53 protein-coding genes (1 of these 53 running past the window's edge) are annotated in these 57,671 nt (G+C 38.1%); 37 read left to right on the top strand and 16 right to left on the bottom strand.

Annotated elements, in window-relative coordinates:
• The 7 genes from HC728_RS00265 to HC728_RS00235 all read left to right on the top strand — a co-directional run.
• Positions 1 to 127, top strand: partial view of an isoprenylcysteine carboxylmethyltransferase family protein gene (locus HC728_RS00265; protein ID WP_190394976.1) — the 3' end only. It extends 341 nt beyond the left edge of the window; the window shows 127 of its 468 coding nt (coding positions 342-468); its start codon lies off the left edge, out of view; the stop codon is at positions 125 to 127.
• A gap of 112 nt (positions 128 to 239) precedes the next feature.
• A complete protein-coding gene (locus HC728_RS00260) occupies positions 240 to 1,016 on the top strand; it encodes an outer membrane lipoprotein-sorting protein (protein ID WP_063654719.1) in 777 nt (258 codons plus the stop codon).
• A 15-nt stretch (positions 1,017 to 1,031) separates the two neighbouring features.
• On the top strand, positions 1,032 to 2,261 hold the full coding sequence (locus HC728_RS00255) for an ABC transporter permease (RefSeq protein ID WP_017018177.1): 1,230 nt from the start codon (positions 1,032 to 1,034) through the stop codon (positions 2,259 to 2,261).
• Entirely contained in the window at positions 2,251 to 3,468 is a 1,218-nt protein-coding gene (locus HC728_RS00250; RefSeq protein WP_017018176.1) for an FtsX-like permease family protein, read from the top strand. Before HC728_RS00255 ends, HC728_RS00250 begins: the two co-directional genes overlap by 11 nt.
• Positions 3,469 to 3,477: 9 nt before the next feature.
• Positions 3,478 to 4,161, top strand: coding sequence for an ABC transporter ATP-binding protein (locus HC728_RS00245; protein ID WP_011261737.1), 684 nt, complete (start codon positions 3,478 to 3,480; stop codon positions 4,159 to 4,161).
• Between the two features lie 122 nt (positions 4,162 to 4,283).
• Positions 4,284 to 5,189 (top strand): DnaJ C-terminal domain-containing protein, encoded by a 906-nt coding sequence (locus HC728_RS00240; RefSeq protein ID WP_005418877.1) that lies wholly within the window; start codon positions 4,284 to 4,286, stop codon positions 5,187 to 5,189.
• Between the two features lie 38 nt (positions 5,190 to 5,227).
• On the top strand, positions 5,228 to 6,412 hold the full coding sequence (locus tag HC728_RS00235; RefSeq protein WP_069594832.1) for a hypothetical protein: 1,185 nt from the start codon (positions 5,228 to 5,230) through the stop codon (positions 6,410 to 6,412).
• Between the two features lie 46 nt (positions 6,413 to 6,458).
• On the opposite strand, the gene HC728_RS00230 is transcribed toward HC728_RS00235, so the two are convergent.
• Complete coding sequence (locus tag HC728_RS00230) at positions 6,459 to 6,716, bottom strand: DUF2798 domain-containing protein (protein ID WP_017018172.1); 258 nt, start codon at positions 6,714 to 6,716, stop codon at positions 6,459 to 6,461.
• Between the two features lie 111 nt (positions 6,717 to 6,827).
• On the opposite strand from HC728_RS00230, the gene HC728_RS00225 reads away from it, so the two are divergent.
• Positions 6,828 to 7,694, top strand: coding sequence for a LysR family transcriptional regulator (locus tag HC728_RS00225; RefSeq protein ID WP_065641382.1), 867 nt, complete (start codon positions 6,828 to 6,830; stop codon positions 7,692 to 7,694).
• Positions 7,695 to 7,741: 47 nt separating this feature from the next.
• Here the strand turns inward: HC728_RS00225 and HC728_RS00220 are convergent, their stop codons facing one another.
• Both HC728_RS00220 and HC728_RS00215 read right to left on the bottom strand, forming a co-directional pair.
• Positions 7,742 to 8,725, bottom strand: coding sequence for an HAD family phosphatase (locus HC728_RS00220; protein ID WP_069594831.1), 984 nt, complete (start codon positions 8,723 to 8,725; stop codon positions 7,742 to 7,744).
• Positions 8,726 to 8,838: 113 nt separating this feature from the next.
• Entirely contained in the window at positions 8,839 to 9,690 is an 852-nt protein-coding gene (locus HC728_RS00215; RefSeq protein WP_054775552.1) for an SIS domain-containing protein, read from the bottom strand.
• A gap of 260 nt (positions 9,691 to 9,950) precedes the next feature.
• On the opposite strand from HC728_RS00215, the gene murQ reads away from it, so the two are divergent.
• The 5 genes from murQ to HC728_RS00190 all read left to right on the top strand — a co-directional run bounded on the left by murQ (position 9,951) and on the right by HC728_RS00190 (position 14,612).
• On the top strand, positions 9,951 to 10,853 hold the full coding sequence (gene murQ, locus HC728_RS00210) for an N-acetylmuramic acid 6-phosphate etherase (RefSeq protein ID WP_069594830.1): 903 nt from the start codon (positions 9,951 to 9,953) through the stop codon (positions 10,851 to 10,853).
• Positions 10,854 to 10,939: 86 nt separating this feature from the next.
• Positions 10,940 to 12,394 (top strand): PTS N-acetylmuramic acid transporter subunit IIBC, encoded by a 1,455-nt coding sequence (gene murP, locus HC728_RS00205; RefSeq protein ID WP_017018167.1) that lies wholly within the window; start codon positions 10,940 to 10,942, stop codon positions 12,392 to 12,394.
• Between the two features lie 171 nt (positions 12,395 to 12,565).
• Entirely contained in the window at positions 12,566 to 13,105 is a 540-nt protein-coding gene (locus HC728_RS00200; RefSeq protein WP_065623031.1) for a YaeQ family protein, read from the top strand.
• Positions 13,106 to 13,214: 109 nt separating this feature from the next.
• A complete protein-coding gene (locus HC728_RS00195) occupies positions 13,215 to 13,928 on the top strand; it encodes a sulfite exporter TauE/SafE family protein (RefSeq protein WP_081249046.1) in 714 nt (237 codons plus the stop codon).
• Between the two features lie 174 nt (positions 13,929 to 14,102).
• Complete coding sequence (locus tag HC728_RS00190; protein WP_304503145.1) at positions 14,103 to 14,612, top strand: GNAT family N-acetyltransferase; 510 nt, start codon at positions 14,103 to 14,105, stop codon at positions 14,610 to 14,612.
• 88 nt (positions 14,613 to 14,700) lie between these two features.
• On the opposite strand, the gene HC728_RS00185 is transcribed toward HC728_RS00190, so the two are convergent.
• Positions 14,701 to 16,653 (bottom strand): BCCT family transporter, encoded by a 1,953-nt coding sequence (locus tag HC728_RS00185; protein WP_011261752.1) that lies wholly within the window; start codon positions 16,651 to 16,653, stop codon positions 14,701 to 14,703.
• A gap of 450 nt (positions 16,654 to 17,103) precedes the next feature.
• On the opposite strand from HC728_RS00185, the gene HC728_RS00180 reads away from it, so the two are divergent.
• From HC728_RS00180 to HC728_RS00170, 3 genes are all read left to right on the top strand, one after another.
• Complete coding sequence (locus tag HC728_RS00180; protein WP_190394975.1) at positions 17,104 to 19,140, top strand: prolyl oligopeptidase family protein; 2,037 nt, start codon at positions 17,104 to 17,106, stop codon at positions 19,138 to 19,140.
• 304 nt (positions 19,141 to 19,444) lie between these two features.
• On the top strand, positions 19,445 to 19,849 hold the full coding sequence (locus HC728_RS00175) for a DUF6088 family protein (protein WP_005418890.1): 405 nt from the start codon (positions 19,445 to 19,447) through the stop codon (positions 19,847 to 19,849).
• Positions 19,846 to 20,787 carry a nucleotidyl transferase AbiEii/AbiGii toxin family protein gene (locus HC728_RS00170; RefSeq protein ID WP_081300407.1) on the top strand — a complete coding sequence of 314 codons (942 nt, stop codon included), beginning with the start codon at positions 19,846 to 19,848 and terminating at the stop codon, positions 20,785 to 20,787. The genes HC728_RS00175 and HC728_RS00170 overlap by 4 nt, the downstream gene beginning before the upstream one ends.
• A 74-nt stretch (positions 20,788 to 20,861) precedes the next feature.
• Here the strand turns inward: HC728_RS00170 and HC728_RS00165 are convergent, their stop codons facing one another.
• Entirely contained in the window at positions 20,862 to 22,349 is a 1,488-nt protein-coding gene (locus tag HC728_RS00165) for an oligopeptide:H+ symporter (protein ID WP_190394974.1), read from the bottom strand.
• Positions 22,350 to 22,734: 385 nt separating this feature from the next.
• On the opposite strand from HC728_RS00165, the gene HC728_RS00160 reads away from it, so the two are divergent.
• The 3 genes from HC728_RS00160 to HC728_RS00150 all read left to right on the top strand — a co-directional run bounded on the left by HC728_RS00160 (position 22,735) and on the right by HC728_RS00150 (position 26,876).
• Positions 22,735 to 22,932 carry a hypothetical protein gene (locus tag HC728_RS00160; RefSeq protein WP_238933777.1) on the top strand — a complete coding sequence of 66 codons (198 nt, stop codon included), beginning with the start codon at positions 22,735 to 22,737 and terminating at the stop codon, positions 22,930 to 22,932.
• Between the two features lie 459 nt (positions 22,933 to 23,391).
• Entirely contained in the window at positions 23,392 to 25,044 is a 1,653-nt protein-coding gene (locus HC728_RS00155) for an ATP-binding protein (RefSeq protein WP_190394973.1), read from the top strand.
• Entirely contained in the window at positions 25,041 to 26,876 is a 1,836-nt protein-coding gene (locus tag HC728_RS00150; RefSeq protein WP_155697384.1) for an ATP-dependent endonuclease, read from the top strand. Before HC728_RS00155 ends, HC728_RS00150 begins: the two co-directional genes overlap by 4 nt.
• Positions 26,877 to 27,029: 153 nt before the next feature.
• Here HC728_RS00150 and HC728_RS00145 read toward each other — a convergent pair whose 3' ends face one another.
• Positions 27,030 to 27,989: a phosphotransferase gene (locus HC728_RS00145; protein WP_190394972.1), complete on the bottom strand. Its 960-nt coding sequence runs from the start codon at positions 27,987 to 27,989 to the stop codon at positions 27,030 to 27,032.
• A 34-nt stretch (positions 27,990 to 28,023) separates the two neighbouring features.
• Positions 28,024 to 28,482 (bottom strand): RNA methyltransferase, encoded by a 459-nt coding sequence (locus tag HC728_RS00140; protein WP_005418920.1) that lies wholly within the window; start codon positions 28,480 to 28,482, stop codon positions 28,024 to 28,026.
• 94 nt (positions 28,483 to 28,576) lie between these two features.
• On the opposite strand from HC728_RS00140, the gene HC728_RS00135 reads away from it, so the two are divergent.
• Complete coding sequence (locus tag HC728_RS00135; RefSeq protein ID WP_054776111.1) at positions 28,577 to 29,050, top strand: NYN domain-containing protein; 474 nt, start codon at positions 28,577 to 28,579, stop codon at positions 29,048 to 29,050.
• 163 nt (positions 29,051 to 29,213) lie between these two features.
• A complete protein-coding gene (locus tag HC728_RS00130) occupies positions 29,214 to 30,596 on the top strand; it encodes an alpha-amylase family protein (protein ID WP_190394971.1) in 1,383 nt (460 codons plus the stop codon).
• Between the two features lie 84 nt (positions 30,597 to 30,680).
• Here HC728_RS00130 and HC728_RS00125 read toward each other — a convergent pair whose 3' ends face one another.
• Positions 30,681 to 32,672 carry a methyl-accepting chemotaxis protein gene (locus HC728_RS00125; protein WP_190394970.1) on the bottom strand — a complete coding sequence of 664 codons (1,992 nt, stop codon included), beginning with the start codon at positions 32,670 to 32,672 and terminating at the stop codon, positions 30,681 to 30,683.
• A gap of 305 nt (positions 32,673 to 32,977) precedes the next feature.
• Between HC728_RS00125 and hinT the strand changes: the two genes are divergently transcribed.
• The 4 genes from hinT (at position 32,978) to lpoB (ending at position 35,888) form a co-directional block, all read left to right on the top strand.
• Positions 32,978 to 33,328, top strand: a complete 351-nt coding sequence (hinT, locus tag HC728_RS00120) for a purine nucleoside phosphoramidase (RefSeq protein ID WP_005418924.1) — start codon at positions 32,978 to 32,980, stop codon at positions 33,326 to 33,328.
• A 66-nt stretch (positions 33,329 to 33,394) separates the two neighbouring features.
• A complete protein-coding gene (locus HC728_RS00115; protein WP_017018151.1) occupies positions 33,395 to 34,792 on the top strand; it encodes a COG3014 family protein in 1,398 nt (465 codons plus the stop codon).
• Positions 34,792 to 35,181, top strand: a complete 390-nt coding sequence (locus HC728_RS00110; RefSeq protein WP_005418928.1) for a YcfL family protein — start codon at positions 34,792 to 34,794, stop codon at positions 35,179 to 35,181. Before HC728_RS00115 ends, HC728_RS00110 begins: the two co-directional genes overlap by 1 nt.
• A gap of 116 nt (positions 35,182 to 35,297) precedes the next feature.
• The gene (gene lpoB, locus HC728_RS00105; RefSeq protein WP_005418930.1) at positions 35,298 to 35,888 is read left to right on the top strand and encodes a penicillin-binding protein activator LpoB; all 591 of its coding nucleotides are present in this window, start codon (positions 35,298 to 35,300) and stop codon (positions 35,886 to 35,888) included.
• A gap of 79 nt (positions 35,889 to 35,967) precedes the next feature.
• Here the strand turns inward: lpoB and tcpI are convergent, their stop codons facing one another.
• Positions 35,968 to 37,830 carry a toxin-coregulated pilus methyl-accepting chemotaxis protein TcpI gene (gene tcpI / locus HC728_RS00100; protein WP_081300405.1) on the bottom strand — a complete coding sequence of 621 codons (1,863 nt, stop codon included), beginning with the start codon at positions 37,828 to 37,830 and terminating at the stop codon, positions 35,968 to 35,970.
• A 406-nt stretch (positions 37,831 to 38,236) separates the two neighbouring features.
• Here tcpI and HC728_RS00095 point away from each other — a divergent pair, with 406 nt between their 5' ends.
• Positions 38,237 to 38,575 (top strand): YggL family protein, encoded by a 339-nt coding sequence (locus HC728_RS00095; protein WP_012534078.1) that lies wholly within the window; start codon positions 38,237 to 38,239, stop codon positions 38,573 to 38,575.
• Positions 38,576 to 38,637: 62 nt separating this feature from the next.
• On the opposite strand, the gene HC728_RS00090 is transcribed toward HC728_RS00095, so the two are convergent.
• Complete coding sequence (locus tag HC728_RS00090) at positions 38,638 to 39,381, bottom strand: class I SAM-dependent methyltransferase (protein ID WP_017018149.1); 744 nt, start codon at positions 39,379 to 39,381, stop codon at positions 38,638 to 38,640.
• 282 nt (positions 39,382 to 39,663) lie between these two features.
• Between HC728_RS00090 and thiK the strand changes: the two genes are divergently transcribed.
• The 7 genes from thiK to HC728_RS00055 all read left to right on the top strand — a co-directional run bounded on the left by thiK (position 39,664) and on the right by HC728_RS00055 (position 46,719).
• A complete protein-coding gene (thiK, locus tag HC728_RS00085; RefSeq protein WP_065641378.1) occupies positions 39,664 to 40,494 on the top strand; it encodes a thiamine kinase in 831 nt (276 codons plus the stop codon).
• Positions 40,495 to 40,626: 132 nt separating this feature from the next.
• A complete protein-coding gene (ycfP, locus tag HC728_RS00080) occupies positions 40,627 to 41,178 on the top strand; it encodes an alpha/beta hydrolase YcfP (protein WP_017018147.1) in 552 nt (183 codons plus the stop codon).
• Positions 41,179 to 41,540: 362 nt separating this feature from the next.
• On the top strand, positions 41,541 to 42,830 hold the full coding sequence (locus HC728_RS00075; RefSeq protein WP_005418943.1) for an NAD(P)/FAD-dependent oxidoreductase: 1,290 nt from the start codon (positions 41,541 to 41,543) through the stop codon (positions 42,828 to 42,830).
• Between the two features lie 166 nt (positions 42,831 to 42,996).
• Positions 42,997 to 44,292 carry a DEAD/DEAH box helicase gene (locus tag HC728_RS00070; protein WP_190394969.1) on the top strand — a complete coding sequence of 432 codons (1,296 nt, stop codon included), beginning with the start codon at positions 42,997 to 42,999 and terminating at the stop codon, positions 44,290 to 44,292.
• A gap of 9 nt (positions 44,293 to 44,301) precedes the next feature.
• The gene (locus HC728_RS00065; RefSeq protein WP_041941328.1) at positions 44,302 to 44,748 is read left to right on the top strand and encodes a hypothetical protein; all 447 of its coding nucleotides are present in this window, start codon (positions 44,302 to 44,304) and stop codon (positions 44,746 to 44,748) included.
• 166 nt (positions 44,749 to 44,914) lie between these two features.
• Positions 44,915 to 46,141 (top strand): ankyrin repeat domain-containing protein, encoded by a 1,227-nt coding sequence (locus tag HC728_RS00060; RefSeq protein ID WP_190394968.1) that lies wholly within the window; start codon positions 44,915 to 44,917, stop codon positions 46,139 to 46,141.
• Positions 46,138 to 46,719 carry a hypothetical protein gene (locus tag HC728_RS00055; protein WP_190394967.1) on the top strand — a complete coding sequence of 194 codons (582 nt, stop codon included), beginning with the start codon at positions 46,138 to 46,140 and terminating at the stop codon, positions 46,717 to 46,719. The genes HC728_RS00060 and HC728_RS00055 overlap by 4 nt, the downstream gene beginning before the upstream one ends.
• Before the next feature lie 115 nt (positions 46,720 to 46,834).
• On the opposite strand, the gene HC728_RS00050 is transcribed toward HC728_RS00055, so the two are convergent.
• The 3 genes from HC728_RS00050 to HC728_RS00040 form a co-directional block, all read right to left on the bottom strand.
• The gene (locus HC728_RS00050) at positions 46,835 to 48,301 is read right to left on the bottom strand and encodes a carbon starvation protein A (RefSeq protein WP_190394966.1); all 1,467 of its coding nucleotides are present in this window, start codon (positions 48,299 to 48,301) and stop codon (positions 46,835 to 46,837) included.
• Positions 48,302 to 48,461: 160 nt separating this feature from the next.
• On the bottom strand, positions 48,462 to 49,178 hold the full coding sequence (gene btsR / locus HC728_RS00045) for a two-component system response regulator BtsR (RefSeq protein ID WP_190394965.1): 717 nt from the start codon (positions 49,176 to 49,178) through the stop codon (positions 48,462 to 48,464).
• Positions 49,171 to 50,853, bottom strand: coding sequence for a sensor histidine kinase (locus tag HC728_RS00040; RefSeq protein WP_065597292.1), 1,683 nt, complete (start codon positions 50,851 to 50,853; stop codon positions 49,171 to 49,173). Before HC728_RS00040 ends, btsR begins: the two co-directional genes overlap by 8 nt.
• A 240-nt stretch (positions 50,854 to 51,093) precedes the next feature.
• Between HC728_RS00040 and HC728_RS00035 the strand changes: the two genes are divergently transcribed.
• Positions 51,094 to 51,681: a GPR1/FUN34/YaaH family transporter gene (locus tag HC728_RS00035; protein ID WP_065597291.1), complete on the top strand. Its 588-nt coding sequence runs from the start codon at positions 51,094 to 51,096 to the stop codon at positions 51,679 to 51,681.
• Positions 51,682 to 51,748: 67 nt separating this feature from the next.
• On the opposite strand, the gene HC728_RS00030 is transcribed toward HC728_RS00035, so the two are convergent.
• Entirely contained in the window at positions 51,749 to 51,910 is a 162-nt protein-coding gene (locus HC728_RS00030; protein ID WP_005418974.1) for a hypothetical protein, read from the bottom strand.
• A 312-nt stretch (positions 51,911 to 52,222) separates the two neighbouring features.
• On the opposite strand from HC728_RS00030, the gene htpX reads away from it, so the two are divergent.
• A complete protein-coding gene (htpX, locus tag HC728_RS00025; RefSeq protein ID WP_005418976.1) occupies positions 52,223 to 53,098 on the top strand; it encodes a protease HtpX in 876 nt (291 codons plus the stop codon).
• A gap of 133 nt (positions 53,099 to 53,231) precedes the next feature.
• Positions 53,232 to 53,711, top strand: coding sequence for a DUF1456 family protein (locus HC728_RS00020; RefSeq protein WP_026029210.1), 480 nt, complete (start codon positions 53,232 to 53,234; stop codon positions 53,709 to 53,711).
• A gap of 71 nt (positions 53,712 to 53,782) precedes the next feature.
• Here HC728_RS00020 and HC728_RS00015 read toward each other — a convergent pair whose 3' ends face one another.
• Both HC728_RS00015 and HC728_RS00010 read right to left on the bottom strand, forming a co-directional pair.
• Positions 53,783 to 54,295, bottom strand: a complete 513-nt coding sequence (locus HC728_RS00015; RefSeq protein ID WP_005418978.1) for a hypothetical protein — start codon at positions 54,293 to 54,295, stop codon at positions 53,783 to 53,785.
• Between the two features lie 113 nt (positions 54,296 to 54,408).
• The gene (locus tag HC728_RS00010) at positions 54,409 to 55,692 is read right to left on the bottom strand and encodes a dicarboxylate/amino acid:cation symporter (protein ID WP_065594627.1); all 1,284 of its coding nucleotides are present in this window, start codon (positions 55,690 to 55,692) and stop codon (positions 54,409 to 54,411) included.
• A gap of 429 nt (positions 55,693 to 56,121) precedes the next feature.
• Between HC728_RS00010 and HC728_RS00005 the strand changes: the two genes are divergently transcribed.
• Complete coding sequence (locus HC728_RS00005) at positions 56,122 to 57,531, top strand: amidohydrolase (protein WP_190394964.1); 1,410 nt, start codon at positions 56,122 to 56,124, stop codon at positions 57,529 to 57,531.
• Positions 57,532 to 57,671 lie beyond the last annotated feature (140 nt).

The raw sequence follows: 57,671 nt of genomic DNA, 5'->3' as shown, positions 1-57,671 counted from the left end.
GGTCAGTGCTCTTTTATTTGTTACTTATATGAATCGTTATCAAATTGAACCAGAAGAAAGAGCATTGGTAAAAATATTTGGCGATGAATTCAAATTGTATGCTGAGCAAGTTAACCGTTGGTTTTGAATTTACATTACTCTGACATTATTAACTCTGATTCGTCTAACAGCTCACGAATTAACCACTTAAATTAATTTAAAATTATTTCATAAACGAGACATCATGGCTGGGGTGTATTATGAAAAAGAAAATTAAATTAATTATAAAAATCGTATTGTTTTTTGCATTTGTTGGTGTCGTTGGGCATGTGTTCGCCGCAGAGCCCATGTCGGCGGATAAAGTCGTTGCAAAATCAGATCAGCAAATGCGTGGTAAATCGAGTTATTCAGAAATTACGATGAATATCATTCGTCCCGATTGGACTCGTAGTATGAGTATGAAAAGCTGGACGAAAGAGCAAAACCTTTCTTTAGTATTAATCACAGGTCCCGCAAAAGATAAAGGTAGCGCATCTCTTAAGCGTGATAAAGAGATGTGGAGCTGGATACCTAGCATTGAACGAGTGATAAAAATTGCCCCGTCGATGCTTGGACAATCTTGGATGGGTTCAGACTTCACCAATGATGATTTGATTAACCAATCTTCGATCGTCGTGGATTATGATCATAAGTTCGTAAAAGAAGAGACCATTGATGGTGATAAAACGTGGGTCATTGATGCCATAGCAAAGCCTGATGCACCAGTAGTATGGAGTAAGGTTCGTCTTTGGATATCTCAAAAAACGTTTATTCAACGTAAAGTTGAGTCTTATGATGAGTTTGATGAACTAGTAAATACGATGACGACTTATGATATCCAAGAAATGGGCAATCGCATGATAGCAACAAGAATGGTCATGATCCCTGCTGATAAGCCTGAAAATAAAACTGAAATGATCACTCATAAAGCGCAATTTAACTTCTTAATCAATGATGAATTCTTCTCTCAAATGCAAATGAAGGCATTACGATACTAACTATAGGTGCTGAATATGCTTATTAAATTAGCTTGGCGAAACCTATGGCGACAGAAAAGAAGAACGATATTAACGGCCTCTGCATTAGCCTTGGCCTTATTACTTTCGTTGTTGATGCGTAGCATTCAAGAGGGGAGTTATACAGCAAATATCGAGAATGCCGCACGCTTATCAACTGGTCTTATTCAACTGCAAAACCCCGAATTCAAAGAAACGCAAAGTATTGATGATTTGTTGCCAATGAGTGACGACTTCATCGCCCCCACTAAGCAACAACCGAATATCCAATTTACCTTACCTCGAATTGAAACGTTTTCACTTGCAGCAGCAAAAGATAAATCGAAAGGCGTGCTTGTTGTTGGTGTCGATCCTCAACCTGAAAATACCTATTCATCTCTGGCAGATAAAGTGGTGCAAGGAGCGTATTTTACCGCAACGGATAAATCGGTATTGTTATCAGAAGGGCTAGCGAGGTATTTTCAGTTAACTGTGGGGGATGAAATTGTTCTCTACGGACAAGGCTATCGAGGGCAGACTGCAGCAGGCTTATATGTAATAAAAGGCATTGTTCACTTTCCAATGCCAGATCTCAATAACCAATTAATCTACCTTCCGATTCAAGAAGCGGTGCAGCTCTTTAGTACCGAGAATCAAGTAACGTCATGGGTATTGCATACACGTGATTTTTCTTTACTACCACAAACGGTTGAGCAATTACAAAAAGGATATGGACAAGCTGTGTCTGTACGTCCGTGGAACGACCTCAGCCCAGAAATGGAGCAGCAAATTCAAATCGATAGAGTGAGCGGTATCATCATGATGTACATCTTATATGGCATTGTGGGCTTTGGTTTGTTCGCCACATTATTAATGATGACCCTTGAAAGACAACGTGAATTTGGTGTGATGTTAGCGACGGGAATGGTTCGATTTCGATTATTAAAGCTATTAGTGATTGAATCTTTCTTTATTGGCTTATTAGGTATTCTTTTAGGCTTAGTTATCGCTATTCCGGTGCTTGGTTATCTCTATATCAACCCAATTACATTAACGGGTGACACCGCCAAAGCCATGCTTGAAATGGGGTACGATCCTGTTATTCCAGTATTAATCAGTGGGTGGCTTTTTATAAACCAAATGTTGATTGTTACAGGCTTACTTCTTTTATGCCTAATATATCCATTATGGCGTGTTTATCATCTCGATATTGTTACAGCATTAAAAGGAGGTTCTCATGCTACTTAAATTAGCGTGGCGTAATGTATGGCGCAATAAAATGAGAACCTCAATCATGTTAGGCGCTATGATATTTGGTGTTGTAGGCGTGATTTTAATGATGGGTTTCATGTCTGGCTTTATTGATAATATGGTGAAAAATACCATTCAGTGGCAGACCAGTCATATTCAAATTTATCAAAAGAATTATGCGTTAAACCCGGATATTAATCTCGTTATTGATGAAGAAAAGGAAATCACTCAGCTATTAAATGACTCCTCAGAAGTGAAAGCATGGTCAAGCCGAACGTTAGTCAACGGCATGATAGCGTCAGCACGAAGTACCAGAGGTATTAAAATCAATGGTATCAATCTTCAAATGGAGAAAAAGATAACCCCGTTATCAGCGCATATCATTGATGGAAAATGGTTAAGTGAAACAGGTCGAAATCCCATTTTAGTATCACAAAAAACCGCAGAGCGATTAAAACTGCGTGTAGGCTCTAAAGTCGTGCTTACTTTTAGTGATACGACAGGCGAAGTTACCGGATCTGCGTTTAGAGTCAGTGGCATATTTAAAACATCGTCGAGCACGTTTGATGATGCCAACACTTACGTTCGTAAAGCAGATTTACAGAAAGTCGGAAAAGTATTCCAAGATCATGAAATAGCGATTTTATTAAACGACAATACAAAAGTAGAAGCGTTTAGAGAGCAATTAATAGCAAACATAGATCCAGATAATAATGTGCAAGATTGGCTGCAATTACAGCCTATTTTGTCAACGATGATGAGTTCTATGAACGCTGGTAATCAAGTTATTTTAGTGATTTTTATTGTCGCAATGGGCTTTGGGATCATTAATATTTTGTTGATGTCCGTATTTGAGCGAACTCGAGAGTTTGGTGTTTTGATGGCCGTTGGCATGAAGAAAGATCGGATTCGTTACCTAATCATTTTGGAGTCTGGATTTCTAGGGCTATTAGGTGGAGGGATAGGGGTATTACTGTCCATGTTATGCATAGCGGTGTTCAAGCATACTGGTATTCCACTAGAGTCCATGGCACAAGGCCTTAATGCATTTGGTATTGATTCGGTACTTTATCCTAGTATTTCATGGCATCAATACGCAGTGGTATTCATTATGGTCTTCTTTGTTAGCGTGTGTGCAGGCCTGTATCCAGCACACCAGATCATTAAAAAGAATCCTGTTCAAGCAATGGCAGAAAAGCAATAAGGTGAGTGTATGACAATTCAAATTAAGCAACTATGTAAAACATACAATCAAGATACAGAGTTTCCAGTTCACGCCGTTGATCATCTTGATCTTACTATTGAGCAGGGAGAGTTTGTTGCTGTTATTGGCCCATCAGGTTCAGGTAAAACCACATTACTTAATATGCTTGGCGGTATTGATGCCGTAACGTCAGGAAAAGTGAGTATTGATAATCATGAATTAACTGAAATGGATGAAAAGCAGCTGATTGAGTTTCGACGAGACAATATAGGCTTTATCTTTCAAGACTACAGCTTATTGCCTGTTTTAACGGCATTAGAGAATGTTGAGTTTGTTATGCTGTTACAGGGTCACGAAGAGGCCGAGTGTAAATTACGAGCACAGCAATTATTAAAACGAGTTGGACTTGAAGATCAACAGCACAAGCGACCAGCTCAATTATCTGGTGGTCAACAACAACGAGTAGCCGTAGCTAGGGCATTAGCCCCACGACCTCGTTTTATTATGGCAGATGAACCAACGGCAAATTTAGATGCAAAGAGCACAGCAGAGCTGTTAGATATTATGGAAGCACTAAACCAAGAAGAGAATACAACGTTTATTTTTTCTACTCATGATTCCCGCGTATTTGAAAGAGCCAAAAGAATCATCGTATTTGAAGATGGCCAATTAAAAGAAGACAAACAACAATAATAATGTGAGATAGATCTTGACCTAAATCTGATAGTACATAAACTCCAATGATTAGTTTTAATTAAAGAAAGACGTAAGAGACTGTTCTTGCGTCTGATTCTATTCATTGACGAGGTTAAGTCATGTCTAAACGTGATTATTATGAAGTCCTTGGTGTTTCTAAAAGCAGCACAGAAAAAGAGATTAAAAAAGCATATAAACGTCTTGCGATGAAATACCACCCAGATAAAAATCAGGGTGATGCTCAAGCCGCTGATAAGTTTAAAGAAATTAAAGAAGCTTATGAAGTTCTAACCGATCCAGATAAGCGTGGTCAGTATGATGATTTTGGTCATGCAGCATTTCAAAATGGCGGTAACGGTGGCTTCGGTGGTGGTTTTGGTGGCGGCCATAGCCAAGGTTTTGGTGGGTTTGAAGATATTTTTGGCGGCGCATTTGGTGGCCGTTCTCGTGGCGGTTTTGGTAGTGGTGGATTTGAGGATATGTTCTCTCAACATCGTCAACCACGTGCGCAAAAAGGACAAGATCGTCAGTTTAATTTAACCGTTGATTTTGCTGATGCAATTAAAGGTTGTGAGCAAATCATTGAATTGCCAGTGAATGGCGTAAATAAAAAGATCAATGTAAAAGTACCAGCAGGTATTGAAGACGGTGAAAAGATCCGTTTTGCGGGTAAAGGTGAATCAGGTATTAACGGTGGCCCAGCAGGGGATCTACTGATCCAAATTAATACTCGACCACACGCAACATTAAAACGTGATGGAAATGATTTAATTTGTCCTGTGACAACGGATTTTGTTACTGCAGCTTTAGGTGGTGAAGTTGAAATTCAGACTCTAGAGAGTCGTTTTAAACTAAAAGTACCAGCAGGAACACAAAACGGTCGTAAATTCCGCATGAAAGAAAAAGGTGTGAAAAGCCGTAAAGGTGTTACGGGTGATTTATTAGTTGAAATTACTGTAGCAACGCCAACAAACTTAACCGAAGAGCAGAAAACATTGCTCATGAAGTTTAAAGAAATTGCATAACTAGCGGAAATATTTAACGAGAAAGGAGGCGTGAATATATGATGAGAAAAATCGGATTATTCATGCCTTTTTTGTTGTTTGTTAGTTATGAAATACAAGCAGAAATTCCCGGCCTTGCTCCAGAGAAAAAATGGGATTTAAATGGCTATGTAAAGTACATGGCAACCAATACCATTCCTAACTCCTCCTCATACCCGTCTACCTTTGATAATTTAATTCACCAGCGTTTTAATTTTGAATATCGTTTTTCGGATCATTTACGTGTGAATCTCGGCATGCGTAATCGTCTTATGTTCGGTGATACAGCTGAATACCCAAATTATGGAGAGTACATCTCTTATGATCCGGGTTACGTTGATTTATCGAAAAACTGGTTGGATAAAAAGGGCGTTGTGGGGAATTCGCAGTTTGATCGCGCTTATATCAACTGGAATAAAAATGATTGGCAAGCAAGAGTTGGACGATTCCGTATCAACTGGGGAATGACGACGGTTTGGAATCCGAATGACATTTTCAATTCTTATTCCATTTATGATTTTGATTATGAAGAGCGTCCAGGAACGGATGCCATAATGATAAGCAAAAAACTGGGTTTTGCTAGCTCAATTGATATGGTGTTTAACCCTAATTCAAACAGTGAGCTTGATAGCTACGCAACACGATACCTTTTTAATAAACAAGGGTGGGACATGCAAGTTCTACTAGGTAAATCTCACCTTGATTATGTGCTTGGTGCCGGTTTTGCTGGGGATATTTATGGAGCAGGGTTGAGAGGTGAATTCAGTTGGTTTGAACCCACTCAAAGTCATTATGATAATCAAGATCTTGTCGCATCCAGTGTTTCAAGCCTTGAAATGGATTATCGATTTAACAGTGTGAATAATTGGGTACTACAAGGCTCTGTTATGCATATATCTGAACCACAAGATGTAGATAGTGCAATGAGCTATTTAAATCTCCCATTAACGGCACGAACTCTCAGTTTTACCCACTGGACTTGGTATTCAAGCTTAGGTTTTGATATCTCTTCTTTGTCACGCATGAATATCATGGGAAGTTATTATGATGACGGTTCTTATTTTATAGGATTAAACCAAACCTATTCGCTATCCGATAACTGGCAGCTTATTGGGGTTGTGCAATATTTTGATGGCATGAAAGATAGTGTATTTGGTGAAAATCCAAGTACCTTGTTATATGCGCAAGTGAAGTGGAGTTTTTAATATAATCACTTGCTCTCAAGTCTTTTCTTTCGCCACTTCTGATTACTTACTGTGATTGATATAAGTCTAGGTTGCTTTTTGCTTTATCACGACATAGCCACGCTGCAAACTCTCTGATTTTAGGAAGAATAGTAAGATTGGCAGTAATTGCAACAGGCCAAGCAATGGTAAAGCCATTCATCCATGCTGATACCCATTCCATACTGAATCCTCCCATTCTAATTGCCGACATAGAGCCAGACATTAATAGCGCCATGGTAACTGAAGAAAGTAAGGCGGATACCCAAAATTGTTTTCTACTCATCGTTTCTCTCTTATTCTATTTAATAAATTAACGGGTTAGTTAGGTTGGTAAATTCAATAAGAATGAGTATATTGGTTTCATTAATGATAGAAAATAGCGAGAACTAGAAGTATGAATTCCATATTTGGAAGTATTGATGATTTGTTTCTCTTCTGTAAAGTGGCTCAACTTGGGTCACAACAAAGTGCAGCGAAAGAGCTGAAAGTACCTGTTTCAACAGTTTCACGCAGGATTTCATCTATGGAAGAGAAGTTAGGCGTTCGCTTATTAGAGAAAAGGGGACGAGAACTCGTACCAACAGAAACAGGGAAACACTATTATCAATTGCTTGAGAGTCAGTTTTCAGACCTAGAAAGTAACTGTCATCAACTTAATGAGCACATTGATGAAGTGACAGGGATGATCCGTTTATCTTTACCATATCGATTCTATCATCATTACGTTCGTGATTTGATCGTGGATTTTTTATTGGAATACCCAAAGACGCAAATTGAAATCAATCTATGTGCAGAAGATACACTGCCAGCCACAGATCGAGATTTGGTACTGACTTTTGATATTAGCAGAGCCGATGGAATGATAGCTCGCCCTCTGTTTTTAGCAAAGCATGGTGTATTTGTGACGAAATCTTATTGGGAAAATAATCAAACAAAGAATATTGAAGAGTTGGATTGGATTCGATTGAATGATCAGAAAAACCTAACTTATACCGATGAAAAGCAAACTTTAAAGGAAATACATGTCCGCCCTAGATTAGAGGTGAATGACCTTGACCAAGTACTTTATGCAACGGTTAAAGGGTTAGGAGCTGCTCGATTACCAGTGCATCTTGTTACTTCTGATATGGACTTAGTTGAGATCTTTCCTGATTATTCGTTTCCACCAAGGCAATCGTATTTAGTATATAAACAACGAAAATATCAACCTAAAGCATTAACGATTCTAGTAGAGCGGATTATTAGCGCGATGGAACGATAAAATCCAAGTGCGTTAACACTTGGATTTATTATTGAAATAGGGAAGCGTTAGTAAACGGTACACCACTCATTTTTCATATCGATTAAGTACCAGTTATCACGCTGGTTAGCTTCATCCATCGCTTTATCTAAATGGCCAACACTTGATTTACGATCGTATTTCCACTCACGATCTTCGTCAGTGTGATGAACGATCATCGCCATTGAATTTGGCTGGCTAGTTGCCCATTGCATCATTGCATGGTCACCATCTGAGTTACCAATAGCTAATACTGGTTTCTTACCAATGATGTGTTGAATATTTTCAACCTTACCTGCTTTGTCATCAATGGTCAGGATTTCACCCAGTTTAGTGACTGTTGGATTGCCATTGTTGTAATCGTATTTGTATTTTAATGCGCTACCAATGATTTGTTCTTCAGGAATGCCATAAACTTCTGGTGCCCATGTACGCATGAAATCCACGCCACCGCCAGAAACGATATAAACTTTAAAATCATGATCTTGTAGGTAAGTGACCATTTCACGCATTGGTTTATAAGTAAGCTCAGTATAGGCTTTATTAAAATGTGGGTCTTTTGCTACTTCTAACCATTGTGCGACAGTTTGTTGATATTCTTCAACCGTCATGCCGCTGTGAGTTGCTGTAACTATGTCGAGTAAAGCCTTTTCACCACCAGCAAACACGCCTTTAATGTCGTTATTTAGAACAGATTTAAATGGTTCTTGTGTTTTCCATTCAGGGTGTTCTTTTGCCATGCTTTTTACTTGGTCCAACGCGAACGCTAACTGAAAGTAGTAAGGTTTTTCTGACCATAATGTTCCATCGTTATCGAAGACAGCAATACGATCTTGTTCAGGTATAAATGTTTTTTTTGAGGTATCCGTAGATTGATCAACGTAGTTTACGATTGCTGTTTTACTTGATCCATCTTGCCATGAAGGTAGTAGATTTGGGTCACAATCTAAAGCCATCGCTGAAAAGGATAAGCCAGATAAGACTGCTAGGGCACAGAGTTTTTTCTTATTCATATTATTATTTACCTATTGTTTGTATCGTTTGAATACATTTATAAAGTCTAGCAATAAATGTCATGAAAAAAGGTTATAAGTGGTATAACAGCTTATACTGACTACTTGTTATATTAGATCCTATTCATAGTAGACGATATTTCATCAATCAACAGCTTAGCTTTATCACTTTTTATTTGTAACAACGTCATGAAGAGTAAATCGGTAATTACATTCTGAGCGGTTCTTGATGAGATGGATGAACTACGAAATTGTCTTTCATCTGCAATAGTATCAATACAAAAGTTAGCCAACTTACGTAAAGGGCTTTTCTTTGTACTTGTTAAAGCAATCACCGTTGCCCCTTTATCCATTGCTGTTTGTGCTGCCATTAGGATTTCTTTTCGGCTACCAGAATATGAGATAACGATTTGAACATCTTGTTTGGTTAAGGTATTCGCCGTTGCAATTTGAACATGACTATCTTGCTCAGTCAGTGCTGTCATTCCAATTTTCAGTAATTTGAAGGCCAGATCTTTCGCTGTTAATGCGGAGCCACCAATCCCCACAATTTGAATACGTTGCGCTTGGTTAAGCAGAGTTGTGATGAGTTCAAATTCAGAGAAATTAATCGCGTTTGTCGTAGCAATCAGTGCGTGAGTTTTTTCTTGTACTAACTTCTGAGCAATGGTCAGGGAGGAGTCGTCACTATTGATCTTGTTATGGATAGGGCGCTCGGGTTCGAGGATAGCTTGTTTTCGACCAAGATCTTCAATAATCGCTAACTTGAATGCCGTAAATCCTTTAAACCCAAGTCGTTGGGTAAGTTTCACAATACTCGATTGCGATACGCCTACTTTAGCGGCAAGGGCTTGGCTCGAATAGGAACTGATTGAAGCTGGGTCATCAAGAATAAAGTCCAAAATTTTTATCCCATTTGAGGATAAATTGCTTCTTTGGTTCTGTATCTTTTCTAAAATATTCATTTTATCTCATTTTTATTGAATTAATTATTCCAACTTTTCTTATATTATTCTTTTGTTTTTATTTTTCTATAATTTGTTGTATTTAAATAGTTTGTTTCGTTTTGTAAGCTGTTTTTACTTAGTTTTAAAATGTATTTATTCCATCTATTTTGAGAGTTTAGAATAACTTTTGTTGTGATTTTGGTCACTTTATGGAATTTTTTATTCTTTATGATGGCAAGCATCAAAATTAAGCATTTAACTTTTAAAGAGTACAGATTATGAAAATCGATTTAACAACATTAGTAACAGAGAGCCGTAACAAAGCGAGTGAAAATATCGATGTGTTATCAACGGTAGAAATGCTAACCGTTATTAACCAAGAAGATCAAAAAGTTGCTTTAGCTGTTGAAGCGATTCTTCCTCAAATTGCAAATGTTGTTGATGCTATTGCCGTTGCTTTTCAATCTGGCGGTCGTTTGATTTATACCGGTGCGGGTACTTCAGGGCGTTTAGGTATTTTGGATGCAAGTGAATGTCCTCCAACGTATGGTTCAAACCCTGATTTAGTTGTCGGCTTAATTGCTGGTGGACACAAAGCGATTTTAAAAGCGGTTGAAAATGCTGAAGATAACCGTGAACTAGGTGCATCGGATCTACAAGATCTCGGTCTTAATGAGAAAGACGTTTTGGTTGGTATTGCGGCAAGTGGCCGAACGCCTTATGTACTTGGTGCAATGGAATATGCGAAATCAGTAGGTGCAACGGTTGCGACACTAAGTTGTAATCCAAATAGTCCAATGACAGAGCTTGCAGATATTAACATGACACCTGTTGTCGGCCCTGAAGTAGTGACAGGCTCTTCTCGAATGAAGGCTGGCACAGCACAAAAATTAGTGCTGAATATGCTAACAACAGGGGCGATGATCCGCACTGGTAAAGTATTTGGAAACTTAATGGTTGACGTAGAAGCAACCAATGCAAAATTAGTTCAACGACAAAAAAATATTGTGATTGAAGCAACAGGTTGCTCAGAAGTTGAAGCTTCAGAAGCATTATCTCAATGTGATAATCACTGTAAAACAGCCATTTTAATGGTCTTGTCAGGGTTAGATGCACAAAGTGCGAAAGCAAAATTAGCACAATATAATGGCTTTATTCGAAATGCACTTTCAGACCAGTAATTGGTAACAAGGCCTTATACCAATCTGGATGAATCAAATGTTATCTAGGTTGGTACCTTAACGAACAAATTAAAAAGGAACAGAAGATGGCTAAAATAACCACTTCCATGATTCAAGAGATACTGACCGCAATTGGTGGCAAATCAAATGTCATTAAGTGTGGAAACTGTATGACACGTCTGCGCCTTACCCTTCATGATGATAATTTAGCAGATAGAGACACAATCAAACGCATTGCTGGTGTGATGGGACTGGTTGAGAGTGATGATCAATTTCAAATCGTATTAGGCCCAGGTAAAGCACAAACAGCAGCTGAGATGATGAATGAAATGATGGAAGGAGAGGAAGATAACTCTGCTTCAACAGCGACCGAAAGCCGAGATTTAAAAGACGTTGCATCAGAACACAAACAGAAGTTAAAGAAAAAACAAACCAGCGCAGCACAACGTTTTTTGAGTAAGTTTGCTACCATTTTTACTCCATTAATCCCGGGGTTCATTGCTGCTGGTCTGTTACTTGGTTTCGCAACTTTACTTGATCAAATTTATATCATCGGTAATGAGTCACCAAATGCGAATCTGGTGGATTTAATCCTTTATATGAAAGTCTTTAGTAAAGGCTTATTCAGCTTCTTAAGTATATTAATTGGTTACAATGCTCAACAAGCTTTTGGTGGTTCAGGTGTAAATGGTGCGATCCTAGCATCACTGTTTGTGCTTGGTTATAACCCTGATGCAACCTCTGGTATTTATTCTGGTATGACGGACTTCTTTGGTCATGGTATTGATCCAAGAGGCAACATTATTGGTGTATTGATTGCTGCTATTATCGGTGCAAGCGTTGAGAAGAAAGTTCGCCAATACATGCCTGATAACCTAGATATGATTTTAACTTCGGTTGTGACGTTACTTATTATGGGTGCGGTTACCTTTGTGGTTATCATGCCGATTGGTGGTGTGTTATTCCAAGGCATGTCATGGTTATTCATGAACTTAAACGGTAACCCAATTGGTAGTGCAATTCTTGCGGGTCTGTTTTTAATCTCAGTAATGTTTGGTATTCACCAAGGCTTTGTACCGGTTTACTTTGCTTTAATGGATGCACAAGGCTTTAACTCACTGTTCCCAATCCTTGCGATGGCAGGTGCAGGTCAAGTGGGTGCTGCATTGGCTCTGTATGCAAAAGCAAATAAAGACGCATTGTTACGTACTCAAGTAAAAGGTTCTATTATCCCAGGCTTTTTAGGCATAGGTGAGCCACTTATTTACGGTGTAACACTTCCACGAGTGAAACCATTTATCACTGCTTGCGTAGGTGGTGCAGCAGGTGGCTTCTTTATCGGATTAGTTTCATACATGGGCTTACCCGTTGGTTTGAATACTGTATTTGGTCCATCAGGTATCGTTGCTCTACCTCTTATGACATCTAACGCAGGTATCTTTGCCGGAATGCTAGTCTTTGCTGCAGGTTTGGTAATCTCATACGTCGCTGGCTTTCTTGCAACTTGGTTCTTCGGAACAAAGAATGTTGATTTAAGCTAAGAGAAAAGTTCATAGAATAAATTTACGAATAAAAAGTACTTTCCCCTATAAGTACGCTAAGGCCTCACAGGTACCACTGTGAGGCCTTTTTTTATGAAAAATCAGACACCTCTGGTATAGCAACAAGAAAAGGGTACAATGCACGCAATTCTCATATTGTTAGGAAAGCCTGTGGCTCTTAAACCAACCATCTATAAATTTCGCGTCGCTTTAACAGACATGAATCGTGATCATTATGATTCATTGAATCTGACGATTGCTCAGCACCCTTCAGAAAACACAGAACGCATGATGGCGCGTGTATTAGCATTTTGTTTAAATGCAAGAGAAGGCCTAACCTTTACTAAAGGATTATCAGAAGTTGATGAACCTGATATTTGGGTTCGTGAATATGATGACACGATTTCATTATGGATCGATGCGGGTGAACCGGATGCGGATCGCGTGAAAAAAGCAACGCGTCAGTCAAAAGAAACTAAGGTCTACAGTTTCAATTCAAAATCAGAAGTGTGGTGGAAACAAAATCAAAGTAAATTTGCTCCTTATTCAGTTGATGTTGTTCGTTTTGATTGGGAACAAATTCAAGCGTTTGCCGCATTACTGCAAAGAACGATGGATATTTCAGTGATGATCACAGGTGACTCTGCATTTATTTCAACTGAGCAGGGCGAGTGTGAAGTTACTTGGGAAACCCTACAATCAGTAGAATAAGTGATTTAGATTCATTTATTTGATTTTACTGTTTCAGTAATTAAATCTGGTTCATAATGCCTTCTGTTTAGCCTTTATTCAGAAGGCATTTTTTATGGAGCCGACTTTGATGGATCTTGGTTTATTATCTGCAATGTTCCTTATCTTTATAGGATCATTTGTTCAAAGCGCGATTGGTTTTGGACTTGCTATTGTTACTGCGCCACTGCTATTTTTAATTTCTCCTGATTACGTTCCTGCCCCAATAGTGATTGTCGGTTTATTCTTATCCATTATTAATGCGTATAAACATAAAGCGAATGTGTCTTTTCGAGGTTTAGGGTACGCATTTTTAGGTCGGATTCCCGGTTCCGTATTTGGTGGTTTACTGCTTTATTACGTAGATGCAAAACTGTTGTCTCTTTGGATTGGTGTAGTGGTATTACTTGCCGTTGCGATTAGCTTGCTTCCATTTCGTATTGAACCAAATAACTCAAGAATGACGATTGCAGGTTTCTTTTCAGGTCTCTTTGGCACCAGTTCTGGTATTGGTGGCCCTCCAATGGCACTGTTATTACAGCATCAAGAAGCAAACCTTATTCGAGCTAACTTATCCGCTTTCTTTGTTGTGAGTAGTTTTATTTCTCTTGCAGTGCAAGTACCTGCGGGATATATGAGCTTAAATCATTTATATCTTACGTTGCCATTACTTCCTGCTTCGGTTGTCGGTTATCTGGTCGCAATGAAAGTGGTGGATAGAATTGATAAAAGTACTATCAGAAAAGTATCACTAGTGATGTGCTCTATCTCTGGTATTGCTGCGATAGTATTAGGAATGAGGTGAATACCTTAACTTGCATTGTTAATTCAATATAGTGTGAAGTTTATAAAAATATCTATTGACCTGTCTAAAGCTTCATAGTCTATGCTCTATCAAGTAAACGGAAGGCGTTTTATTTTAAATGATTTATTTGAAGTGGTGCACCTTCAAAAACGGTTTAAAACATTAGAGATAGACATGAAATTTAGAAGTGAAAAAGAATCCGATCATAAAGCAATTGGAAACGTAACTTATAAAGCGTTTGAAAACCATCCGCATCATGCTCCGGGTGCAAAACCAACAGAGCATAAAATCATTGAACGATTACGTGAGAATAATGCACTTACTCTGTCACTTGTGGCTGAGAAGGGTGACACCATCATTGGGCATATTGCATTTTCACCTGTATTAATTAATGGTAAGGATTCGAAATGGTACGGTTTAGGGCCTGTTTCGGTATTACCAGAGCATCAAAGTGAAGGCATTGGTTCCCGTTTAATTCGTCTCGGTCTTGAGCAATTAATCGAGCAAGGTGCGGAGGGGGCAGTGTTACTTGGTGAGCCAGAATATTATCAACGATTTGGCTTTAAATCGGATGAAAAATTAATACTAGAAGGTGTGCCTGCTGAGTATTTCTTATGTCTGCCATTAACAGAAATTGAAATGCCTCAGGGTGAAGTTAACTATCATCCAGCGTTCTTTGAATAAATAGAACAGATAATTCGTTACATTGACATAAAAAAACCGCTGGAAGTTCAGCGGTTTTTTCATATTTAGCATTTAAGTTAATGCAAGATTAGCTTGGCGTGTTCAATCTTGTTTTAATCGCCAATTTTGCTTCTTCATTTGCTTGTAGTGTTTCTTCTTCAACTTTCTGACGCATCAGTGCATCAAAGGCAACACGTGCTTCTTGAGCAAGCTCAGACGCAGCTAGTTTCGCTTCTTTAGCATTTGTCGAGTCATCCGTTAGTTGACGTAATTTTTCAATGATCTCATCAGGTGCATCACCTAAATCAACACTTGATTCACCACGAGCTAATGCTTCTTTACGTAATTGTTTTTTCAGCATCCAAATAGCATCGTTCGCTTCACGCTCTAGATCAGCTGCTTCAATTGCATTATCACGTAACTGTTCAAAGCGTGCCAATGCTTGGCCTTCTTTACTCCATGGATCAACATCTGGTAAGTCAGAAATGTTGATAACAGGATCAACGTAATTATCTTGGTGCGATAAATCCAGCATGGCTGCTTTAACACCAGAGATCATTAACATGATAGCGATAACTAATAGAGGTAAACCACCAACAATCGCTGCTGTTTGAAGTGTTGCTAGGCCGCCCATAAACATCAATGCAGATGGCATGAATGATAGAGTGAAAGCCCAGAACAGACGGTTCCAACGCATTGGATCTTCAGTTACGTTTGTTTGTACTACTGACGCTAAAATGTAAGAGATAGAGTCAAACGTTGTTGCAGTGAAAATCACACATAACAAAGTAAACACAGCAATCACAAAAGTACTGAATGGCAGTTGTTCTAAAACAGAGAAGATAGCACGAGTTGCGCCTTCGCTATTAAGAATACCAACAACGTCTAATTCACCAGATAATTGCAGTGATAAACCGTAGTTACCAAGGATGATGAAGTACATTGCACAGCCTAAAGAGCCGAAGAATACTGCACCTGAAACCATCTGTTTAATCGTTCTGCCACGTGAAATACGAGCAACGAACAGACCCATGCTTGGTGCAAATACTAGCCACCATGCCCAGTAGAAAATAGTCCAGTCTTGTGGGAAGTGTGTATCCGCAAAGGTACCCATGCCACCAAAAGGTTCAGCCCACGTTGCCATTACAAAGAAGTTAGATAGCATACGACCGATTGAGTCTAAGCCTGTTTCCAACATAAAGATGGTTGGACCGCAAACCAATACAAACAGCAGTAAACCTAACGCACCCCAGAAGTTAATGTTACTTAAAATCTTAATGCCTTTGTCCATACCCATGTACGATGAGTAAGCAAAGATAGCGGTACAAACCATAAGTACTAAAATCTGGCTACCTGTTGTTGCAGGAATACCAAATAGGTAGCTAATACCTTCGTTGATAAGTGGTGCTGCTAAACCTAAGGTTGTTGCTGCGCCGCCCAATAGACCGAAGATAAACAGTACATCAATAACTTTACCCAGTTTACCAAAGCTGTTTGCTTCGCCAATAACAGGCATTAAAGCAGCAGATACTTTTAGTACAGGTTGTTTACGTACGTAGAAGAAGTAAGCAATTGGAATTGCAGGGATCATATAGATACACCAAGCAATTGGACCCCAGTGGAAAAGACCATAAGTCGCCGCCCAACGTACTGCTTCCTCACTTCCAGCTTCTAATTGAAACGGAGGGTTTTGGTAGTAGTATGCCCATTCAATCGTACCCCAGTACAAAATACTGGCACCGATACCGCCACAAAATAGCATTGCCGCCCAAGACGCCAGTGCAAATTCAGGCTTTTCATCTGGATCACCCAGTTTGATTTGGCCGATATCAGAGAACACGATGTAGATCATGAAGAAAAATGCCGCTAAACCTAGCCCTAAATAAGCAAAGCCCAGTTTGTCGGTCATGAATGTTTTAGCTACGGCAATCCACTCGGCACCTTCAGCTGGGAATACCAGTAAAGGAACTACAACCGCACAAAGCAGTAAAATTGCGCCGAAAAAGGTGGGTTTATCGATAAGCTCGAAGTGTTTTTTCATTTTTATTGTCCGTAATAAAAACAGATTTAATTAAGTGCGCGCACCAATAATTCCCCGTGCTGAGGGAATTCAGACGGGTTCAACTTAAATTAATAGAGTATAAATATTGTGTGCGGATGTATTTTTGTAAGTAATGTAATGCTCGAAAATATTCAGGTCACGATTAACCTGAATCGAAGATAAAATAGTGCGAATTTGTCAATCTGTCGACAAACTTATTTCTTTATTTTATAAAAAATGTGATCTAGATATCATAAAAATAAACTACGAAAAATCGCTGTTTAATAAACATTCTAAATGAACAAAAAGTGTCAATGATTGGTTTTGATTGAACCTTAATGCTCTCGGTATCAATAACTAGTCTTAAACCATCAAACAGTTGCATTCCTATTTTTAATGGGCGTATTCTACAAACAGATAACACAAACTAATTATAAATAGGGATGCATTATGATTTATCCTTTCACAAAACAAGACTCAACCGTTGACCACTACTTTTCTCATGCTATTGCTGATCCATATCGTTGGCTTGAAGATGACAGAAGTGAAGAAACAGAAGCGTGGGTGAATAAACAAAATGACGTCACTTTCGATTACCTTTCCCACATTGATTTTCGTGACGATATCCGAGATTTAATCGCAAAAGGTCAGGATTACCAAAAAACGTCACAACCATTTAAACGTGGCGATTACACCTATTTTTATCAAAATGATGGCTTACAAAATCAGAGTGTTCTATATCGCTCAAAAGAAGGGAAAAATATTGAGGTCTTTCTTGACCCAAATACGTTCAGTGAAGAGGGAACCACTTCTTTAGGAACGGTTAGTTTTTCAAAAGATGCTTCATTAGTAGCGTATTCGATTTCAGAAGCGGGCAGTGATTGGCGCAAAATCTTCGTATTAAATACCGAAACCAAAGAACAAATTGAAGCGCCGATTGTAGACGCTAAATTTACCGATATCTCATGGTTAGGTTCAAAAGGCTTTTACTACTCAAGTTATGATAAGCCAGAAGGCAGTGAATTATCAGCAAGAACAGAGCAGCATAAACTCTATTTTCATGAGATAGGCAAACCACAAGCCGACGATGTTTTGGTGTTTGGTGGAAGTGAAGAAGAAAAACACCGTTACGTAAGTGGCTATACAACGGAAGATGATGCGTATTTGATTATCTCTGCTGCTACATCAACATCGGGTAATAAACTGTTTATCGAACCATTAAACAGAGATGGGTCATATCGATTAACGGTGCTTGATCATACAGATTCTGATACCTATGTGATTGAGAATGAAAATACGCACTTGTTAATGTTCACCAACCTCAATGCACCCAACGGTAAAGTGGTTTCTTATGATGTTGTCACTGGTGAGTGGACGGATATTATTCCTGAACAACCACAGCCTTTAGATATAAGTGTTGGTGGCGGTACTTTGTTTGCAACTTATATGGTTGATGTATTGAGCCAAGTGAAGCAGTACGATTTTTCTGGCAATCTATTACGAGAAATTGAACTTCCGGGTGAAGGTCAAGCGACGGGATTTTCTGGTAAGAGAGAACAAACCGAGCTCTTCTTTACTTTTACTAATTACGTTACACCACCAACGATTTATCAATTTGATGTAAAAACCGGCGAGACAGAACTGTATTTAGCGTCTGCTTCCCCTTTTGATTCTGAGAAGTTTGAATCGAAACAAGTGTTTTATACATCAAAAGACGGTACTCAAATCCCAATGCTTATCTCTTATCGTAAAGGCATTGAGCTTGATGGTAGTAACCCAACGATTCTATATGGATACGGTGGTTTTAATGTCAGCTTAACGCCGAGTTTTAGTGGCGTAATGGCCAGTTGGTTAGAGCTTGGCGGTGTGTACGCGATTCCTAATATTCGTGGTGGTGGCGAATATGGAAAAGAGTGGCATAAGGCAGGAACACAGCAACAGAAACAAAATGTATTTGATGACTTTATTGCTGCCGCAGAGTTCTTAATAGCAGAAAAATATACCGACTCATCACATTTGGCAATTCGTGGCGGTTCAAATGGTGGATTGTTAGTTGGTGCGTGCATGATTCAGCGGCCAGAGTTATTTAAAGTTGCTCTGCCAGCGGTTGGTGTTCTGGATATGCTTCGTTACCACACCTTTACTTCTGGTGAAGGTTGGGCGTATGACTACGGTACTTCAGAGCAAAGTGAAGAGATGTTTAACTACCTATTAAACTACTCACCAGTGCATAACGTAAAAGAGGGCGTAGAGTACCCTGCGACATTGGTGACAACCGCTGATCATGATGATCGTGTTGTTCCTGCTCACTCTTATAAGTTTATTGCTGAGTTGCAAGCCAAACAATTGGGAGAGAACCCTGTGTTGATCCGCATCGATGTTAATGCTGGTCATGGTGCCGGAATGCCGATATCCAAATCCATGGATTTAATGGCTGATGTTTACGCATTTACCCTAAGTAATATGAAGGTGAATCCGTTTGAGTGATTTGAGTTTAATACATTAATAGTTAAGAACACGACAAATTGAAATCACAATAAAAAAGCAGAATGAGGATTAAAATTCATTCTGCTTTTTTTAAACAATCTGTACTAATAAAAATTAGGTCGATAAAAAATAAGTTAATAGGTTGGGATTTCTTGTTTGATTTAAATTCTAATAAATACAAGTGGATAGGTTTATTTTATTTGTTGTTAATGCCGTATTTATGTTTTTAAAAATGCCGTAAATATTTTAAATAGTATTAATGTTCGAGTATACTAAGTTCAAGCAATATTTAGGAGGGTGAATCATGACAGCAGTTGATCGTATTTATCAAAAGATAAAGCGCTCTCGTCGCTATGTGTTTGAACGTAAAGATTTTGATAATGATGCGAGTTATGACCAAGTCGGGCGCGTTTTGAAAAAACTCGTAGATAAAGGCGTGCTGATGAAAATCGGATATGGCCTATATATCAAATCAACAATTAACAGCCTAACTAATAAACCAATGCCAACGCATCCCGGTGGTACTGATGCAATTATGCGAGAGATACTCAGATTGCGGGGTGTAGACTTTGAAATGGATGCGATGTCATTGAAGAGCATCAATGGAGAGTCTACTCAAATACCAGCGTCAATCAAATATAAGTGGGATCCTAAGTTTTTCAATCGGAACCTCAAGGTTGGTAATAGAGTATTGAGTAATCGACAATGAGCATACCTAAACTTAAAAGACAGTTTTTAGAAGTTTCTGATGTGCTCGAATTAGGTAATCCGTCGATTATAGAAAAGGATTATTGGGTGGTTTCATTACTCGCCATGTTGGAAAATGTGGAAAGTAAGCATCACCAACTTGTGTTTTCAGGTGGAACGGCTTTAGCTAAGTCCAATATTAAAATATTGAGAATGTCTGAAGACGTTGATATAAAATTGATCCCAACTCAAGAATTTCTCGATAAGAGCAATGGGGTGAAGAGGAAAATCCGTAAGGCATTAGTTGAATACCTCATAGCTCAGTTGGTTGAGCATCCTTACCTAAATTACAGTGATAAATCGGTAAATGATAATTACCGTTATGTTGAAATCGAAATAGAATATCCGCAGCAATATCATCAAGCACCGTGTCTACGACCTTATATCAAATTGGAATTTATTGAGACTATTGAACTTCAAAATGTCGAATTTCGTTCAATTTCCTCACTAGTCGCACAAAGCTATAAGCTACCTGTAGAAGTAAACTCAATCTCTTGTATTTCTATTGATTCGACGCTAGTTGAAAAAGTACTTTCTATGCTGCGTCGTACCATGTCGGTCAAACGTGATTCAAAACGTAAAGATGATGAAACACTAGTTCGCCATATCTACGATGTTCATTGTATTACCACAGAGCATGAGATAGATATGGATGTACTAAAACCTATATTTGACATTGTTTTAGAAGAAGATAAAAGACGATATGGAACTCAACATCAAGAATTTGTTGATAACCCAAGAAATGAGTTAAAGCTGGGGTTATTCGAACTAGAAACTAACGTGGAGTTTCGCAACCGTTTTGATGCTTTTGTTGCTCCAATGGTATACAGCTCAGAGCCATGTGATTTTGACACTTGCTTTAATTCGTTTAAAGATATTTCAGAGCAACTCATTGCCTAGCTCAAAGTAATAAAAAGCAGAATGAGGATTAAAATTCATTCTGCTTTTTTGTTAGTTAACTTAGCTAAAAATGCTTATGGTTGCTCAATCAATTCAGCGTTTTCTGGTTGTGAGCTTGTCATCATCTTATTTAGTTTTGGTGCAGTAATCGCCATTACAATAGCGACCGCTAAAGTAACAAAGCCAATGTTTTGGAATAGCTCTGTATAAACAGGCAGCGTATCCAGAGGGTCTGTTAAATGCTCTGGCGTTGCACTGAATGTTGCTACATAACCACCAATGATGAAAGAAGCGGCTTGAGTTAAAAACCATGCGCCCATCGTAAAGCCCATTAGACGTTGCGGAACTAAACTTGCCACCATCGCAAGGCCAAGACCACTGATCATTAACTCGCCTAAACTTTGGAATAGGTACACCAATACCATCCACCAAACTGAAACCATACCGGCTTGGTCAGCAAACCAGTTACCTGCTGCTGCAACAGATAAGAAACCAAAGGCACACATGAACATACCAACAGTGAATTTACCTGGCATAGATAAATCTTTGTTTTGGTTTCCATAGTAAGTGTATAGATAAGCCAATATAGGGCTACAGAAAATCACCCAGAACGGATTTAACGCTTGTAGACTAACAGGGTTAATGTCCATACCAAACAACTCAGAGTGGACGTTATTAATGGCAAAAAAGTTAAGAGATGTTGGCATCTGAGCATATAACACATAGAAAATGATCGCTTGTAGCATAAGAATGAAAGCCACAATCATTTTGTTGCGTTGTTCACCTGTTTCTTTAAACGTTTCTTTTAAGAAGAAGCCAACCACACCAACACCGATTAAACCGAGTGCTAAGTTCGCCATCATGATGTTTTGCAATAGCCATGCACACACTAGAGTAGATGCAACAGTACCAATTAAAACGATAAGCGCTTTGGTTTTGTTGAGAGGCAGAGCGTCAGGTTCAGAGCCAATCCCTTGCACTGTACTGCGCAATGAAAAGTAGCTAAATAAACTAGCGATAAGACCTAAACCACAGATGACAAATGCGTATTCATAACCATAATTATTGGCAATAACAGGGCTTATAGAAAGGGAAACTAAAGAGCCAATATTAATGGACATATAATAAAGGGTGAATGCACCATCTAAGCGTGAATCGCCTTTCTCATAACACTTAGCTAATAGGCTGGATGGATTTGCTTTAAATAAACCATTACCAACTGCGATAGCACCAAGGGCTATATAGATAAAGTTAGGATTTAAAATGGAGAACCCCATTAAAAAATAGCCTAAAGCAAGAACAACGGCACCGAACACCATGGTGCGTTTTGTTCCTAAAACATAGTCTCCGACGTAGCCACCAACAGAGACAAGCCCATACACTAAGGCAGCGAATGCACCAAAGGTAACGAAGGAGTCTTGCATGCTAAAGCCAAGCTTATCTACGAAGTAGACGGCGAGGATCCCTTGAAGGCCGTAGTAACCAAATCGTTCCCATAATTCAATGAAAAATATCATCTTAAATGGCTTTGGTTGGTTTAATATACTTACTTTATTATCCATATTAGTTATTTCACCTAGCTGTTTGTTGTTATGTGCGCATTAAAAACTAATTATGAAAATTAAAACGTGATATTTGTTTGTTTTGTAATCTAGTCTCCGTGATCAAGCTCGCATTAGATTAAATGCTCTAATAATTAATCATTAGGAAAACCGAATTGAGAAACGTAATTAGGTGTCTGCTAGGTTGCATAAGTTATTGATAGGTTGAAATTAAATATCATTAATGTAACTGGGTGGGGTTTCAGAACAATAAAATCCATTAGATTTGCTTATCTAAAGTCATTATTTTTTGATGCGTATAAAGCTTGATAGGTTGCTTTGGATGGGGTGAGTGTTTTATATATCCTATAATTGACTGATTAATGAAATAACAATGAAGCCATAAATGATGAATATTAAGCCAACTAAAACTAAAGATGATTATAAAGCAGCGATGGCTCGTATTAGCGAACTTACTAACAGCGATCCTGATGCACTGCCTGATAATGATTTTGATGAATTAAAAGTTTTAACCGCTTTAGTGGAAGCATACGAAAATGGACATTATAAAAATGAAGCAAAAGATCCAGTGATAGGTCATTAAACTCAGAATGAAGCTATTTGGCTAAGTGATAGTGATTTAACACTAATACTAGGACAACGTAGTCGAGGGTTTGAAATTTTGAAAGAGACGACTTTCTCTCAGCATGATTGAAAACTTAAATAGTAAGTTAAACATATCACTTGAGAGTCTTATTTAGAGAATATCAACTGACTAAATAATAGGTAGTAATAATAACTGTTGGATATGCTTATTTGTTGAAATTTGAGCAGAATATAAATTTGTTCACATTATATTAGCGTGAATTATCAGTGAGTTAACTATTGGTTAAAATCAAACGTACAAGATATATCAATATTTTATTTATTAATCGTTTCATAAAATATCCATGGTTTAAAATTGTTATCAATATCATGATATTTCATATTTAAACTGAGTATTATTAAAGTCATTTTCAGTTTCAAATTGCTGTGAATATTTGAAATTAATAAGGAATTATAAATGACTACAACACTAAGAGAAGATGCTTTAAAGTTCGGTAAAATTAAAGAAGTCGATGGCGCCGTGATTATACTCCACGCAGATTTTTTAGAGCGTGAGTTTCAAGGTGTAAAACACTGCGCTGAGGTCGGTGCCTATGTCAATTGTGGTGGTGCACACGGCAATACAATCTGTACTATAAGCAAGGTTCAGATAACCGAAATTGAGAAAACCAAAAGATCGGAAGCTGGGCTTGAAATTGTTAGGGAAGAAAGAAAAGTTGTAACCCTTTCAATATTAGGTTGTGCGGTAGGAGGGAAATTTAATAGAGGGACAAAACGACTCCCTACAATAAATTGTGAGACCTATTTTCTTAGTAGTAACCAAGTGAATCAATTAATAGGGATAGATTTAAACGAAGATAAAGAACATTTTTGTGTTACGGATGAAAAAGATGATGACCAAACTTACTTAAACTTAGACAAATTAATGGGGCGACATACGGCCATATTAGGCACAACTGGTAGTGGTAAAAGCTGTACTGTAGCATCAATAGTACAATCTATAATGTCTAGTTACGAGTGCCCACGTATACTATTTTTTGACATTCACAATGAATACCCATCAGCATTTGGATATAATACAGAATCACCTAGTGATAGTTTTAAACAAAGAACAAACGCAATTCCTTGGAGTGACTTTACCCTTCCTTATTGGTTCTTAGATTTAGAAGAATTTTTTGGTGTATATAATCTCGACTTAGGCTCCAATCAGAAAGCTATTTTGAAAAGATTAATTACTCAATTAAAATTAGCCGAGTCAGAAAAGTTAAACATTAGTGACATTATCATTTCAGCAGACACTCCTATTTTCTTTAATATTGATACTCTACTAAGTGAATTGATTGAAGAAAAAGAATCACAAAGTACTGCTACAAAAAAATCGCCATATGAAAGTTTAGTTCTTAAATTGCAAGCTATACGACAAGATACTAGGTATGCATTCCTTCATAAAGAAATAAGTTCAGAAACTTCAATCGTTGAATATTTTGAATTTATATTAGGCTTAGCAGATAATCAGAATTATCTAAATATACTAGATTTAAGTGGCTTACCAGCAGAAGTAAGGGCCGTATGTGTGGGTGTTATATCAAGGTTATGTTTTGACTTTAAATATTGGGATTTAGATCCGGAAAGTATTCCTCTTAACTTAGTTTTAGAAGAAGCTCACACCTACATCCCAGAAGATAGTGATTCGAAGTTTAATATTTCAAAAGAACGGGTGGAACGAATTGCAAAAGAAGGTAGAAAATACGGCATTGGTTTAACTGTTGTAACTCAGCGTCCATCAAATGTTTCAACAACAGTCCTATCACAATGCGGAACGTATATTGCCCTTAGACTTACCAATGATCTCGACCAAAATAAGATAAAACGACTGTTACCAGACACCTTAGCTGGCCAAGTTGACTTCTTACCTAGCCTTCGTGACGGTGAAGCATTTGTTTCTGGTGACTCGATCAATTTGCCGAGAAAAGTTCAATTTAGAGTACCTAACCCTATGCCTCGCAGTAACGACGTTAAGTATCATAAATCTTGGAAGCTAGGAAAGCCTGATAACTATTCATTGAAATCGTTAGTCGATTCTTGGCACAAGCAGGATAAGTCAAAATGAAAATTGATTCTATAAAGCTCAAGGGGTGGCGTTCATACGACTTAGATGGGGTATCTATAGAAGGCTTAAAATCAATAAATCTAATCATTGGGCCAAATAACTCTGGGAAGTCTAATTTAGCTAAATATTTTAATTATCTAAAAAGTATAGCCAATGGAAAATTATCAGTTGGAAAGGCTATTTCAGTTGCTACTCAACTTGATGAAAGCCAAACATGGGGGTGGGGAAAAGAAAAAATAAACTGCGAAATCTCACTTTCAAGTGATAATGTCTTGGACAACGACGATAAGGTTTCTTACAAGGTCAATGAAAATCAAATCACTCTAGATTGCTGTCATGATGTGAGTTCAAATACTTCAGTATTAAACATGAAAGTTAATGATAAGAAGATCTTCAATAACGACAGTTTAATTTGCTCTAATTTTGAATCAGAAATTTGGGTTGATCCAACGGATGATGTTGCTGGATTTAACGACAACAATTATTACTGGAATAGCTTCTTAAATTCATTGGTATTTGTCGATCCTATTAGACACCACTCGCGTAATTCAAATAATAAACAAAGTTATTATTTTGATGGTGCCAAAATTATTGAGGAGCTCGATAAATTAAGACTTGATAGGGCAACACCATCAAATTGGGCTGGATATAAAAAACAAGTTAAGCAATGGCTAACTGATATTTTATCAGAGGAAGTAACCAATATTGACGTTGTTGAGAAAGATTTAAGCTTAGAGTTTGAGTCAGGATTATCTTTCTCTTTAGATCAGTTAGGTACTGGTGTGTCTCAAATAGTAATGCTGCTATCACACTTGTGGATTAATAAAGATATCAACCTAAATGTTTTTCTGGAAGAACCTGAAGCTAATTTGCATCCCGAAGCTGTTGTCAAACTGGTAAGTATCTTTGAAAAAGAACTTACTAACCATAGGTTTTTTATTACTACTCACTCTCCATCTCTTATTGATTGTTTGAATGAAAATTGGGCAGTATATCGAACTTTAAAATCATCAAACGGATCAAGTTCTATTACCCCAAATGATAATGTAATAAAACATTATGAAACATTGGATTCATTGGGAGTTAAAGCCTCTCAAATCCTTCAAGCCAATACCGTTCTCTGGGTTGAAGGACCTAGCGATAGGATTTACTTGAAAAAATGGATTGATATATTTTCAGATGGAGAATTAAAAGAGGGTAAAGACTACTCTTTCTTATACTTCGGAGGAACAAACCTAGCATCTTTCACTGCACTAGATGACATCGATGAGAATTTGATCAATATTTTAAGTACCAGTAGAAAAGCTTATTTGATAACTGATTCTGATTGTTCTTCACAACAAAAGAGAGATAGTGATGCTTTTAAAGCTTATTTAACTTCTATGTTAGAGAGACTTAAAGTAGCAAATAGAGATAATTGTGGTTTAGATTCATCTTTAGAAGATTATGTTAAAGTTTGGGTTTCGGAAGGTCGTGAAATTGAAAACTACATTTGTAAGGACCTGTTGTATGAAGTTTTAACTCAGAAAGGTTTCAAACGAGAGGCTATTGGTCAAGAGGAGAATCGTAAGAAACTAGAAATGAGAGTAACTCAACCATCCAACTTTAATTTTGGAAAATTCGATTCTTTTGATAAAGCTATTTCCAGCTGTTATCAATATCAAGATGGAAGTCAGTTAGATGAGCCGGCGATTAAAAATATTGCATCGAGCTATGCTAGTAAAAAAGTCCAAATCGCCAAAGAAATAGTGGATAAACTGAATAAAAGTCATTGTTCGGTTCTCGATTTAGAAAATAAAATGGAAGATTTGGTTGAGTTTATTCGGAAATAACTTTGGTTGTAACAGCTGTCTAACAAGATATTAAGGCTTCAATTTGTTTTTACTAATCTGATAGAGCGGGGATTCCTTAAATCACTTATATTCAAAGATAAGCTAGCTACTAAATACCTCACACAAAAAAGGTCGCTCAATTGCGACCTTTTCCTACAATACCCTCAACGCTCTTTCTTTAACCCCTTCAGTATACCCATTTATCTTCCAATGCTCTGGACTCCAGCCTTTGACAAAGCGGTGGAAATCAGCCCACGCTATGCAATACAGAGGTCGCCATTCTGCTTCTATCTCAAGAGCTGTTTCTAATTGGTGTTCCCCTAATGCGTGTTTGATTTGCTCAAAGTAGTGATCGAGTAGTTCGCTCTCAAGCTTTGCGCATTGTTCAGGGGGAATACAACTGCTGATAAATAAAATCACATCCTTCATGCCACAGCCTTTTCCTATGTATTGGAAATCAACCGCAGCGACGTGTTTTCCATCTTCAGAAAAACAGAAGTTCGCTAACTTCGCATCACCATGTACAAGCGTTTGATAGCGGGTATTTTTAAGTGTTTGATCAATTTTAAGCGCAGCGTCTTTTAATGGTATGTCCGTTAAGGCTTCAAGCTCATCAGGGCGCGTGTCTAAATGCCAATAAGTACCTGTTTCCCATAATCCAATTGGTTGTGTGTTTAAGTGCTCGATATGAAAATACGCAAGCCAAGTTAAACAGGCTTTGGCTTCGTTTAATGATACGTCGGTTTTTACCAGAGGAAAGCCAGCAGTCGCCAGATCTTCAAGTACTAACACGAGTTCATTATCATGTTGCTCTACGTATAAACAGCAGGGTACAGGGTTATACAGTGACACTGAATTGGCATAATCTTGATACCAATTGAGTTCCACTTGGTATGAATCAAGCTTACGTTGATGCGAGCGATCCGTATTCCAACCTCTAGGATGCACTTTAGGCTTGGGTAAGGTGATTTGTTTGATGATAACCGAGGAAGTAGGGGCATTGCATAAATGCAAACGCACCAACTCCCCATAACCGCCCCACAAGGTTTGTAGCGTATCAGTCTGAGTAATTGATGCGTTTTCGAAACCCGAAATACGTGATAAATCAAACATGTCGAGTTCCTTTATTTATCCAGTTTAATCTAGATTATTTATGGTTTGAGAAGTTGTCGCCTTTTGCCATGCGATCGTACATGATCACGTTTACCGCAGCCGCAAGGTTCATACAACCATTGGTAGGTACGTAAATCGTTTCACGACAGAAATCGGTGATCTCTTTTTTCAACGTACCATCTTCAGGGCCAAAAATGTAAAACGCACGTGGTGGGTGCTTGTAATCTGGCAGTGGTTTTGCGCCTTCAATCAAATCAACGGCCACAGGCACGCAATCTAGAGGAACGATGTCTCTTAGATCTTCAACACCGATTAACGGTAGGTTTAAATGCTGACTTTTTGTATCCGTACAAAACTGCTTAGCAATGTCATAACGCTTCCCTGTGTAGAATACAGAGTTTACGCCATAGCAACCCGCAGCGCGCATTACAGAGCCTACGTTTTCAGGTGTTTTTGGGTTTACTAAACCAATACAAGAATAGCCTTTAGTCATTTTTACCGTCTTTCTCTTACAAAATTTGCGCGAAGTATACCTAAATTGATGTCATTCATATAGACTCATTAGAGAATTTCCTAAGAGAATGATTATGAAAACAGTAGCAATTTTGGTTGATGTGCAAAACATCTATTACACCACGCGTGATGTTTACCAACGTCATTTCGATTACAACACATTATGGGCAAAAGTAACCGAAGGAAGAACCGTGGTGGGAGCGAACGCTTATGCTATTGCCCGTAGCGACGATAAACAAAAGCAGTTTCATAATATTCTTCGTGGTATTGGTTTTGATGTTAAGTTAAAACCCTTTATTCAGCGTCGTGATGGCTCGGCAAAGGGCGATTGGGATGTAGGGATCACCCTTGATGCCATTGAACTGGCTGAGCAGGCGGATATTGTGGTTTTATTGTCTGGTGATGGGGATTTTGATTTACTCATTAAGCGAATTCAGTCACGTTTTAATAAAGAAGTTGAAGTGTATGGCGTAGCAGATTTAACTGCTAATTCACTCATTGATGCGGCAGATCGCTTTATTCCAATTGAAGATAATCTATTGTTATAAAACAGATTATTTATTGTAGGTCGTTGTGTTAAGTAATCTGTAATTGAGATAATTATCATTCTACGCCTTTCGACTCCTACTTTATTTTATAGAATGGGGAGGAGGGCAACGAAAAACGGCCTTTTTATAATTGGCTCACATCATAAAAAAGGATAATAATGAAATGAGTCAAGCAACACAGCAGCATTCCGATCCGGTTCCTATCGTGAGTAACGTGATACTTCACGCTTTTGACTGGAGCTATCAACGAATTACTGAACAAGCTGAATTAATTGCTCAATTGGGTTATCGCTCAGTGCTTGTTTCTCCTGCCATGAAATCTCTAAATTTACCATCTGGAACTAAGTGGTGGCAGCGTTATCAACCTCAAGATTACCGTTTGATTGATAACCCTCTTGGCGATACGTTTGACTTTAAACGCATGGTTGAACGCTTAACCGAGCTGAATATTTGGGTTTATGTGGATGTGGTGTTTAATCACATGGCTAACGAATCGGATATTCGAGCTGATTTAGAATACCCAAATCAATGGGACAGAGAAGACTACGCTAAAGATCCTGAAAAGTACGAGGCATTAACTTTATTTGGTGATTTATCTGAGCCTCTGTTTACTGAGAACGATTTTGTTGAAGCGTTTGGTATTGAAAATTGGAATGACAAATGGGAAGTGCAAAACGGACGTATTTCAGGTGGTCCACACGATCCCGGTTTACCGACATTAGCCGATAATGAACATGTTATTGCACAGCAACGTGCGTATTTAAAAGCGTTAAAAGCCGTTGGTGTGAAAGGCTTTCGGATTGATGCCGCAAAGCACATGAGTCTTGAGCATCTTGAGAAAGTGTGGGATGAAGAGATCACGCATGATATTCATATCTTTGGTGAGATCATTACCGATGGCGGTGCAACAAAAGAAGAGTACGAAACCTTTTTAAGCCCATATTTACAAGAAACCAAATTAGGTGCTTATGATTTCCCTCTGTTTAATACGTTGTATCAAGCGCTAGAGGGAGAAGGGTCATTAACAAGCCTGATAGACCCGTATATTTACGGTATGGCGCTTTCTCCATTACGTGCAATTACCTTTGCTACCACTCATGACATTCCTAATAACCAGGTGTTTCAAGACCTTGTGATGTCTGAAGAACACGAATGGCTAGCTTATGCGTATCTGTTTGGACGTGATGGTGGCATTCCGCTTATTTACTCAGAGTATGAGATCAGTGGATTTAAAAATACGGAAGGTAAGCCACGCTGGAAAGAAGAGTGGTGCTCTAAACGCATGACGCAATTGATTGGGTTTTATCATGAGATGTATGGCGAAACTCAAACGCAAGTTGAAGCCAGTGACGAGCACTTGGTGTTTGCACGAGGCGAGCGTGGTTTAGTCGCTATCAATAAATCTGATCATAATATTGAAGTGAATGTCGCGGTTAAGGCGGATATTGTTTGGTTAGAGCATACTTCTCAAACTTATCATGCACCGCAGCAAGGGAATTTGCGTTTCTTTATTCCTGCAAAATCGTATTTGCTGTTTTCTCGTTAATCGTTAGTTTTTAGAGTAAAGCGTAATAAAAAAGGTGGATAATTTATCCACCTTTTTTGTTTGTTATATTGCTTATCTAGATAATTACACTTTAAATTGATGCACGATATCACTTTGCTGATGAGCCAGTTCATTTAATGTTTGGCTTACATTAGCAATGTCGTTCATCGCTTCTTGGTTATTTTCTGCAATGTGGCTGATGTCTTCTAAGCTACGTGCAATCTCAGTTGTTGTTGCACTTTGCTCGTTCGCCGCTTGAGATATGTGATTACTCATGTGGCTGATCTCTTCAATTAAGTTTTGGATCATCACCATCGCATTATTGGCTTCGTTGGTTTGAGTAACGCTTTGCTGCATGTCTTCAACACAGCTTTCAATCACTGTCGTGGTGGTTTTTGAACTTGATTGAAGGTTAGCAATCATCACTTCAATTTCAGAGGTCGATTTGGCTGTACGTTGAGCAAGAATACGAACTTCATCAGCAACAACCGCAAAGCCACGGCCTTGTTCGCCGGCACGAGCGGCTTCGATAGCCGCATTAAGTGCCAGTAGGTTGGTTTGCTCAGCAATGTTATTAATCACATCCAAAATTGAGCCAATCTCGCTACTTACTTTTTGTAGATTTGATACGGCTTGTACTGATTCATCTAAACGAGAAGAAAGCTGTTCAATGGTCTCTAAGTTGTTTTTCATGACTTGTTGACCGTGTTCAGAAGCGGCTTCTACTTCTTGTACTTTTAGTAGTGAACTTTCTGAACTTGATGCAACTTCAACAACCGAGTGTTCCATCTCTGTCATTGCCGCTGCAACGCTTGTGGTTTGTTCACGTTGGTTTAGCAGTTGTTGTTTCGCTTTTTCTGCGGTTGCGTTGTTATTTTGCGCCACTTCAGTCAGTTCGTCAGATGCACCACTTAACTGAATTAAAACTTTCTGTAGGTTGTCAGCAAGGGTATTAATATGACGAGATACACGGCTAAATTCGGTGTTTCGTTTGGTTTCAATACGCTGAGTCATATCTCCAGAGGTTAATGACTCTAGGATCTTAAGCATGTTTTGTAGTGGGGTACGAACTGATGTCGCTATATTAAAACCAATAAAGGTTGCTAGCAGAGAAACAACCACACCCAGTGCAATCCCTTTATAAAGGCTCTGTTGGTAAATGGTGTCTGCTTGTTGCAGTGAGTTTTGTAAATCTTGGTTTGCCAATTGATTAAATGAGGTAAGCAGGGTAATGGCTTTATCAATTTGCTGAGCAAGGTTTGATATGTTGGTGTACAACGCATCATTAGCCGTTAGGTAGGCAAAGTGAGTATTTAGAATCCCTTCTTTTTGTCCTACTTCAGCGCTGAATTGTTTTACTGAATCATCAAATGTGCCTTTTAGCTTTGGCAATTGGTTTGCTAGCCCACGGTAAGCGTAGTTTAGATGCGTAACTGCTTTTTTGTTTTGATTAACAGCTTTATTAACCAATGCGATATCGTTACTTGCTAATGCATCCGAAGTAATAAGCTCTGCGTCTTCTAGTTTCACGAAGTAGCTTTTCGCCATCATTTTAACAGCGATACTTTCTTGGTCATTAATGTATTCTTTCATGCGTACACTTAACTCAGTGTAAAGACGCTGAAAGTTACGGATCGCTTGTTGTTTTTCATCTTCAGCAGTCAGTAGGGCTTGGTAGTTATCCATTGCTACTTTTGCTTCGTTAAAATAAGCGCTTTCTATTTTAGCCAGTTCTGAACGTTGTTGTGCGCCCGTGTTTTTTTGTTGAGCGGTATTAATAAGTTGCTTAAAGGTATTTTTAAATTTGGTTTCTGCAACAGAAAATTGCTCACGAGCTTGCTGCATTTGAATAGGATCGCGAGTAGTAAGGAAATCTTTAAATGACTTATCAGCAGCAAGTAAGGAGACGCTTGTTTCGTTTGATAAGCTCACTAAAGGCATGGATTCTGAAGAGACAGATTGCATCTGTTTGTGGATATTGCTCGTTCCGTTGAGCATTAAGATAACCGTCGTAATAAATAGGATAACAATTAAGGAGAATCCTGCGTACATGCGACGAACTACCGAACTGTTCATGTTGTATCTCTCTTTCATCTAAAAGGGTATTAAGAGTGTGCAATGATGACTTTTTTGCTTGCGAGTCTTAAAATGGTTACAGTGATTATTCATGATATGATTAACACGTCACACAAATTGCGACCTTGCCTATAAAATTAACAATAACTGTTAAAATTTTTACATAATTTCGGGTGACTTCTCTGTTTGGGTTTTAGATGATTGCTTTTACTATTTCTCAAGTGATTGTTTTTGAGCTATTTGTAACGCATACTAAGTGAAAGTAAAAAATAAAATAGAATTCTGGGTATTATTGGAGGCGCTTCATGGCTGAAGAAACAATTTTTAGTAAGATTATTCGCAAAGAAATTCCTGCGGATGTGGTATATCAAGATGATTTAGTTACGGCTTTTCGCGATATTAATCCAAGAGCGCCAAGCCATGTATTAATCATTCCTAATAAATTGATCCCTACTACGAATGACGTAGAGCCAGAAGATGAATTGGTAATGGGGCGTTTATTTACTGTGGCTAGAAAAATTGCACAAGAGGAAGGCATTGCTGAAGATGGTTACCGTTTAATCGTTAACTGTAACCCTCATGGCGGTCAAGAAGTTTACCATATTCACATGCATCTAGTTGGCGGTCGTCCTCTAGGCCCAATGCTACTAAGCTAATAGATATCATATAGAGGCTCCTGTTTTTTGGAGCCTTACTTTTCTAACGATGAGTTTCTTATAATAATGAATTCAATATTGAAGAAATCCACCATAGTTACTTTTGCTTTGCTGCTTTCTGGCTGTGCAAATATGTCTGTTGGCAATTTGTTTAGTCATTATTCAGCTCAAACTAATGATGTTTATCAATTAGTGAAAAGTGGTGAAGCAAAACAAGCTTATACTCTTGAAGAACAGGAAGTGGGTGGCCCAATTCTTGATAATATGGAGCTTGGTCGTATTGCTTTATTAAGCGAGCAATATGCGGAGAGTAAAACGGATTTTGAAGTAGCAGAGCAAGCCGCGAGAGTACAAAGTGATCAAGCGACTATCTCTGTTTCTGATTCAGCGAACCAAGTTGGTTCTTTAGTTACTAACGATAATTTAATTGACTATAAACCCGCGGATTACGAGTTAGGTTACTTGCATTTATATTTGTCTCTAAATTATCTAAAAAATAACGATTTAGAAGGGGCTTTAGTTGAGGTTCGTAAAGCGAACTATATTCAAGAGCAAGCCAAAAGAGACAGAGAAAAAGATTTACGAAAAGCAGAGAAAGAAGCAAAGAAAGAGGGCGTTAAGGCGAATGTTGGCGCAATTTTAGCGAATTACCCAGATGTTGGGAATCAACTTGCTGCAGTTCAAAATGGCTACCTTTTTTATTACTCTGGTTTGCTTTATGAAACCAATCGTTCGTTAAATGACGCTTATATTGATTACAAGCGTGCATTGGCCGTTGCACCAAATAATAAGACGGTGATCGAATCGGTTCAACGTGTTGCTCGTAAGCTGGGTATGCGTAACGATATCAAAATGCTAGAGAAGCAATACGGTGCGTATCAAGTACCAAAACGCTCTGATAGTCGTGTGATTATTATTGATGAGCAAGGTATTTTACCGCCATTGTCTGATTGGCGATTGGGCTTACCTATGTGGGATAGCCAAGGTAATTTTGTTCAATATAATTTAGCGTTACCTTACTATAAAAACATCAAACGTCAGGTATTTCCGCCACTAAAAGTGAATGGTAAGTCGTTAGCGAGTGATCAAGTTGCTGATGTGACATTAATGGCGAAAAACGATCTTAATGAACGCATTCCTGCAATGGTGATCCGTCAAGCTTTACGTGTTGTTGCTAAAGATGAATTAAGAAAAACATCAAGAAACAGCAAAGAAGAAGAGTTGGTTAATGCGGTCTTTACTATCTTTAATACACTAACAGAACAACCTGATACGCGTAGCTGGCAAACACTACCTGCGCAAATAAGTGTAACAAGTATGAGTATTGAACCAGGAAAGAATCAAATTCAATATCAAGGAAATGAACTAGACTTTACAGTAAAGGAAGGACATACCGTTGTCGTCTGGTCATCTAGACAAGGAAACGCCGTCACTTGGTGGCATAAACAATTAGGGGAAATATAATGAAAAAATGGTTTATCGCACTTTTGTTACCACTGGCTTTGGCTGCGTGTAGTTCAAGTCAAACAGCAGGGATCAGTGTTGATAGCAGCACTCAAAAAGTTGTCTTTGGTGATAACGTATTGGGTAACCGTTTATCGGTAGAGCAGATCACAACACAAGACAATAATGGTTTGGTGCGTGGTATTGTGTCAGTTACAAGTAAATTTACGGGTGATCAACAGCTTCAATACCGTTTTTACTGGTATGATGAACAAGGTTTAGAGGTTAACGGTTCTGACTCTCCTTGGCGTACGTTTGTTGTTCGTGGTTTAGATACAATGAGCATTCAATCTGTGGCTATGAAGCCTGAAGCAACTCAGTTCCGCGTTCAAATTCGCACATTAGATTGATACTCATCTCTATGAATAGTTGACTACTCTGTTTATTAACATTATTTGGTCAGCTATTTATTTAGAAGGGTATGGTTTCATTTATAAGATAAAGACTCACTAGAGGTAAAAACAAAATGAAGAAAAGTGTTATTGCATTATTAAGCTTGGCTGTATTACTTGGCGGTTGTTCAAACAAGGTAAGCTATGGCGATGCTCAAGCTGTTGAAACAACAACTGTAGATTTCGGTTCAACTGATTTACAAAAAATCGCAGGTGAGATGACTGAGAGCATGCTTTCTTCTGGTGCTGTTGCTCAAATTACTCAAGGTAATCGTCCAATTGTTTTTGTTGAAAGCATTAAAAACAAAACAAGTGAACACATTGATACTGAATCTGTAACGGATTCAATCAGCACTAAGCTACTTAACTCTGGTAAGTTCCGTTTTGTAGATATGGATCGAGTTGAAGCAGTTCGTTCACAACTTAACTTCCAAAATAATGATGAGCTAGTAAACCAAAACACAGCAATTCAGTTTGGTAAAATGGTTGGTGCTCAATACATGCTTTACGGCAACCTTTCTAGCATCGTAAAAAATGCAGGCAGCGACAAAGACGTATATTACAAAATGACAATGCGTTTAATGGATTTAGAAACAGGTCTAATCGAGTGGGCTGATGAAACTGAAATCCGTAAGCAACAAGAGAAAAGCCTACTAGGTTGGTAATCTCTTAATTACTTATCATCATAAAAAAGCCCTTCATCTCGTTGAGTGAAGGGCTTTTATTTTGCGTTGAATATATTGATTAAGAGACTTTGAAGAAGCCGACTTCTGTTTTTAATTCTTCAACTAAGGCAACCATTTCTGTATTTGAGTCAATTGCTTGAGTCACGCCTGATAAGTTGTCGACCACCATGTTTTTAATGTCTTCTACATTATGTGCAATGTTTTGGTTTACGATTGATTGTTCTTCTGAAGCGGTCGCAACTGATGAGTTAATATCAACAAGCAGAGTTACTTTCTCTGAAATATTGTTGAATGCGTCTTCAATCTTATTCGATATCTTCGCCAAATCGTTGGTTAACTGTAAGTTGTTTTCCATCGCATCAACGGCTTTTGTCGCTTCTGTTTGTAGAGTAGCAATGATCGTTTGAATGTTGGCTGTTGAATCTTGTGTTTTAACCGCCAAAGCTCTCACTTCATCTGCAACGACCGCAAACCCTCGTCCTTGCTCACCAGCTCGTGCTGCTTCAATCGCAGCGTTTAGAGCGAGTAGGTTTGTTTGGTCTGAAATATTACCAATAACGTCAACCACTGAGCTGATGTTGTCTGATAGGATTTTTAACTCTTCAATAATGCAAGATGACTCTTTAACCGATGTTGAAACGCGATCAACGATAGAAGAGGACTCTTGCAGGGTTTTTAAGCTATCAGAGGAAAGAACTAAGGTTGTGCTAGTTTCTCCTTCAGCAGATAGTGCATTTGCGGCAATATCGTTTGCTGTGGTAGCCATTTCTGTAATAGCTGCAGCGACTTGATCAATGTGTTGTAGCTCAGATTCAGAGCGCGTAACGTTATTGTTAGTCACCTCAGAGATTTGTTCTTGATGTTCAGATAGCTTATACATAATGGTGTTTGTTGTTGTCATTACACCAGAAATACGTGATTGTAAGCTCTCTAATGATTCTGTGATTAAATCAATTTCGTTTCCTGTTTTAGGAATGGATAGATTAGTAAAATCACCACTCGCCATCAGTTGAATATTGCTCACTACATTTGGGATCTGTGAAAGCTCTTTACGAACCACAATAAATTGAGCAAGAGTCAAAACCAAACCAAGAATAACTAAAACACTGATTAGAGCTGTTCGGATATTTTGAGCGTTTTCAAAGGTGCTAGTTTGGTTTGTGAACACGTAACCAATAAGATCATGTGAAAGTGGTAATCTCGTTAAACTAAAATACTCGTTATCCCCAGCATCAATAAACATTGGCTTGTCTGTCACTCCTTTATATTCTGGTCTAATTTCGAATAGATTTTTGTTTAGCCAATCAGGTGAGTTGTTATCAATAGCAACAATATGACCACTCTGAGTTGTTAAAGCGAATTCAATACCACTATCTGGTATTAATGCGTTTAAGTTAACCCCAACAGCAATAACTCCAACGATTTGATTGTTAAATAGAAGTGGAGCGCTCGCTGTGATTTCATAGTTCCCAGTGTTTGAGCGATACGGTGTGGATATATTGGCTTCTTTTTTATCTAGGATAATAGAGTTGAACCATTCTCTATTACCTTTGATAGCATTGAACTTCTTATTCCATCCATTTGCTGAAACGGAAAAAACATCCCCATTAAGGTTGGCTAAGATGACGTTTCTGTATGCGTCATTTGATTCAACGATATTTTGTATGTTCCCTAAGATCAGTTTTTCGTCAAATGGTTGATTTGGGTTTAATTCTAAGGCGGCAGATAAGGATTTTATTGAGCCATAAAGTCCATTTATCGCAGCATTAAAATTATCTTGTGTAACATTGAGCGCAATTTTACTGGCATGAGTCATATTGCTTTCTTTATATGTTTTTAAAAAGCTTCCCGAAGCAATAAGTGTTAACGCTAAGGTAACTAATATAACTAAGCAGAAAATTAAAGTTATTTTTTTAATCATTTTTTTGAAGGTTTATAATGGTTATAGATTGCGCACATTACACTGCTATTTTATGGTTTGAAATTAAAATTTTCGCTCATTTAAAAGGTTTTATAATTATTTATAAATGGGTTTTCTTAATGCTTTTTTATATATAAAAAGAAGAAAATAAGACGGCGCTATTTGTTTGGTTTTTATAATTATTTAACTCTAATTTATTGTTGTTTAATAGTTTATTTTTTATGGCGCTCGGTTCTTATTTAAGCAGACTAATGCTAGATAAGATAAAAAATAATACCGACAAGTTTTCGGTTTTCTTATGTTAGTAAGGGATCTTTATGTAATGGCATTTATTTTCAATCAAAGCTTGGGTATTGGAGCCGAAAGGAGTATAAAGAGACTACATCCACCAAATGAGAGAAAAACGATGAAACTGAATAAGTTAGAAAACAAAAATCGCCGCATTCGTAAAAAACTGTACCTAGGTGAGTTTGCGATTCTTGGTTTCGAGGTGAGCTGTACTACTGAATTTAAAGATTTCGATCAATATGATGTATTCGTGGATGAGTTTATTGACTACATTAATAGCATTGACTTGTGCTTTGGTGGCGGTGGTCTTGAGCTATTTGAAGGCTTTATTTGTTCAACAGAGCGTTACCGTTCAGTAACAGAAGAAGAGCAATTAGCAGTAGCAAATTGGTTAGATGCACGTTCAGAAGTGAAGAAAGTGGAAGTTAGTGATTTAGTTGATGCTAACTACCTATAATTTTGATTATCAATAAATCAGAATAAAAAAATCCGCCGATAATGGCGGATTTTTTATGAGTGCTATTTTTTCACGCATACCACGATGGCATTGCCTGATGAGGCTTCAAGTGGTGTGATTTTCTCGTAATCATGTTCAAACATATGAACATCAAAGTATGGCTCTAGCAAGGCTTTTAATTGGTCAAAATCAACGGCAACCATTGGGTGTTTGTCATCCCAAATTTCGGTTACGCCATCTGTTGTCTTTTCTATTTTCAGCAATAGGTGCTGTTGTTCACCCTCGCCACAATAGTTCCAACCTGATTGAAAGCTAAATTGACTGCCTTCATGTTCTGCAGCGTGTTTTACAAATGAACGATTGTCGATTTTGTTTTTAGCTACAGAGTTAAAACAAAGCACACCTTCAGGCTTTAATGCGGCATGAGCACTTGCAATACATTCACTCAGTTTTTCTATATTTGCATTGTAATGAATGGAATAAAGAAAACAGGTGATTAAATCCAATGGTTCTTCAACTTTGAAATTACTCATGTCATGCAAAATAAAATTCGCATCAGGGTTACGCTGCTTAGCAATATCAAGCATGGGTTGGTTAATGTCTAAACCGCTTGCTTGGTAGCCATAATTAATAAAATGATGTACATGTGGGCCAGTTCCACACGCTAAGTCAAGATAATCTCTTCCTTGATTACCAAAGATTTGGTGTATACGACGTACAAAATTACTTTGTGATTGATAATCAATGTCAGCACACATTAAATCGTAATAGCCAGATAAATCAGTATATAAAGCGTTAGAGGACATTTTAGCCTATCCATTACAACACCAGTCTACTTTAAGTGTTTGATTAACTGCTTATTTTGAGAGGTATAAAAGAAAAACGTCTTATAAGGAATGACAAAGCGTTAAGCCTGAAGAGACGCGTAGGGCGCGGATAATAATTCAATTTGTAATGTTTGAATAGATAAAGTTAATCAATTTGTAAAATCATTTTTGTGAGTGATTTTGTCTCATGATCAAACTTATTATGACTCTGTGTTAAACTCGATTTACGCTTATTCTAATTCACTGATATAACGAGATTTTATGGATAAACAATTTAATGAATTTGGTTTAACTATTTCCCATGTTTCTGCTCTAAGCGGTGGATTAACCAATGCGTGTTTGAAAGTTGAAGCAAAGGAAGGCTTGTTTGTCTGGCGTCCAATATCTCTACAAGCAAAGATTCTAGGAGCGGATAGGGCGAAAGAACATGAAATTCTACAATCGTTATCTGGTGAGTATTTTTCTCCGAACGTATATGGAGTAAATGAAGAGGGATTATTAGTTGAGTGGCTTGAAGGTGAGGTTATTGCGCTTGATAAAGCCCAAGATGTCGCTGTCGATTTACTGTGTTCGGTACATCAAGTTTCATTAGATAAGTTAAGTGAACAAGTAAAAAATAAGCCGATGAGTTTAAAAGATCGAATTATTGATTATTGGAACTCGATTGTGCCAGAAAATCAAACACCAGAAATGAAAGCGTACTTTGAGTATTTCTTACAGCAAGATGAGCAAGCATTCTTTTCTCATTGTTTATGCCATTACGATATTGGTGCATATAATATTATTGTTAAAGAAGATGGCTATGGTCTTATTGATTGGGAGTACGCCTCGATGGGCGATCCAAGCCAAGATCTCACATCTATGATTATTGCTAATCAATTTGATATGGATGATGTTATTTCACTGTATTGTCAAAAACGTCGTTTAAATATTGATGAGTGGAAGCGAGCGGTGATTCATTGGGCTCCATGGGTGACTTTTATGGGAGCGTTGTGGTTCTTATTAGGTCATCAATTACTCAAAAATACTTGCTATCAAGAGTTAGCTGAGCGAGAAATGAACAAAATAAGAAAATTATTGCCATTAAGTTAGAAATGAATCGGCAATAATCTAGTGTAGATCACTGTTCTCAGTATTGCTTCAGTTAAGAGATTTAAAAGCACAGTTTTCGTGGTAGATTAAATTCACTTATATGGAAAACTCTTACACAGAACAGGGGGAAACATGATTATTTATCTTCACGGCTTTGACTCAAATAGCCCAGGTAATCATGAGAAAGTAGTTCAACTTCAATTTATTGATGAAGATGTCCGTTTTATTAACTACAGTACACTGCATCCAAAGCATGATATGCAGCATTTGCTTAAAGAAGTGTATAAAGTGATAGAGCAAGCTGGTGATCCAAACCCTATTATTTGTGGTGTGGGCTTAGGTGGTTTCTGGGCTGAACGCATTGGTTTCCTCTGTGGTATTCGCCAAGTGATTTTTAATCCGAACCTGCATCCAGAAGTGAATATGGAAGGTCGTATTGATCGTCCAGAAGAGTATGCTGATATCGCAACTAAGTGTGTAGAAAAATTCAGAGAGAAGAATAAAGAAAACTGTTTATGCATTTTATCTAAAAACGATGAAATTCGTGATAATAGTGATTCTGCAGCTGAACTTGAGCCATACTACCAAATCATTTGGGATGAAAAAGAAACACACAAATTTAAGAAGATTTCACAGCATCTTCAAGCAATGAAATCATTTAAAGACGCGGAAACACTCATTTAAACAACCGTCTTTTTACTTAATGAAACATAATAAAAACCTCACATTATCGTGAGGTTTTTTGATCTAAACCAAAGAATTAAAATAATGTTACATTTCCTTTCAATTATATCAATTAATTTACACCTCTAAAAAAATCTTCTTCATAACATCTATATCTGCTTGATAACATCTGAAATACGGATATATAATGCGAAAAACAAGAAAAAGAAGCATATATTGCTCAACTTTGCGTAACGTGAACGCTGTTTCCTCAAGACTTACTCATTTCAGACAATCTAGATATTGCATTGTGAGGTAAGCACAAATTTTTTAATTCGAATGTGCGGGTTAAAACCTTTTTTATTTTTTAGAGGATAATTGTAATGACTAAAATTGTTATTGTTGGTGGTGGAGCTGGTGGTTTAGAGCTCGCTACAAAATTTGGTCGTACATTAGGTCGCAAGGGCCGTGCTGAAGTTACATTAGTAGATCGTAAAGCAAGTCACTTATGGAAACCATTGTTACACGAAGTAGCAACGGGCTCACTGGATGAAGGTGTTGATGCTATCAGCTACCGTGCACATGCAAAAAATCACTCTTTCGAATTTCAAATGGGTAGCTTATGCGATATTAATCGCGAGAAGAAGTTTATTACTCTTGCAGAAATTAAAGACGAACATGGCGATTTAATTATTCCTACTCGTCACATTGATTATGATTACCTAATTCTTGCAATTGGTTCTACATCAAATGATTTCAATACTCCGGGTGTTCGTGAAAACTGTATTTTCCTTGATAGCCCAGAGCAAGCACACCGTTTCCGTACAGAAATGAATAACCAATTCTTGAAACTGCACGCACATCCAACTCAAAAGACGGTTGATATTGCGATTGTGGGTGCTGGTGCAACGGGTGTTGAATTATCGGCAGAGCTTCATAATGCAGTTAAAGAGCTTCGTTCATACGGTTTCGGTGATTTAGATTCGGCAAAACTGAATGTGAACTTGGTAGAAGCGGGTGAGCGTATTCTTCCTGCGTTACCTCCTCGTATTTCATCTGCTGCACACAGTGAGTTAACTAAGCTGGGTGTGAACGTTCGTACTGCAACAATGGTAACAAAAGCAGATTCTGAAGGTCTTCATACGAAAGATGGCGATGTGATCCCTGCGCAAATCATGGTTTGGGCTGCGGGTATTAAAGCGCCTGATTTTATGAAAGACATTGCAGGTCTTGAAACTAACCGCATTAATCAGTTAGTTGTTAAACCGACGCTGCAAACTACACGTGATGACGATATTTTTGTTATTGGTGATTTGGCTTCGTGCGAAAAAGCAGACGGTGGTTTTGTTCCACCTCGTGCACAAGCTGCACACCAAATGGCAAGCCATGCGTTTAAAAACATCGTAGCCAAGATGCGAAGTCAAGAAATGAAGCCTTATGTGTATAAAGATCACGGTTCGTTAGTTTCTTTAAGTAACTTCTCAACAGTAGGTAGCTTAATGGGTAACTTAACCAAAGGTTCTATGATGGTTGAAGGTCGTATAGCTCGTGTTGTTTACATCTCACTGTATCGTATGCACCAAATTGCACTTCATGGCGTATTTAAGACGGCATTAATGATGCTTGTTGGTCGTATTAACCGTGTATTACGTCCAAACTTGAAGCTACATTAATCTTGTAGATAAACATAAATAGATTTAAAAGCAGAAATACTCCGGTGTTTCTGCTTTTTTTGTACCTAAATATGAAAAAATGTGCGCTAACTCACCGTAAATCATCTATAATGCGCGGCTAAATTAATAATGAATACATAGACTGTTTGCTTAAGGAATCCACTTTATGTCATTTTCATCTCAAGGTTTTGCACCTGAAATCGTAAAAGCATTAACTGAATGTGGTTATCAAAAACTGACCCCAATTCAACAAAAGGCTATTCCTTTAGCACGTAAAGGTCATGATATTCTGGCGAATGCTCAAACGGGTACAGGTAAAACGGCTGCGTTTGCATTACCAGTTATTCAACAATTATTAGATTCTAAGAAATCAGCAACTCGTCGTACTGCACGAGCGTTGATCCTTGCTCCAACTCGTGAGCTAGCAGAGCAAATCGCAGTAAACATTGCTGATTACACTAAATACACATCATTGACAGTAACCTCTGTGTTTGGTGGTAAAAAAATGTCATCTCAAGAGCGCGCTCTAGAGCCGGGTGTTGATATTTTGGTGGCAACTCCGGGTCGTCTTCAAGAACACATCGAAGAAGAAAACGTATCTATCGCTAACCTTGAATTTTTGGTTTTTGATGAAGCAGACCGTATGTTAGATATGGGCTTTGTTAATGCGATCCGTAATATCATGATGGAAGTAAATACGTCTCCGCAAATCATGCTGTTCTCGGCGACGTCTTCAGCTCAAATGAACAAGCTAGCGAGTGATATTTTACGTAAACCAAAACGTATCTCAGTTGATCCTGAAAACACAACAGCATCAACCATTGCACACGTTGTTTACCCAGTAGATGAAGAGCGTAAAACAGAGCTTCTTTCTGAACTGATTGGTCGTAAAAACTGGCAACAAGTGCTGGTATTTGTGAACTACAAAGAAACAGCAAATGAGATCGTAAAAGAATTAAAACTGGATGGCATTAAAGCGGTTCTTTGTCATGGTGATAAAGCACAGAGTGCTCGTCGTCGTGCATTAGAAGAGTTTAAAGAAGGCAAAGTACGCGTGATGGTTGCAACAGATGTTGCTGCTCGTGGTCTTGATATCGCTGATTTACCTCACGTGATTAACTACGACATGCCTTTCTTAGCAGAAGATTATGTTCACCGTATTGGTCGTACAGGCCGTGCTGGCAAAAAAGGTCATGCGATTTCTTTTGTTAGCCGTGAAGAAGAGCTAACTGTGGTTCAAGTTGAAACATTGATTCAACAGCGTATTCGCCGTGTTGAACAACCGGGTTATGAGCCAAAAAACCGTGATGCTTACATTGATAAAGTAAACACGAAATCGGCATTTAAAAACCGTAAAGGTCGTACAAACAATCCAAATGAAGATCAATCTTCAGCTGAGCGTCGTATGCGTTTGAAGAATGTGATTCAAAATAAAGCACGCATTACTAAATTGAAGAAGTAGGGCTGAATTATGCAACGTGATTATACTTTTTCTTGTTTGGTAACTATGCCACGTCATGAGCTAGAAGAATTTAGCCACCGTGTCGTTAGCCGTATGGTTCCAGAAGAGACGATGCAAGAGATCTTTACGTTTGATCAAGAAGAAACGACGGATCAAGATCGCATGCAAACAGCGCAATTAGATGCGATGCTACGTCTTGCTGCTGTAGCGCTTGGTGAAGTGACACACGCTTTTTCTGAATCTGAAAATGCACAACAAAATAGTTTACGCATGATGCGCCTTATCTTATGGCACACTTATGCAATGCTATTTAATTTAGAAGAAGCGGTATCTTTAGAACAACACTGTGAATTAGTTGAGAAAATCTTAGCTAAGCCACCAACCGATGCGCTAAATTGGTTACCTGTATTATCTAAATTATTAAGTGACTATGCGGCGATTGCTGCGAAAAAATAAGTGATTTAGTCCAATCATAATCTTGAAAATAGTAATGCCACTTTCTCTTAGAGTCAGTGGCATTATTTTTAGATAATATATTGTTTTTAATTATGATTTAAGTTGATTGTCGTTATTGAAAATAGATAATAAGCATATATTAGATACAGCAACATAGGATTGCGAAATGGTTGATAATTTATTTGTTGCTATTGAGTCGGGCAATAAAGCTTTAGTAAACGAAATTCTTACTGAACACCCTAAGTTAGTTAATACGGTCTTTGATGAGCCGAACGCAACGCCATTTGAACTTGCTTTGAAAAATGGTTTCTCTGCTTTAGCGGAAGAGATCATGAATAACGATAATGTTGATATCAATCATGCGGGTCACAACCCACTTCGCTTAGCCATTGAACTTGGCTTTTTGGATATTGCTCAAGCACTGTTACATAAAGGCGCAAACCCTAATTATCGACCACAACACATGAGTAGCGCATTGTTACTTTGTTTGGATAATGAGTATTTTGAACTCGCAGAGTTGATGGTAGAAAAAGGCGTTGAAGTTAACATCCGTAATGACAAGGGCTGGACACCATTGATTTGGGCATCAATGAAAGGTCGGATCAAAGCGGTTGAGTTTCTGCTTAACCACGGTGCAGCCGTCGATGTTTGTAACAATGATGGTTGGAATGCGGTGACGGGCGCTTACTTTAAACAACGTTTAGAAGTAGTTGATAAGCTCCTTGCGCAAGGCGCGGTATTCAGCGCCAAGTATTCAGAAGCCGCCATGCTGTCAGCGTATCAAAATGGGCATATCAATATTGCTAAAAAGTTGCTGGCTGATGGCGTTAATCCAGATGTGGAAAACGAAGATAAAGAAACAATGCTGATTATCGCCATTACTAAAGGTGATGATGACATGATCAAAGCACTCGTTGCTGCTGGAGTAAACCCGAATGCAAGAAATAAAAATTCGGATCCGGCATTATCACTGTTGGCTGAAAATGGCAAAGATGATTTGATTGCATTACTTATTGGAAAAGGTGCTGCTGTGAACCTGCAAAGTGAATCAGGCAGAACAGCTGCTTATTGGGCTGCAATTTATAATCAAGAATCAACGTTAGAGGTTTTACACACTCATGGTGCTAATCTTGATTTATGTGAAGAAGATGGATGGTCGCCATTGATGGTTGCAGCAAGTCAAGGATATCTTGAGACGGTAACTACTTTGGTGAAATTGGGTACCAATACAGAGTTAACTCATGAAAAATTCGGGACAGCTCAGAAAATCGCGAAAAGTAATGCACCTAAGCATAATGACTATAGAAAAATAGATGGCCACATTGTTTACCCTATGGTGGACTCAAGTTTTAAGCAAATTTTTGAGTTATTAGGTAAGGTACGCCAACAGTGATTGCTCAAAGTTCCGTTTTCGATGCTGTTCGTCGTGGCTATAACGAGCTAGAACTTGCAAGTAACGACGAAATTCTGGATTACTTTGCGGATGTTAACCCCGACGCTATGTCAGGGCATATTAGCAACATCAAAGGCATTGTCTTTGAGCAAGAAGTTGTTACAGCACTCAATGAGCAAGGTATGGATGCCATGCTCTTTGAAGCCACTAACCATCCCGTTTCTGATATTGCATTAATGAGTGATGGTGACATTGCCGATGAAATGCAATTAAAAGCGACCGACAGCGTTGCTTATATCAACGAGACATTGGCTGAGAACCCAGATATCCCAATTATTGTCACCAGTGAAGTAGCAGATAGTTTCGATAGCACTATGGTGATTGACTCTGGGATTGATAACGTAGCTTTGGATGATGCTGTGTCAGATGTATTATCAGGCGAAATTGCCAACCATGTCGGTGAATCTGTAGTAAGTGACGTTGCGAGTGAGGGATTAGCCGATATAGTGGCAGACGTGGCATTGCCAATTAGCCCAATAGGGTTCGGACTAGGATTATTGTTCGGGCTGCCATTCTAAACTGTGAATCAGTAAAAATTAGGATGATGAACTGCTATGACTTCATTCTAAGCGGTCGATTTTATTTGTAAAAAGCCGAACTAAACAGTTCGGCTTTTTTTATGTAACGTGATTATTAAGATTGAAGACTTTCTTCTTCTGAATCAACTTCGCCATTATTTCTTGATTTAACAATTACAAGAGCTGCAATGGCTACCGCTGATACTACACCTGTAATCGTTGATAGCGTCATTGGTAAACCAAAACCTAGTTGGCTGTTGTTTAGAATGAAAGTAATACAAACACTTGTCATAAATACTGCAGGAACGGTTGTGATCCAGTGTAGTTTGTTATGACGAACTAGGTAAGCCGTTGCTGTCCAAAGCATCATTACCGCAGTCGTTTGGTTAGCAAAACCGAAGTAGCGCCAGATAATACCGAAATCTACTTGAGTTAAAATACCACCAAGAACAAACAGTGGAAGTGCCATTAATAGGCGGTTACGTAATGTTTTTTGTTCCATGTTGAAGTATTCAGCAAGGATAAGACGGCTTGAACGAAATGCTGTGTCACCAGACGTAATTGGTAGAATAATAACACCTAGGAAAGCAATAATACCGCCGAATGTTCCTAATAGACCAAATGCAGAGCTGTATACCACATTACCTGGACCACCGTTAGCAACAGCAGCTTGAAGTGCTTCTATGCCATCAAAGAAAGACAGAGCGATAGCACACCAGATAAGCGCGATAATACCTTCGCCGATCATCGCACCGTAGAATACGAAACGACCGTTCTTTTCATTTTCCATACAACGGGCCATTAGTGGAGATTGTGTTGCGTGGAAACCTGAGATAGCACCACAAGCAATGGTAATGAATAGCGCAGGCCATAATGGCAAATCATTAGGGTTCATGTTGGTGAACATTTGACTTGGTTCATAACCACCTAATACTGAATGGTCACTAGAAATCGCAATTGCAGAGATAAGACCTACCGACATGAAGATTAATAGGCCACCAAATAATGGGTAAAAGCGGCCAATGATTTTGTCTACAGGAACGATTGTCGCAATAATGTAGTAACCGAAGATGATAACTACCATCGCAGTCATGGTGATACCTAAATCGAATTGATCATTCATTAGGTTAGTGAGCATGCTTGCAGGAGCTGATACGAATACCACACCAACAAGAAGCAGTAGTACAATCGCGAATACATTCATAAAGTGTTTTGCACCATTACCTAAGTATTTACCAGTAATACTTGGAACTGATGCGCCACCGTTACGAACAGATAGCATACCTGAGAAGTAATCGTGAACTGCACCTGCAAAAACACAACCTAGCACAATCCATAACATAGCTGCAGGGCCGTAAAGGGCACCCATGATTGGGCCAAAAATTGGGCCGACACCTGCAATATTAAGAAGTTGAACTAAGTATACTTTTGGTGTCGACATTGGAACATAATCAACGCCATCTGTTTTTGTATGAGCGGGAGTTTGGCGGTCTTCTTTAATTCCGAACACTTTTTCTATAAAAGCACCATATAAAAAGTAACCACCGATAAGTGCAGCAACACAAGTTAAAAACCAAAGCATAATCCATTCCTTTTAAGAGTTAGCTAAGTAAATTTTAAAATTAGATGCTGCGTATAATACTGTTGGGCGTAAAGAGTTCACGCCCAAAAAAGGTGAGTGGTTGTGTTTTGCTAGTGAGTGGTTTTATATCAGATTAAGTGGTTTTGATGATATTCGCACATCAATGATGGATACCTAAACGCTCTTTTATTTCTTTAAGATAACGGCGACTAACCTGAGCGATATGGCCATTTTGAGTGACAATTTCGCTGGTTCCATTTTCATGCAATTTAATCTCACGAATAAAATGTGGGTTGATTAAAAATTGGCGATGGCAGCGAATTAAAGGGGTCTTTTCTTCAAGTACTTTTAAAGTAAGTTGCGTGCAGGCTTTTTCAGTTTTAGACAATAATTCAACACCGGAAGCTTGGATGCTTGCCACTTCAATTTCATTGGAGGGAAGAAGCAGGATTCGGTTATGACCAGAGCAAGGGATCAGGTCTATATCGGGTTGATTTAAAAGGCTTAGATCTTGTTTCTGATCCGCTTGGATTAAACGCTTGATGGTTTTTTGTAATCGTGCCGGTTCTATTGGTTTTAATAGATAATCAAACGCATTATCTTCAAACGCTTTAACAGCAAATTCATCGTAGGCGGTGACAAAAACAATGTTAGGCATGGTTTCAGGATCAAGCATGCTGATCAATTCCATTCCTGTAATCCTTGGCATTTGAATATCTAAGAATACGACATCTGGCTTTAATATATTAATTTGCTTTAAGCCATCAATGGCATTTCCGCATTCAGCAATAATATCAATATGCCCAATTTCGTTTATTTGCTCTATTAATTCTTCTCTAGCAAAGAGTTCATCATCTATCACTATGGCTTTAAGCATGGTTTTTATTCTCTATTGGTAGGTGAATCGTTGCTTTTGTTTGTTGGTTCGTAATGCAGCTCATGGTTAAACCAAAACTGTCGCCGAATTGGTTTTTTAAACGCTTGTCGACAATGGTGGTGCCTAAGCCATTATTTGAGTTTTGCTCAGTATATAATCCTGCATTGTCGATGACTTCTAAAATAATTTGATGATGTGACGGGTAGGCCTTTATGGTGATTTCACCCGCTTCAAATAAGTTGGACGTTCCATGCTTAATCGCATTTTCGACAAGAGGTTGCAAGGTAAATGTAGGCAATTTCAAACCGTATAGACTTTCATCAATATCCATATGTACGGTTAAACGATCGGCGAAACGAGCTAACTCAATTTCTAAATAAGATTGTACGTGATGTAGCTCTTCTCTTAAGGTGACTTGTTCAATGTTTTGTTTTAAGTTCATGCGGAAAAATTGCGATAAATGCTGAATCAGTTCTCTTGCTCGAGTTGGATCTCGACGGATCACCGCACTAATAGTATTTAGTGCATTAAATAAAAAATGTGGGTTTACTTGGGCTTGAAGTACACGAAGCTCCGCTTGAGTAAGTAAAGATTGTTGCTGTAAATAACGTCCTGTTAAGATCTGGTTTGAGAGTAATTTAGCGATACCTTCGCCTAATGTTAGATTGATATAAGAAAATAGTTTCCGTTTTGGCTCATACAGTTTAATGGTGCCGATTACCTCATTATTTACCCCGATAAGTGGAATAACAAGTGCCGATCCTAATTTACATTTTTCACAAATAGAACATTGGTAAGGATGCTCATCGCCATCAATGTACATAACTTTACTGCGATGAATTGCTTTTTTTGTGTAATCAGAGGCAATAGGGGTATCGGGTAAGTGGTGGTCATCACCAATACCGATAAAGGCTAAAATTTTCTCTCTATCAGTAATTGAAACAGCGCCAACACCTGTCTCTTCATAAATTATTTTTGCAATTTGTTTGCTGTTTTCTTGGTTGAAACCTTGGCTTAAAATTCCAACTGAACGCTGGGCAATGTTGAGGGCTTTATTTGAGAACGCAGCAGAGTATTTTTCATAAATAGCCTTCCTATCTTGAATGATACTCATGAACATGGCTGCGCCAATAGAGTTGGCAACTACCATAGGTAATATAATCGATGAGACAAGGGCATAAGCTTGGTCAAAAGGTTTGGCAACAACCAAAATGATCGTCATTTGAAGCAACTCAGCGATAAGGGCAATCATTAATACCGTTCGAGGTCTAAATAATTGTTCAATCTGGTTTTTTCTAACAAAGTAAAGATGAAATAAACCACCAAGCAAGCCTTCAGCTGTGGTTGATATCGCACAAGCAAGATCGGTAAAACCACCCATCGAATAACGGTGTAGACCTCCGGTTAAACCAACAAAGAATCCAATAAAAGGCCCTCCTAAAACACCGCCCATTACGGCGCCAATAGCTCGTGTATTTGCAATGGCGTCTTGAATAGCGAGCCCGAAGTAAGTCCCTAGAATACAGAACCCAGAAAAGATGATGTAACATAGAAAACGGTGACTCCAACGAGCCGAAATTGTTGTAATTGGTAAGAAGAGAGGGGTTTTACTTAATAGGTAAGCAAGAACCAGATAGACACTTAATTGTTGTAATAACGAAAACACCAATTCCATTGGTTTACCTATTAAAATAATGACTGAGGCTATAGTGTAATCGTAAATTAATAATGAGTCTAAATAAGCAAGTTATATAAGTTAATCTTGTTAATGGTTTGTGTAAAACGACTTATTTATGAGACTTATATAAATGCAATGTAAGATTTCATAAATGATGGTTGTGATCTTCATCACCCGGAAATAAACTGCGCGCCTAAACACCTTTTTAATTTTTACACTTTTTTTTGAGGCTTCGGCATGTCAAACAAACTTGCAAACCCTGCACCATTAGGCCTAATGGCTTTTGGTATGACAACTGTACTACTTAACCTGCATAATGCTGGTTTCTTCCCATTAAACACAGCTATTTTAGCAATGGGTATCTTCTATGGTGGTACTGCGCAAGTAATTGCTGGCATCATGGAGTACAAGAAAGGTAACACATTTGGTACGACTGCATTTACTTCGTACGGTTTCTTTTGGTTATCTTTAGTTGCACTTATCCTTATGCCTGAAATGGGCCTAGGTCAAGCTACTTCAGCTACATTCATGGGTTGGTACCTATCTATGTGGGGTGTACTAACATTCTTCTTGTTCTTAGGTACATTTAACTACCCACGTGCAAAACAAGTTGTATTTGGTAGCCTAACTATTTTATTTGCATTACTTGCAGCTCGTGATTTCACAGGTAGCGTAGTAATTGGCCACTTAGCTGGTTACGTAGGTCTATTCTGTGGTCTAAGTGCAATGTACTTCTCTATGGCTCAAGTAATTAACGGTGAGTACGGTCGTACTGTATTACCTGTTGGTGAAGTAAAAGCTAAAGCTGAAACAGTAACTGCATAAGTTTTAAGTTTCCATGAAAAAGGCAGCTCATAAAAGAGCTGCCTTTTTTGTGTCTGTAAGAAAATGCTTACTTGTCTAAAGACATCAATGCTTCTTGTGTTTCCATAATTTGTTGCTGCAAATCATTAGAAGAGGAAATACCTAATTGTTCTTTTGCTTCTTCTTTTGATATTCCTAGGTGGCAACAAAGCATATCAATTGCCATTAAATGAGTTTCTTGCTCAGCCATGTCGTATCCTTGATTTTTTTGTCTATCATTGAATTAGTCACTAAAGTAAAACCAATTGAAGATGATGACAATACGACCAAAGTCTAAGACTCTTGATTCATGATTTTTATTTGTCGAAGGAAAAAGTCATGAGCAAAGGTAAATAAGCACAAAGAAAGTGTATCAAAGTGCGTCAAACCCTTGTATTTATAGAAAATGACATTATCTTATCGTTATGCCTGATTTATCGTGCTAGAAACGATAATCAGGGGTCTGCTCAATAAGACGATATACAAAAAATGAGCAGGTTGAATTAATAATTGGAGTAAAGAAATGAAGCGTATAGCGCTGTTTTTAGCAACAAACTTAGCGGTAATGATTGTATTCAGTATTGTTCTGAATATCGTTTACGCAGTTACGGGGATCCAACAAGGTAGTTTATCTGGCTTATTGGTAATGGCAGTATTGTTTGGTTTTGGTGGTTCATTAATCTCATTAATGATGTCGAAATCAATGGCACTACGTTCTGTGGGTGGTGAGGTAATTGAACAACCTCGCAATGAAACAGAGCATTGGTTATTAGAAACGGTTTCTCGTCAAGCTCAGCAAGTTGGTATTGGTATGCCAACGGTTGCTATTTACGATTCACCTGACATGAACGCATTTGCTACTGGTGCAAAGCGTGATGATTCACTGGTTGCTGTTTCTACAGGTTTATTGCACAGCATGACTCGTGATGAAGCTGAAGCGGTTTTAGCACATGAAGTTAGTCATATCGCGAATGGTGATATGATCACAATGACGTTAATGCAAGGTGTTGTGAATACCTTTGTTATTTTCTTATCTCGTATGATTGCGAATGCGGTAAGTGGCTTTACATCAAGCGATGAAGAGGGCGAAGGTGAAGGCGGAAGCTTCATGACGTACTTCATTGTATCTACTGTACTTGAATTGGCGTTTGGCTTCTTAGCAAGCTTCCTAACGATGTGGTTTAGTCGTCACCGTGAATTCCATGCGGATGCAGGTGCAGCTCAGTTAGTTGGCAAACAAAAAATGATTGCAGCTCTTGAGCGTTTACGTATGGGGCAGGAGTCTCAGCTAGAAGGTTCTATGATGGCATTTGGTATTAACGGTAAAAAATCGTTAACTGAATTGCTAATGAGCCACCCACCTCTTGAGAAACGTATTGACGCTCTTCGTCAAATGTAATCTTTAATGTGAAGATAAAAACCCGAGGCTTTCTCGGGTTTTTTTATATGTATAGATCACATAAATCTTTTACCAAAGATGATTACAAGTTATAGTCTGCACCTAATTTAAATTAATACATTTAGGATCTACCTTGACTAATAACGACATTCTACGACGCATTCGCTACACATTCGATTTCAACGATTCAAAAATGATTGCATTGTTTGCTGCAGCTGATCTGAAAGTAACTCGTGAAGAAGTATGTAACTGGTTGAAAGCTGATGACGATAAAGATTACAAAAGCTGTCAAGATGTACAATTAGCAACGTTCTTAAATGGTTTAATTAACGATAAACGTGGTAAGCGTGAAGGCGAACAACCAAAGCCTGAAGAAAAGTTAACAAACAACATTATTCTGAAGAAACTACAAATTGCTTTAAACCTGAAAGCTGATGAGGTTTTAGATCTTCTTAAATTAGTTAACTTCCGTTTAAGTAAGCATGAGTTAAGTGCTTTCTTCCGTAAACCAGATCATAAACATTACCGTGTGTGTAAAGATCAAGTATTACGTAACTTCTTACAAGCGGTTCAACAAAATTTACGTGGCGAATCAACAGAAGAAGCTAAGTAATTATATAAGCTCTCTATTTAATAGAGAATGAATAAAAAAACCACTGACTATTCAGTGGTTTTTTTGTAGAGTTAAAAGCTCCATTGCATACTCATCACGATAATCCCGGGTAAGATGAAACCGGCTTCAACGCCAAAATAGTCTGTTAAATTATATTGCGCAGCGTGATATATGTAAGGGGCAAATCCAACACCAAATTTTTCTTTGGATGTTTTATAAATACCGCCATCACCACAATCATCGAATGCATCAAAGAAAAACTCACCTGCATAAGAATAAATCCCTTTGATCACGACTTTATCGTTAACTTGATACCAATCTTTACGTACACCAATAAGCATACAGCGATTAGCTTGGCTATTTAAAAAAGTACCAACCATTAAACTGTAATCAGATTCTTCGCTAAACTTACGCTCGATAGAAAAATATTGATTACCAAAGTATTGATGTGAATCAGGGTCGTATGGCACTAAATGATACAAGAAAGAACCCGTATTCATTGAGTAAAGTGATAGAGACTCTGCACTTGTTCTGAAAGGAATAAGAGAAAGTAACAGAATAAATGTAAATAAATGAGGGTTCATAAATATAAAATGTTAAATAAAAAGGCGATTCATTATAATTGCTTTGTTGATAAATAAAAAGGGAGAGCCGTGATAGCTCTCCCATTATCGTTAGTTAAGTGACTAAATTATAATTAATTTCTTATTGTTTGAGCGAATGTTGTACCATCCTCAACTTCAGAATCAGCAATTTCACCTTCAGATTTCGCGACAATGGTATTTACAGCGGTATCACCAACAACATTTGATGACGTACAGAACATATCGTTAATACGGTCAACCGCAGCAATAATAGCTAATCCTTCTGGTGGCAATCCTAATTGGTGCAAGATGACACCAACCATAACAACACCACCGCCAGGGACACCACCTGCACCAATTGAAAGAAGTAGGATAGTAAAGCCTAGCGTGAATAAGTCAGCTGAATTAATAGGTTGTCCAAACGCATTTGCAACAAAGATGGCAGCAAGAGCGATATAAATAGATACACCTGACATGTTCATTGTTGCACCAAGTGGTACACCAAAACCAGCAACGGATTTAGATACGTTTAATTTCTCAGTCAATGTACGCATTGTTACAGGAATCGTTGCATTTGAACTTGCTGTTGATAGGGAGAATAGAATCTGCTCGCGAACTGCACGTAAAAATGTTTTTGGTGAAATCCCTGTTGTTAGGCCTACCATTATTGGATAGAAAACAAAAATCCAGAATACAAGCATAGCGATAACAAGAGCTACATAGCCTGCGACTGACATCAATGTATTTGCATCTAAAGTTGCTCCTAATTGAATCATAAGCGCGAATACGCCGTAAGGAGCAAGGCTCATCACTAAGCTAATTAGCTTCATCATGATTTCATTTGCAACTTTAAAGGTTTTAATTGCAGGGCCGCCACGGTGGTCAAGTGCCTGAATAGCTAGACCAGTAAGGATTGCCATAAAGATGATTTGTAGCATATCGCCACTTGCAAATGCTTGAATAGGGTTGCTTGGTACAATATTCGTTATTAGAGAAAAGATATCAGGTGTTTCTGTTGCTTTTAACTCAACCGTACCTGCAGCAATCGTTCCTGCTAAATTTGCGTCAGCGCCTGGCGCAAATATCATACCTACTGTCAATGCAGCAGCAATCGCAATGATGGTGTTAATAAGGTAAAGAGCAAAAGTTTTACCACCAAGACGACCAAATGAAGCAATGTCTTTTAATTCAACGATGCCACAAACAATGGAAACATAAACAAGAGGTACAACCAAAAGTTTAATTAGGGAAACAAACATTCCACCAACGCCTTCGGCAGCTCCTAATATAAATGAATCAAAAAAAGCAATGCCATTAAACATATATTGAATAGCAGTACCTATTAATAGGCCAGCGAATAAACCTATAAAAATTTTACTGGAAAGTGACTTTTTCATAATTTTCCTTTACTCCGGATATTGTGTTCACTAATGCGTGATTTCTATAACGTTTCTCTATTGACTGAGAATTCAACAGAATGTTTACATATTGTTAATATGTTTAAAAGAAAAAAATAACGTCCGATTTTTTAGAGAGAGAGGCTTGGTTCTGTATGCTTATTGAGCGATTAAACAATAAGGAATAAGAAAACCAATTACTTATAAGAAGTGTTTTGATATAGCTTTACGTTATAAAAGGACTTTTGAATGGTAAAATTAACTCTCATTTATGTGTTGTGTGTCACGTAAATGTGACATCTTGCTGCGGGTGAATTCAAGATTTAAAGGAAACTGTGATGTGTGCCATATCAATTAATCACAATGATCTTGATATAAAAGCAATAACGTATACCATTCCTGTCAATTTTATTAATAACGAGTTGACCCATGTATTTACGAAAATCGCTAGTCGCTGCAGCCGTTGCAGCAAGCTCATTATTTTCTTTTTCTGCTGTTTCAGCACAACAAGCAGACTTAATGATCACTGATGCAACAGTACTGACAATGAACGCTGCAAAAGACGTTTATGAAAATGGTGTTGTCGTGATTAGAGGCAATAAAATTTTAGCGGTAGGTACAGAAGAACTTGCTAAAAAATACTCAGCAAAAACTACATTAGATGTGGATGGTGATATTGTACTTCCAGGTCTAATTAACACTCATACTCACGCTTCAATGACGGTTTTCCGTTCATTAGGTGATGATGTTCCTGACCGTTTGCACCGTTATATATTCCCTTTAGAAAAGAAATTAGTATCGCGAGACATGGTTCGTATCGGTGCTAACGTAGGTAATATCGAAATGGTAAAAGGTGGGGTGACCACTTATGCTGACATGTACTATTTTGAAGATGAAGTTGCAAAAACGGTCGATAAGATTGGTATGCGTGCAATTTTAGGTGAGAGCGTTATTAAGTTCCCTGTTGCTGATGCAGCAAATGCCGACGAAGGCATTCAATACGCCCTAAATTTTATCGAGCAATATAAAGATCACCCTCGTATTACACCAGCGTTTGCTCCTCATGCTCCATATACTAATACTACTGAAACACTGCAAAAAATTGCCAAGTTATCATTAGAGCTAGATGTCCCTGTTATGATTCACTTAGCAGAATCTCATCGTGAAGAGGAAGTGATTGCTGAGCGTTCTAATGGGATGTCGCCAGTCGAATATATGCACAGTATTGGCGCGCTTAATAAGAATCTGATTGGCGCTCATATGATCTTAATTGATGACAAAGATATTGAGTTAGTAAAAGAAGCGGATATGGGTGTTGCTCATAATATGAGTGCAAACATCAAGTCAGCGAAAGGGGTATCACCAGCACTTAAAATGTACGATGAAAACGTGCGTATTGGTTTAGGTACAGATGGCCCAATGTCAGGTAACACACTAAGCATTATTGATGAGTTTAACCAAGTAGCGAAAGTTCATAAACTGGTGAATAAAGATCGTGCAGCAATGCCACCGGTAAAAGTCATTGATATGGCGACAATGGGTGCAGCAAAAGCATTACATATGGAAGATAAGATAGGCTCGCTAGAAGTAGGGAAATTAGCGGATATCATTGTAGTAGATACCAAAGCACCAAATATGTTACCAGTTTACAACCCATATTCAGCGTTAGTGTATTCTGCTAACTCGGGTAATGTTCGTCATACTATTGTTGATGGTGAAATTTTGATGAAAGACCGTGAACTATTAACGGTTAATGAAGATGAAATTCGTAAAGAACTGATTGAATTTACAAAGATTGTTCGTAAAACTGTTGTCGATAGCGGTGAAGTTGTTCAATAATCTTTAATAAGAATGTCTCGTCCTAAAATACGTTGACGATTTTTAATTGAAAGCTAAGTGCGTACGCACTTGGCTTTTTTTGTGTACTTGATTTGGTGTACTCATTCCCAAGCTTAAATGTGGTCGCATTTCATTATAAA

Source organism: Aliivibrio sp. S10_S31 (assembly GCF_014694495.1).
Taxonomy (GTDB): domain Bacteria; phylum Pseudomonadota; class Gammaproteobacteria; order Enterobacterales; family Vibrionaceae; genus Aliivibrio; species Aliivibrio fischeri.
The sequence above is the reverse complement of the archived record's forward strand: the minus strand, read 5'-3'. Positions and strand labels throughout refer to the sequence as shown.

Excerpts from the sequence above, each read along its gene's own strand:
- HC728_RS00260 (WP_063654719.1), top strand. The coding sequence starts at position 240 with ATGAAAAAGAAAATTAAATTAATTATAAAAATCGTATTGTTTTTTGCA.
- HC728_RS00255 (WP_017018177.1), top strand. The coding sequence starts at position 1,032 with ATGCTTATTAAATTAGCTTGGCGAAACCTATGGCGACAGAAAAGAAGA.
- HC728_RS00250 (WP_017018176.1), top strand. The coding sequence starts at position 2,251 with ATGCTACTTAAATTAGCGTGGCGTAATGTATGGCGCAATAAAATGAGA.
- HC728_RS00245 (WP_011261737.1), top strand. The coding sequence starts at position 3,478 with ATGACAATTCAAATTAAGCAACTATGTAAAACATACAATCAAGATACA.
- HC728_RS00240 (WP_005418877.1), top strand. The coding sequence starts at position 4,284 with ATGTCTAAACGTGATTATTATGAAGTCCTTGGTGTTTCTAAAAGCAGC.
- HC728_RS00235 (WP_069594832.1), top strand. The coding sequence starts at position 5,228 with ATGATGAGAAAAATCGGATTATTCATGCCTTTTTTGTTGTTTGTTAGT.
- HC728_RS00230 (WP_017018172.1), bottom strand. The coding sequence starts at position 6,716 with ATGAGTAGAAAACAATTTTGGGTATCCGCCTTACTTTCTTCAGTTACC.
- HC728_RS00225 (WP_065641382.1), top strand. The coding sequence starts at position 6,828 with ATGAATTCCATATTTGGAAGTATTGATGATTTGTTTCTCTTCTGTAAA.
- HC728_RS00220 (WP_069594831.1), bottom strand. The coding sequence starts at position 8,725 with ATGAATAAGAAAAAACTCTGTGCCCTAGCAGTCTTATCTGGCTTATCC.
- HC728_RS00215 (WP_054775552.1), bottom strand. The coding sequence starts at position 9,690 with ATGAATATTTTAGAAAAGATACAGAACCAAAGAAGCAATTTATCCTCA.
- murQ (WP_069594830.1), top strand. The coding sequence starts at position 9,951 with ATGAAAATCGATTTAACAACATTAGTAACAGAGAGCCGTAACAAAGCG.
- murP (WP_017018167.1), top strand. The coding sequence starts at position 10,940 with ATGGCTAAAATAACCACTTCCATGATTCAAGAGATACTGACCGCAATT.
- HC728_RS00195 (WP_081249046.1), top strand. The coding sequence starts at position 13,215 with ATGGATCTTGGTTTATTATCTGCAATGTTCCTTATCTTTATAGGATCA.
- HC728_RS00190 (WP_304503145.1), top strand. The coding sequence starts at position 14,103 with ATGAAATTTAGAAGTGAAAAAGAATCCGATCATAAAGCAATTGGAAAC.
- HC728_RS00185 (WP_011261752.1), bottom strand. The coding sequence starts at position 16,653 with ATGAAAAAACACTTCGAGCTTATCGATAAACCCACCTTTTTCGGCGCA.
- HC728_RS00180 (WP_190394975.1), top strand. The coding sequence starts at position 17,104 with ATGATTTATCCTTTCACAAAACAAGACTCAACCGTTGACCACTACTTT.
- HC728_RS00175 (WP_005418890.1), top strand. The coding sequence starts at position 19,445 with ATGACAGCAGTTGATCGTATTTATCAAAAGATAAAGCGCTCTCGTCGC.
- HC728_RS00170 (WP_081300407.1), top strand. The coding sequence starts at position 19,846 with ATGAGCATACCTAAACTTAAAAGACAGTTTTTAGAAGTTTCTGATGTG.
- HC728_RS00165 (WP_190394974.1), bottom strand. The coding sequence starts at position 22,349 with ATGGATAATAAAGTAAGTATATTAAACCAACCAAAGCCATTTAAGATG.
- HC728_RS00160 (WP_238933777.1), top strand. The coding sequence starts at position 22,735 with ATGATGAATATTAAGCCAACTAAAACTAAAGATGATTATAAAGCAGCG.
- HC728_RS00155 (WP_190394973.1), top strand. The coding sequence starts at position 23,392 with ATGACTACAACACTAAGAGAAGATGCTTTAAAGTTCGGTAAAATTAAA.
- HC728_RS00150 (WP_155697384.1), top strand. The coding sequence starts at position 25,041 with ATGAAAATTGATTCTATAAAGCTCAAGGGGTGGCGTTCATACGACTTA.
- HC728_RS00145 (WP_190394972.1), bottom strand. The coding sequence starts at position 27,989 with ATGTTTGATTTATCACGTATTTCGGGTTTCGAAAACGCATCAATTACT.
- HC728_RS00140 (WP_005418920.1), bottom strand. The coding sequence starts at position 28,482 with ATGACTAAAGGCTATTCTTGTATTGGTTTAGTAAACCCAAAAACACCT.
- HC728_RS00135 (WP_054776111.1), top strand. The coding sequence starts at position 28,577 with ATGAAAACAGTAGCAATTTTGGTTGATGTGCAAAACATCTATTACACC.
- HC728_RS00130 (WP_190394971.1), top strand. The coding sequence starts at position 29,214 with ATGAGTCAAGCAACACAGCAGCATTCCGATCCGGTTCCTATCGTGAGT.
- HC728_RS00125 (WP_190394970.1), bottom strand. The coding sequence starts at position 32,672 with ATGAACAGTTCGGTAGTTCGTCGCATGTACGCAGGATTCTCCTTAATT.
- hinT (WP_005418924.1), top strand. The coding sequence starts at position 32,978 with ATGGCTGAAGAAACAATTTTTAGTAAGATTATTCGCAAAGAAATTCCT.
- HC728_RS00115 (WP_017018151.1), top strand. The coding sequence starts at position 33,395 with ATGAATTCAATATTGAAGAAATCCACCATAGTTACTTTTGCTTTGCTG.
- HC728_RS00110 (WP_005418928.1), top strand. The coding sequence starts at position 34,792 with ATGAAAAAATGGTTTATCGCACTTTTGTTACCACTGGCTTTGGCTGCG.
- lpoB (WP_005418930.1), top strand. The coding sequence starts at position 35,298 with ATGAAGAAAAGTGTTATTGCATTATTAAGCTTGGCTGTATTACTTGGC.
- tcpI (WP_081300405.1), bottom strand. The coding sequence starts at position 37,830 with ATGATTAAAAAAATAACTTTAATTTTCTGCTTAGTTATATTAGTTACC.
- HC728_RS00095 (WP_012534078.1), top strand. The coding sequence starts at position 38,237 with ATGAAACTGAATAAGTTAGAAAACAAAAATCGCCGCATTCGTAAAAAA.
- HC728_RS00090 (WP_017018149.1), bottom strand. The coding sequence starts at position 39,381 with ATGTCCTCTAACGCTTTATATACTGATTTATCTGGCTATTACGATTTA.
- thiK (WP_065641378.1), top strand. The coding sequence starts at position 39,664 with ATGGATAAACAATTTAATGAATTTGGTTTAACTATTTCCCATGTTTCT.
- ycfP (WP_017018147.1), top strand. The coding sequence starts at position 40,627 with ATGATTATTTATCTTCACGGCTTTGACTCAAATAGCCCAGGTAATCAT.
- HC728_RS00075 (WP_005418943.1), top strand. The coding sequence starts at position 41,541 with ATGACTAAAATTGTTATTGTTGGTGGTGGAGCTGGTGGTTTAGAGCTC.
- HC728_RS00070 (WP_190394969.1), top strand. The coding sequence starts at position 42,997 with ATGTCATTTTCATCTCAAGGTTTTGCACCTGAAATCGTAAAAGCATTA.
- HC728_RS00065 (WP_041941328.1), top strand. The coding sequence starts at position 44,302 with ATGCAACGTGATTATACTTTTTCTTGTTTGGTAACTATGCCACGTCAT.
- HC728_RS00060 (WP_190394968.1), top strand. The coding sequence starts at position 44,915 with ATGGTTGATAATTTATTTGTTGCTATTGAGTCGGGCAATAAAGCTTTA.
- HC728_RS00050 (WP_190394966.1), bottom strand. The coding sequence starts at position 48,301 with ATGCTTTGGTTTTTAACTTGTGTTGCTGCACTTATCGGTGGTTACTTT.
- btsR (WP_190394965.1), bottom strand. The coding sequence starts at position 49,178 with ATGCTTAAAGCCATAGTGATAGATGATGAACTCTTTGCTAGAGAAGAA.
- HC728_RS00040 (WP_065597292.1), bottom strand. The coding sequence starts at position 50,853 with ATGGAATTGGTGTTTTCGTTATTACAACAATTAAGTGTCTATCTGGTT.
- HC728_RS00035 (WP_065597291.1), top strand. The coding sequence starts at position 51,094 with ATGTCAAACAAACTTGCAAACCCTGCACCATTAGGCCTAATGGCTTTT.
- HC728_RS00030 (WP_005418974.1), bottom strand. The coding sequence starts at position 51,910 with ATGGCTGAGCAAGAAACTCATTTAATGGCAATTGATATGCTTTGTTGC.
- htpX (WP_005418976.1), top strand. The coding sequence starts at position 52,223 with ATGAAGCGTATAGCGCTGTTTTTAGCAACAAACTTAGCGGTAATGATT.
- HC728_RS00015 (WP_005418978.1), bottom strand. The coding sequence starts at position 54,295 with ATGAACCCTCATTTATTTACATTTATTCTGTTACTTTCTCTTATTCCT.
- HC728_RS00010 (WP_065594627.1), bottom strand. The coding sequence starts at position 55,692 with ATGAAAAAGTCACTTTCCAGTAAAATTTTTATAGGTTTATTCGCTGGC.
- HC728_RS00005 (WP_190394964.1), top strand. The coding sequence starts at position 56,122 with ATGTATTTACGAAAATCGCTAGTCGCTGCAGCCGTTGCAGCAAGCTCA.